Consider the following 57,671-nt stretch of genomic DNA (forward strand, 5'->3'; position numbering starts at 1 on the left):
GGCTATAGATGTAAAGGCAGTAATGTCATAGTCGAGTAGTACTAATAACCCGTAAGCTTATGTACACCTTTTCCTCCCGCTCCCGATAACTATCGGGACGGGAGGAAGAAACTTTCTAATACTTTTTATGTTCTTTATCTCAGTATGTTAAGATATTGTGTAATGTTGATTGGCAAAAGCCAATCACCCATTGCAAAACGACCTTAAGGTGGTTATTGCGGCGGGGCTCACCTCTTCCCATCCCGAACAGAGTAGTTAAGCCCGCCTGCGCAGATGGTACTGCAGTTATGTGGGAGAGTATGTCGTCGCCTTTCTTTTTAAAACCCCGTTTCTTACGAAACGGGGTTTTTTGTTTTTATATGGTTTCATGTTTTTTTTGTAGTTAAAAACTGTTTAAAAATAAATAAAGGACTGGAAGATTCAGGTAAATATATTACTCTTTTTTTTGTTATTTTTAGAGCTTAAAACCTTGTTCTGAAAGTGTTATTGCATGAGGGATGGGAATGGCATCCTTTTCTTTTCCTCCTTTAGGAAAAGAGAAGATATAATGGACAGCCCGACCCTTGGGGTCATGCCCTAATAGTGATACAAAAAATTAAGTATAAAGCTTTATTTTTATTTTTTTCTAAATAGAGTTATAAATTCTACTGATTAACTCTGTAATACTCACAAATCCTATAAATTGAACATTCCTCACATTTTGGCTTTGTTCTGCAAATTTCTCTTCCAAGAAATGAAATCGCCATGCCAATTTCTCCCCAAATGTTTTTTGGTAAGATCTGCATGAGTTGTTTTCGACTTTGTTGCCGTCTTGTGTTTCGGGGATTAATCCAATTCTTGGGGTGACACGAATCACATGTAAATCGGCGATGATGCCTTCGGAGGAAACTCCAGCTTCCCGCATGATGACATTGGCCGATTTTCGACCGATACCTTTTAGCACCGTTAGGCCTTCCAAGGTAAGCGCTATATTTTCGTCTTTTTGAATTGTTTGTGCGATTTCAAGTATCTAGTTGGCTTTAATTCCAAAATTTCGGACTTTGGAATAAGGCTTCTAGATTTGATGTAGCTAGTCGTTCCATATTAGGAAACGTTTGAAATAGGGCGGGAGATATGGAGTTTATATTCGCATCGGAATCTAGTGCAGAAAGCACCACCATGACTACCAATTGAAATAAATTTTGGTAGTATAACGGATGTTTTGTGCCATTATATTTCTCAAGGATTGGGGTTAATTTGGTTGCCCAATCGTTTGTTTCTCCGAATAAATCCATAAATTTTTTGATTTTTGAATGATGATTAACGATTTCTGATTGCAAATTTCTGCATAACATCAACAATCAGAAACACTATTCTAAAATCCTAAATCTCAATATCTTTTATAAAACCGTCATATTCCAAATAAAATAGTTCCAGTGCATTCATTTTCTCAAAGAAGAAATCAAAAATTTCATCCCAATACTTACGATTGCTTACACTTACATCGCCTTTTTCGACCCAAATACGGCTGATGGTTTTTCCGTTCTCGAGAGTGTGGTTTCTTTCAAAAACCAGATCTTTGATAAATTCTTCCTCAAGTATATTTTTTAGTGCTTCGAGTTTTTCAAAATACTGCATACGCAATTCCTTATTTCTCATTTCTATATCGATATGCACCTGTGCTTTTGTATTTTCGACGTAGAATTTAAAGGAGAAATCTTTTATTTTAGTATCATACAATACCCATTTTCTTGGGTATTTTTGAGCAAAATCAACCCAAAATTCGTGCTTTAGTTTTTGATTTTCTTCTTTGCTGTACATATCTTTTGGTTTAGGTAAGAGAAAATTTGTTTGACACTATTTTCTAAACTATATTTATAATTATTTTTTATTTGCAAAAATAACCTTTGATTATGGATTTTCAAGATTTTTTACAAATAGTTCCTCATTTTAGTGCCGTAAATCTTCCGGGAGTGGATGCCCATAATATTATGGTACCTAAAGAACGTCTTGAAATGATGAAGAATTTAAACTTTGAGCAGATAAAACCTAAGATTGCCGCGGTGATGATGTTGTTTTATCCTAAAGATGGTATTACGCATTTGGTTTTAATTATTCGGAATTCTTATGAAGGGGTTCATTCATCCCAAATTGCTTTTCCCGGAGGGAAATATGAAAATGAAGATGCCAATTTTGAAGAAACAGCTTTAAGGGAAACCCATGAAGAGATTGGAATTCATCCTGAAAAAATTGAAGTGGTAAAAGCATTTACAAGACTATACATTCCACCAAGCAATTTTATGGTTTATCCTTTCTTGGGGATTTGTAAAGAAGAAATTACTTTTTATCCAGATCCAACAGAAGTTTCAGGTATTATAGAATTGCCTTTGTGTACCTTTTTAAGTGATACTATTACTGTTAATTCAAAAATAAAGACTTCCTATTCCGATGCTATTGATGTACCCGCTTTCAAAATAGAAGGGCACATTGTTTGGGGGGCAACCGCTATGATGTTGAGTGAATTAAAGGTTTTTTTAAAAGAGTTACTGTCTTCTAAATAATATAAATTAACCAATAAATGGCTCTATTATTCAGGCTCTAATTGAAGCATTGTAGCGTTTGAATTCAAAAAGCACAAAAAAAAAGCGTAATTTTGTAGTCCCAAATCTAAAAACAAATAAACAATCTTATGGGATTATTTAAACGAAATCCTTTCGGTCATATACTATTTATAAAAAAATGGTTAATTAGATTCTTCGGATTTATTAGTCATAGACGTTACCGTGGTTTTAATGAACTGCAAATAGAAGGTTCTGAAATTATTAAAAATCTGCCTGACACAAACGTCCTTTTTATCTCCAACCATCAAACGTATTTTGCCGATGTAACGGCGATGTTTCATGTATTTAATGCTAGTTTAAGCGGTCGCGAAGATTCGATAAAAAATGTTTGGTACATGTGGAATCCCAAATTGAATATGTATTATGTGGCAGCCAAAGAAACAATGAATGCAGGCTTATTGCCTAAAATTATGGCTTATGCAGGGGCGATTACCGTTGAGCGAACTTGGCGTGCTAAAGGAGAAGATGTAAAAGAGAAAAAGGATGTAAACCCAAATGATACAGAGAATATTAAAATTGCGTTGGCAGATGGTTGGGTAATTACTTTCCCGCAAGGAACAACCAAATCGTTTAAACCCGTTCGGAAAGGAACGGCACATATCATAAAACAGCACCGACCTATAGTTGTACCTATAGTAATTGACGGTTTTCGACGTTCATTTTGCAAGAAAGGCTTACATATGAAAAAGAAAGGCATCCTGCAGTCATTCATTATCAAAGAGCCTTTAGCTATCGATTATGATAATGATACTATTGAAGAAATTGTAGAAAAAGTAGAATATGCCATCGAGCAACATGCTTCTTTCCTTAAAGTAATTCCTGCTGAGGAGCTAAAAGAGCAAGAAGAATTGAACAAGAAAAGACAATGGGAATATTAAAAAAAAAGAGGCGATTGCCTCTTTTTTTTTATAAATCTATTTTCTTCAATTCCTCGAAGTTTTTCTGCAAGCGTTTCAGTAAAATTCCATAGATAAGTTTATAGACTAACCAAAAGGAAAAGGTTAATAAGGCCGTAGCTACAATCAAAACCAGCAAGGATATCAAAGCAATGTTCAATGGCATTTCGGGATTTAGGATTCCGTTTTTGGAAGCGTCTTCAAGATACCCTTCATAAAACATATATCCTCCAAAAGCGATAAAAAATAAGGCAAAAAACGACAAATTAAACGCGATGTACTGTTTAACCACTTTTCTCGTTTTTAGTATCGTAGAGATTAGTTTTTTGGTGTTATCGTCGACTGCAATTTTACGATACATCCTATAAAACTTATAGATGAAGAAAAGGATAACAGCATATAGTACTACTGTAGTGGCTATATAATACTCGTAAATTCCTAAATGCTTAATTTGTTCTACATTTTTCTCGTCGTACTTGGTAAATGATAAAACTATTCCCAACACCAACCCCAATCCAAGTTCAATAACACTTATCATAAAAATCCACTTCACTACCGAGGATGATTTTTTATGTATCATTTTGTATATTTCCTTTTCAGAAACCTGCTCAAAAGAATCTGCATTCTTTTTCCAGTCTTTTTTTAATAAATCCAACTCTTTCATACTCCTAATGGATTTAATATTTTTTTTAATTTCCCTTTTATTCTGTTCATTTTTACCCTTGCATTCACTTCACTTATTCCTAAAGTTTCCGATATTTCGGTGTAATCCTTGTCTTCCAGATACATAAACACCAACGCTTTTTCAATATCATTCAGTTGGTAAACCGCTTCGTACATTAATTTTAATTGTTCTTCTTCTTCATAATTATACTCAATATCATGCGTAAAATGCTGTCGGCCTTCATATTCAACAGTTGCAATGGATCGTTTATTTTTTCGATATAAAGTAATTGCCGTATTCAAAGCCACTCGATACGCCCAAGTCGAAAATTTACTGTCTCCCCTAAATTTCGGAAAAGCCTTCCACAACTGAATCGTAATTTCCTGAAACAAATCCTTGTGCGCATCCTCACCAGCAGTATACAATCTACAAATCTTGTGGATTATATTCTGGTTTTCTTGGAGTTGCTTGACAAAAGAAGGTTCTAAATTCTCGCTCATATTTCAATTAGTACGACACTAGTCTATTTTGTTACAAAACGACACTTTTTTATTTTAGATCATGAGAATTAGGAGCAGAAATCAGTCAATCCTAACAACTTCTCTCCCGCTTTCTGTTTCAATCTTATAAGCCGAACACCGGCTTATAAGGATTTTCACGACAATCGGGGCTATTCCAGAAGTTTAGTTTTTCAGAAAACCTTTCCAAAACAGAAAACCGACAGCCGATAACTCACAAAGGTCTCACTTTATAATAATTCACCATCAAATTCACGAACTTACTATAACTATCCATTCCGTCTTTTTGCTGATTGATTTTTAGAAAACGGTCATAGAATGCGTGAAAACCAGTTTCAATAGGAGTTTGGTATTGTTCCCAAAAATCTTGGCTCTCTTTGTAGTTTTTTAAGATTCCAGGATGAACGGTTTTTAGTAATTGCTCGAGTGTTTTTTCGTTTCGCACTTGCCAATTACCCAAACAATAGCGCAAGGCCATACTATAGCCCGAATATTGAAAATACAAATTATCATTTTTTATAGATGATAAAAAGCCAATAAAATTGCATTCACTTTCGCTGGCATACCCCATCTGATGTGCCATTTCATGATTCGTTGTCATTGGGAAGCTGTACATTGGGCCTAAATAATTTACCTGTGCTTCATTGGTAAACGGATTCAAATAACCTCCAAAACCCATATAGGTCAAGGGTAAACTGAATAGGGATTTCTTGACACTCAAATTAGAGTAAGAAAAAAAATCATACTCTCGGGATAGGTTTTTATATCCATTTTGGTTCATTGCAAAAACTTGGTTTTGTGAATAGGGGAAAGCTACTTTCAAACTGTCATTTTTGGTTATTTGACTTTGAATATCATTCGTTTTAATAATCAACTTTTTGGTAAAAGCCAATAAATCTGCATCAGTATAATCTCTTTCAATGGTCATTTTTTCAAACAGTGGTTCACGGTAATAATTCAATGCCCAAAGAATATGAAAGAAGAAATAAAACACCGATAAAACACTTAAAACAGTTAATAAATAGTTTTTCCATTCTTGCTTCCAAGATTTTCTTGTGTTCCAAAACCATTTTAAAGCGAATAAAATCAAAATAAAATACATACAATCCCCTATAGAAAAAGGGATTTTACCTAACGCAATTCTAGAAAATTTAGAAATAAAAACATAAATACCATTGCTGTAAAAACGTTCCACACATTCCGGAAAAAATTGAATGATTTTTAGAATTACGATTTGGATTAACAAGAATATTGGGAGAATGTAACGTCTTTTCACGGGATAGATTTTGGGTATAAATTTAATTATAAATAAAGAAGTGCTATTTCTTTTTTGTAATTTTGTGAAGCCTAATCAATTTTAGGACTTTTGATGCGAATATAATATTTTTAAAGTCATGTCTAGAGAAGAACTTATCAAATCTACAATTGAAAACTTAAACCAGCTTTCTGATACAAGAATTCAGGAAGTATCGGATTATGTTCGTTTTTTGTCCAGCAGGATAGATGATAAAATTATATCTGAAGGAATCAATACATTAACTTCAAATTCCAAAACGTATGCTTTTCTCCATGATGAAGAGGAATTATATCAAGTAAATGACTTAAAAGAAGTGTATAAATGAAGAAAGGAGATGTAATTTTGATCTCTTTTCCATTCACGGATTTAAAAGGAGAAAAAGTAAGACCGGCAATGGTTTTGGTTGTTTCAGATTTAGATGTAATTATCGCTTTTATAACTACACAATTCAAATGGCAAAGTACATTTGATCTTTTTTTAGAACCAGACGATTTAAATGGTTTAAAGAAAACTTCCTTACTTAGATTGTCAAAAATAACTACTATCGATAAAGATTTAGTGTTAGGTAAGTTAGGAGAATTAAATTCAAAACATATTTATAGTGTTAACGAGAATTTGATTAAAATTCTAGATTTAAAATAAAAATAAAAAACAAAAATAAATGAGCCAAGAAATAAGAAATCTAGAACCAAAAGCACTTTGGAACAAATTTGCCGATTTAAATGCAGTCCCTCGCCCTTCTAAAAAAGAAGAGCGTGTAATCGAGTTTATGAAAAACTTCGGTACTAATTTAGGACTGGAAACTTTTGAAGACGAAATTCGCAACGTAATCATTCGCAAGCCAGCCACTCCAGGAATGGAAAACAGAAAAACACTTGTTTTGCAGGGACATTTGGATATGGTACACCAAAAAAATTCGGATACTGTTTTTGATTTCGACACTCAAGGAATCGATATGTATGTTGATGGGGATTGGGTTCGTGCAAGAGGAACTACTCTTGGTGCCGATAACGGTCTTGGAGTTGCCACTATTATGGCAATTTTAGAAAGCAAAGACATTCCACATCCAGCTATTGAAGCTTTGTTTACCATAGACGAAGAAACTGGAATGACCGGAGCGTTAAATTTGCAAGGAGGAATTCTTCGCGGAGATATTTTGTTGAATTTGGATACTGAAGAAGATGATGAAATAGGTATTGGATGTGCCGGTGGAATCGATGTTACTGCCACTGCCGAATATGATGAAGAGGAAACTCCAGAAGGTTCTGTTGCCTATACCATAACTGTAAAAGGATTAAAAGGTGGACATTCAGGTATGGATATTCATAAAGGTTTGGGGAATGCAAACAAAATTATGAACCGTTTGTTATTTGATGGTTTTGATAATTTTGGATTGCAAATTTCTGAAATCATCGGAGGAAGTCTTCGCAATGCAATTCCACGTGAAAGTATGGCCAAAGTAATCATTGCATCGGTTTATGACGAAGCTTTTGTGTTTGACATGCAACAAATTGTAAACGAAATCAAAGCGGAGTTTCAAACTACCGAACCTAACCTTGAAGTGGTTTTCGAAAAATTAGATACAGTACCAGCAACTGTAATGCCATCAATAGCTCAGTTTTATTTTGTTCGAGCGATGTACACAGCGCACAATGGAGTTTACAGAATGAGTGCCGATTTTGATAATTTGGTTGAAACTTCAAACAATATTGCCAAAGTAGTGGTAGGAGAGGGGAGACTTTCTGTTCAATGTTTGACGCGTTCTTCAGTAGAATCGTCTAAATTTGATATGGCGAATGCTTTGCGTTCAGCATTTGAATTAATGGGTTGTGAAGTAGAATTCTCAGGTTCATATCCAGGTTGGTCTCCAAATCCTAAGTCTGAAATATTAGATGTTTTGGTTTCTATTTATGAAAAACAAAATGGAGCAAAACCAAATGTAGCTGCCTGTCACGCTGGATTAGAATGTGGAATACTAGGAACAAACTACCCAGAAATGGATATGATTTCTTTTGGACCAACCATTCACGGAGCACACTCTCCTGATGAAAGAGCAAGTATTTCTTCGGCTCAAAAATACTGGAAATTTGTATTGGAAATTTTAGAAAATATTCCGGTTAAATAGTAGAAAGTGTTCAGTGTTCAGTTTTTTAGTATTCAGTATAGTTTTACTAACCACTAAAAAACTGACCACTGACCACTAATTTTTAGTCTCTTTTCGGACTGTTCTTCTTTTCTCTCTTCTCTTCCTTTTTTTCTTTAGCGGTTTTAAGAGGTTCTTTTTTTGCCGTTTTCTTGGCGTCTTGACTTTTTGACATGATTGTATATTTTAGTTTGTTTTCTTTTTAATTCTATTCTAGTAAAGGTACCCTTTTTTTTGATTTTATACTAAACTATTGCTGCTGTCTATACACTTCTACGCTATCTTTTTCTAATCTTTGCTTTAGCCAAATAATTAATTTTCTTTTTGAATCTAAATTTAATTCGGTTTTGCTTTTGTATAAGATGATAGGGATGGTTTTGTCTTTACTCGTATATTGAGTAATAGAAACTGTATTAATTTCCGGAAATAGAATTTCGGTTTCTTTGCTTACCTTAGAATTGTTGGCTTGATAATCGGAAATCTTTTTTTGCAAATTAAGTATCAAAGCATCTTTATCATCACCGGTTTTTTTGTGATTGTTCAGGGTGTTTAAGATGTCATTTTTTAAATCAAAAGTATCTTGTTTGATGAATAGTTCTGTATTTGGCAATTGATAGTCTTTTAATTTTTGATTTAATTTTTTAATTTCTGAAGAACTAAATTTTTTAGATAAAAATGCCAATTCTATTTTCTTTGGATTGGTATTGAAATTTGTTTTCTGGAAAATTAAGGTATATTCATCTTGGGGAAACTCATTTTCAATGAATTCTTCGGTTCGTTGTTTGTGTTTTTTTTCTTCAAATAATTGAAAAGCAAAGTAAATACTTGGGACGATCATGATAAAAAGGAGTATTGTAATTCCTTGTTTTACTTGTTTTTGATGTTTTAAATCAATTTGTTTAGCGATCGGGTACTTTAAATATTTTACTATGATAAAAGTGGCAATACATATAAAAACACAATTGATGGTGTATAAGTACATTGCACCTCCAAAAAACAAATAATTTCCAGTCGCCAATCCATATCCAGCAGTACACAATGGCGGCATTAGTGCTGTCGCAATGGCTACACCAGGTATTGGATTCCCTTTTTCTACTCTGGTAACCGCAATAACTCCTACCAATCCTCCAAAAAAGGCAATCAATACATCATAAATGTTAGGAGAAGTACGTGCCAAAAGTTCCGATTGTACTTCTTTGAATGGACTAATGTAAAAATAAAGTGACGAAACGATTAAGCTGACAACTGTGGCTATCGCAAGGTTTTTGATTGATTTTTTGACCAATTCAAAATCATACATACCTAAGCCAAAACCAGCTCCAACGATAGGTCCCATTAATGGAGAAATAAGCATCGCACCAATAATTACAGCTGTTGAATTGACATTTAGCCCCACTGAAGCAATTACAATAGCACAAGCCAAAATCCATAAGTTAGAACCTCGAAAAGAAATGTTACTAAGTATGTTTTCTAATACCTTTTTCTGGTCTTCTTCTCCTTTTTGGAGGTCAATGAAATTTAAGAATTTGTATAGTATTTTATTCATTTTTATTTTGCTTGTTTGGTTTCAAAAAAGTTCCATCGATAATTAATAATGTAACTTTATTTGCCGCTACGGAACGATGTGAACTTAAATCATCCGAAACAATGTATGTCATTCCTTTAGTAAGTGTAAAGGTTTCCCCATTTTCTAGTTCGCTGCTAAATTCCCCTTCTAAGCATTGAACAATATGCCCTTTTTGACACCAATGATCGGCTAAATAGTTTTCAGAATAAACAACTTTTCGAATTCTGAGTCCATCCAATAAAACGGTTTGCCAATAAGCCATTCCAGTTATTCCTTTGTACTCTGTTGTTTCAATCTGATTCCAATCTATGGTTTGAAAAGGTATGGTATACATTTAAGTTGTCTTTTATGTTGAACGTAAAATTAAGGAATTTAAACAACATAGTTTGTTTGCTGTTTTTGGTATAAAAAACCCCCAACTATTTTTCATAATTGGGGGTAGAATTAGTGCTGTATAAAAAAGAGTTATTATTTATTTAAAGTCATATTAGTGTACTATGTTTTTATAAGTTGCTTTTCTTGTTAGTGTTTATCTATAGCAACAATTTTGTAATACACATTTTCATCAGTAGATTCTTGGCTCCAAGCTACCAGTAATTGATTTTTATTAATAGCCTCAATAATAGGGAAAGTAGCTGTTTTATCTTTTGAGGAAATGTATTTTGTAGATACAATTTCTCCATTTTTGTTTCGGTGTTGCAAACCAATTTTTACAGACATAGTTTTATTTTCTGTCACCGTTTCATCCCAAACAATTAGTATGTCTTTATTGTCTAATGATGTAATTTGTGGGTGTTTTGCCGAAGGTTTGGCACTGACAACATTTCGATCAGAAAAACTTTTACCAGAATCATTAGAATTACAATAAAATACTCCAGATCCTCCACCCGAAGTATACCAAGAAAAATGTAAACCATTTTTGTTTTCGGTCATTGTAGGGCCTGTGTGTGGGCAACCGTTTATTTTCCAATTATCAGGACTTATTCTTTTAGGTTCGGAAAAAGTTTTCCCATCATCGGTAGAATTGGTCAATACCATATCGCGAATTTCATCATTGATAATATCTCTAAAAGCGGCATTGATAGTGCCATTTTTACTGATAAATAAATCTGTGCGACAGCATTGACAAGTGGTTTCCGCAATTGGTTTTTCATCTTGGAAACCAGTAGTTCCTTTTGTTACTGCAAAATATAAAGTCGAGCCTTGAGCTTCCGTTTTGGTACGACTATCTAGCCAGATTATCGCAACTTCTCCGTTAGGAAGTAAGTCGATATCAAAATAACGTTGGTCAATACTTGCAGGGCTTTCTACTAAAGATTTAGCTTTTGTCCAGGTTTCTCCATTATCAAAGGATTGGGAATATTTTACAAGTCCACCATATTTTTTCTTTTCGGTTGCATTATCAATACCCCAAACAGCAATGATTTCGTTGTTGGGTTTGAAAATAATCTTAGGGGCATTTTCGCCATGTAATTCAACTCCTTTACTGGATTCAATTATGATTGGTTGTTGGAATTTATTTTTGTTTGAATCAAAAACAGAATAACATAATACTGTTTCGCCTTCTTTGTTTTCTTTTCCAAAACTCATCACGGGTATTCCTTTGGTGTCTTTTGTAAAAAAAGGACAGCTCGTTTTAATATTGTTTTCCAGTAAAATTGGAGTTGGATTAAGATCCGTATTTTGCGAACCCCCTTTGATTGTACAGAATAAAAGTATCGGGAGTAGTAAATGACTAAACTTCATGCGCTTATTTTTTAAGTGAAAAATTGTATTGCAAACCAATCATAAATGTTCTTGGTGCCGCGGCCGTATAAGTAGCTTGTGAGCTCGCCGTGTTTCCTTTAGAAACATTATAAGCATATAATTTGTCAGTAATATTGATTATGTTTCCATAAATTTCAATCCCTTTCCATTCGTATCCCGCTCTGAAATTAAAAATATCATAACCGGCATATTTTACGGTGTTGATTTGGTCTTGGTAATAATTCCCCACCGATTGCCACTCCAGTGAAGTTCTGAACTGTGGAATCCAATTTGGGTAATAACTAATTTCAGAATTCCCAGACCATCTAGGAGCTGCAGGCATTTCTTTTCCGTCTAGATTTTGCAAAACATCCATTGGATTATCCGAAACTTTAAAATCAATAAAAGTATGCTCAGCAACCGTACCTCCCAATCGAATATTCAATTGGTTGGAGAGTAGTTTATAATTTCCGCCAAATTCAACTCCTTTATGTCTCGTTTCTCCAACAGAACGATAGTCCGTTGAGTTGTCTGGTAAGCGAACGCTTAACAATTCGTTTTTGCCTTCCATATAATAAACGGCATAATCAAAGTTTAATTTGCCTTCCAAATGGGATAACCAACCACCAATTTCATAATTATTGAAAGTTGCTGGTTCTAGGTTGTAATAGAACTCCGCAGGTTTTCCTGTTGTTCCGCCAGTTCCAGGTTTGGTTCTGAAAATGGATGTGATTCCAGGAGGAGCAAATCCTTGGGAATAGTTTCCGTAAACTCCAGCAAATTGAACAGGATTGTAGTTGACACCTGCTTTGAATGTAGGTTTGTCGTATATTTTGGTACCTGTAGAATTGTCTATGGCATTGTTGTAATCCACTTTCATGTTGTCATAACGAGCGCCTGCAGTCACAATTAGTTTTTCTATGGGATTAAAACTCAATTGCGCATAACCCGCTGTGTTGAAAATGTCTGCCGTATAGTTGGCCAATTTCACATCTAGTCGCTCAGCAAGGATTTCATAATAATCTACGGTTTGTTTTCCTGGGGCTCCTGGATTTAAATTGGCTTTCAGTTCAAGCAAATAGGACCAATAAGTAACGGGAGAATAGTCATAGAGTGCGCCACCAACAATTTTAGTGTTTAAAAAATCGAATTTTTGGGTGTGTTGTCCAATGGCTCCATAGCTTTTGAAATTATTGGAATTAACTTCTCCTTTTGCAGTGGTTGGTTTTATTGTTGGACTCCATCTGATACCATAGGATGGGTTTTGTCCTAATTTGTTGTCTCGATGATAAACGGTGATGTAGCTGCTTGCATCTTCATTCCAGTCGTGTTCCAAAGTCAAACGTGTTCTTAATGCATCTGATTTGCGATACGTAAAATCGGTTGTGCTTTTGTACGTTCTGTTGTAGAAAGCAGCTTCATTTACACTACCATTCATATCCGAATAGTATTTGCCCCACATCGTATTACTGATTAATCGGGTTTTGTCGTTTATGTTGTAGTCAATTCTAATGTTAAGATTGTCTTTTTTATAATTGGAATAGGTCATCCAGCCATTTTCTTGTAAGCTGGAGATTCCTGCGATATGAAAACCTACTTTACCCACGGTTGCTCCACCAGCAGCTTGGATTCTTTTGTAACCCCATTGGTCTGCTTGGATTCCAAACTTGAATTCAGGATTAATCGAAGGTTTCAGCGAGATTAAATTGATAGTTCCTCCAACAGCTTCAGGGCCATATAAGGATGATACAGGCCCTTTTACAACCTCAATACTTTGAAGATTGAATTGGTTGATTTCCAATAAGGCATTATGATTGAAAACGCCCATCGGACGAATAGATAATCCATCTTCAAGGTATAAATAATAAGCATTTGTTGTCATGGGTTGACGAATGGACATTGAGTGTTGTTCATTACCAAGATTCACCATTAATACCCCCGGTGTTTTATTTATAATTTCATAAGCTGCAACAGCTTTGGTTTCATTAATGGTTTTTGCAGTTATTTTACTGATGGCTACAGGAGTTGCTTTCCTTTGGGTAGCGGTACGGTTGGCGGTTATAAAAACAGTTTCAAGTTCTTCTGTTTTTGTGGTGTCTTTTGTCTTTTGATCTTGTGCACAGGCAATTTGTCCAATGACCAAAAGGGAAAGGAATATCTTTTTCATTTTTGATTGTATAAATTATAATGTATAGTCATTTTTTTCATTGGCTTTAAGCCACGAAAAAAAGGTGTTTCAAGTGAGTTGAAACGGAAATGAACTAAAAACAGTAATTATACGAGTGGGGGATGAAAAATAGAAAAAGCAATCGATTTGGGTTTCTCACGATACATTGAAATCCTAATTCTTGTTTTTTCGATGATAGTGTTGGAAGAGAAGTTATACGTTAAAAGGGTTTGCGTATAGACCAATTCTTGTTTCTCTCTTAAATTGGAGGATTCTTGCTTTTCTTTTTCAGCTTCTTTTTTTAGTTGTTTGGACAAATAACAGTTACCGTTACATTTGTTGTTTTTCATTTCTTTTTGAATACACAACGTTTTTGCAATTTCATCCTGATTGGCTTTAAAGTTCAGATAAACGATAACGTTGCTAAAGGAAGGGAGTAGCAAAAGAATTGAAAATGTTATGTAATATAAGAGTTTCAGGAGGCTGTTATTTATTATAATGCAAATATACACCAAGTTTTAAAAACTAATTATGATAATTATCATTTAACAAAAAATCCCCAACTACTTTCATAATTGGGGATTCAAATCAAATCTATTTTCTATTAAGAAACCAAAACCCAAGCTCCGCTAGCTATCATGCTTTCGGCTTTCTTGTACTTCATTTCTTGTGTTTGCCCATTGGCTACATTTTGTATGGTTACCGTATCGTTACGGTTAATTTTTGGTTGGTCGCGAACGATAGTTTCAGTAACTTGCCTTTGTTGGGTTTGTCCCGCTTCATGATTTCGTTCCGCTAATTCATCAGAATTTAAAATCTCGTCCTTGCTCAATTGATAATCTTCTACTTGACGTTCGATTCTTGCTTCTTCAATAACAGGAGCGTTTTGAGCAGGTAAATCACCTTTAAATAAAAATGAAATTACTTCTTTATTAACATTCTCAAGCATAGAACGGAACAAGTTGAATGCTTCTAATTTGTAAATAAGCAATGGATCTTTTTGTTCGTGAACGGCTAATTGAACTGATTGTTTCAATTCGTCCATTTTACGCAAGTGTTTTTTCCAAGCCTCATCAACGATAGATAAAGTGATGTTCTTTTCAAAATCGGCTACCAGTTGAGCACCTTCAGTTTCGTATGCTTTCTTTAGATCAGTTACTACATTAAACGATTTTATTCCATCGGTAAAAGGAACGACAATACGTTCAAAATGATTGTTTCTGTCTTCGTAAACATTCTTGATGATAGGGAAAGCTTCTCTAGCACTTCTTTCTGTTTTTTGAGTATAAAATTCAAGGGTTGCTTTATAAAGTTTACCCGTGATTTCAATTTCAGTTAATTTAGAAAATTCTTCTTGTGATACTGGTGAAGTAAAAGAGAAATAACGAATAATATCAAATTCAAAATCCTTGAAGTTATTTCTGGCTTTATTTTCATCTACAATTAGTTCGCAAGTGTCATAAAGCATATTGGCAATATCCAATTTTAGACGCTCACCAAACAAGGCATGACGACGACGTTTGTATACTACTTCACGCTGTGCATTCATTACATCATCATATTCCAATAAACGTTTACGGACACCAAAGTTGTTTTCCTCTACTTTTTTCTGAGCACGTTCGATAGATTTGGTCATCATAGAATGTTGAATCACTTCTCCTTCTTGCAATCCCATTCTGTCCATCACTTTGGCTACTCTTTCAGAACCAAACAAACGCATTAAGTTATCTTCAAGAGAAACATAAAACTGTGAACTTCCCGGATCTCCTTGACGTCCTGCACGACCACGTAACTGGCGGTCTACACGACGGGAGTCATGACGTTCTGTACCTACAATTGCTAGACCTCCAGCGGCTTTCACTTCAGGAGTTAATTTAATATCGGTACCACGACCAGCCATGTTGGTAGCGATGGTTACTACTCCAGGCTTTCCTGCTTCTTCAACAATTTGAGCTTCTTGTTTATGCATTTTTGCATTCAATACATTGTGTGCAACACCACGCATTTTCAACATTCTACTCAATAATTCTGAAATCTCAACCGAAGTGGTACCAATAAGAACCGGTCTTCCTGCTTTTGATAATTCAGTTACATCCTCGATTACAGCATTAAATTTCTCACGAGTTGTTTTGTATATAAAGTCTTCTTTGTCTATACGAGCCATCGGTCTGTTGGTAGGAATCTCTACCACATCCAGTTTGTAGATTTGCCATAACTCACCTGCTTCTGTTACAGCTGTTCCAGTCATACCACCCAGTTTGTTGTACATTCTGAAATAGTTTTGCAAAGTAACCGTTGCAAAAGTTTGTGTAGCGGCCTCAATTTTTACGTTTTCTTTGGCTTCAATAGCTTGGTGTAAACCGTCAGAATAACGACGACCGTCCATGATACGTCCCGTTTGCTCATCGACAATCATGATTTTGTTGTCCATGATCACATATTCTACATCTTTTTCAAAAAGGCTGTATGCTTTAAGAAGTTGTGTCAAGGTGTGAATACGTTCACTTTTTACACCAAAGTCTTGGAACAATCTTTCTTTTTCTTCCGCCTCCGCATCTTTGTCCAGTTTTTTCTTTTCGATAGCGGCGATTTCTGTTCCAATGTCTGGAAGCACAAAAAAGTCAGCATCAGTATCTCCAGAAAGGAATTTGATTCCATTATCAGTTAAACCAACTTGGTTGTTTTTTTCTTCAATTACAAAATACAACGCTTCATCCACTTTTGGCATTTCGCGATTGTTGTCTTGCATATAAGAGTTTTCAGTTTTTTGAAGCAATTGTTTGATTCCTTCTTCACTCAAAAACTTAATCAACGCTTTGTTTTTAGGTAAACTTCTGTAAGCTCTCAATAATAAGAAACCACCGTCTTTAGTATTCCCTTCTTTGATTAATTTTTTTGCTTCGGCAAGAAAACCATTTGCCAATTGACGTTGTAAACTAACAAGGTTTTCAATTTTTGGTTTCATTTCCATAAATTCATGACGGTCTCCTTGAGGAACCGGTCCAGAAATGATAAGGGGAGTACGTGCATCATCAATTAAAACAGAATCGACCTCATCGACAATAGCGTAATTGTGCTTTCTTTGAACCAAATCTTCTGGCGAATGCGCCATGTTATCTCTTAGGTAATCAAAACCAAATTCGTTGTTAGTACCGTAAGTGATGTCAGAATCGTATGCTTTTTTTCTTCCTTCAGAATTAGGTTGGTGATTGTCAATACAATCAACAGTCATTCCGTGAAATTCAAATAGCGGCGCTTTCCAGCTACTATCACGTTTTGCCAAATAGTCATTCACGGTTACCAAATGCACACCGTTTCCAGTCAAAGCATTCAAGTATAATGGCAAAGTAGCCACCAATGTTTTACCTTCACCTGTTTGCATTTCGGCAACTTTACCTTCATGCAACACCATTCCACCAATCAACTGAACGTCATAGTGAATCATGTCCCAAGTGATTTGTTTTCCGGCTGCATTCCAAGTGTTTGCCCAAATAGCGTTGTCACCATCAAGGGTAATGTAGCTTTTTGTAGCCGAAAGTTCTCTGTCTTTTGCGGTAGCGGTAACTGTTATTTGTGTGTTGTCTTTAAAACGTCTTGCGGTTTCTTTAACAACCGAAAAAGCTTCTGGAAGAATCTCCAATAGTGTTTTTTCAGAAATATCGTAAGCTTCTTTTTCTAAAGCGTCAATAGCGTTATAAATATCTTCACGTTTGTCAATGTCTTCAATGCTTTCTACCTCAAGTTGAAGTGCTGCTATTTTAGCATCTTTTTCGGCACGAGCTTGTTTTATTTTTTCTTTAAAAAAAGTGGTTCGAGCTCTCAATTCATCATGAGACAAGGCTTGCAAAGCGCTTTCAAAAGTTTTTATTTTGTTTAAATACGGTTGTAACGCTTTGACATCTTTCTCAGATTTGTCTCCAACAAAGATTTTAATAATACTGTTTATGAAACTCATGATCTATTTTTATTTCTATTTATATAACTTCGTAAATTTAAACAAAAAAAAAGCCTCTTTTGAGACTTTTTCTTGGTTTACTTTTTAATATTCATCCTCGTTCCAAAGATAATCTTCGTCGGTAGGATAATCTGGCCAAATTTCTTCCATTGATTCATATATCTCACCTTCATCCTCTATAGATTGAAGGTTTTCTACTACTTCTAATGGAGCTCCTGCTCTAATAGCGTAGTCAATAAGTTCGTCTTTGTTAGCAGGCCATGGCGCATCGCTTAAATATGATGCTAATTCTAATGTCCAATACATATCTGTCGATTTAGTTTTGTGCAAAAATAAATTTTTTACTGAAAAAGACAAGTAAAAAACCATTTATTTTTTAAAAAAGTTAAGAACGTTTTAATTATAGCTGATTTCTGATTTTTGATTAACGATTTTTGATTGCTTAATTTTGATTTTTAAATCTTAAATCTACAATCTAAAATCCTATTTTCTAGGTATCCATTGAACTTCTTCAGCGTTTAAATCATGAGACAACTTTCGTGCCAATACAAAAAGGTAGTCAGAAAGTCGGTTTAAGTACTTGATTGCGATTTCGGCAACTGGTTCATTATGGCTTAAATGTACGGCTAAACGTTCAGCACGGCGGCAAACACAACGTGCAATATGACAATATGACACAGTAGGATGGCCGCCTGGTAATACAAAGTGTGTCATTGGCGGTAGCGCCTCTTCCATGGTGTCTATTTCATTTTCCAGTAATTCAATGTCAGTCTCGACAATCCCTAATTTTTTCAAACGAAGTTCTCCGTTTTTCATGACCTCTTTTTCTGGAGGAGTGGCCAAAATAGCTCCTACCGTAAACAACCGATCTTGTATTTCAATCAGGATTTCTTTGTAATGGGGATTCATTTCTTGGTCGCGAATCAATCCAATATAGGAATTCAATTCGTCAACGGTTCCGTAACTTTCTATCCGCGCATGATCTTTGGGGACACGCGTACCTCCAAAAAGGGCAGTAGTGCCAGTGTCTCCTGTTTTAGTATATACTTTCATTTGAGTTTCTTATTTTAGTCCCAAAAGCTTTCGGGATAGAATTTAGATTTCAGTTCGTCTGAAAAACAAAATTACTGTATTAATTCGATTATTGAAGAGACAAACCGTTCCAGTGCACCTTCGCTAATGTCAATTAGTGAATACTATCGCTTGCCATCGGTATAAGACTATCGGTAGGTAGTCTGTTTGGAGTATCGCTCTCTATAATCCCGTCTCTCAATCGAATAACGCGATGAGCATAAGCCGCAATTTCTTCTTCGTGGGTTACTAAAATAACGGTGTTTCCATTAGCATGAATGTCGCCAAAAAGCTTCATGATTTCCAATGATGTTTTGCTATCCAGGTTTCCTGTAGGTTCGTCTGCCAGAATAATCGAAGGTCTGTTGACCAATGCTCTGGCAATGGCTACACGCTGGCGTTGTCCTCCGGAGAGTTGGTTGGGTTGATGATCCATTCTGTCGCCCAAATTTACTTGATTAAGTACTTCGGATGCACGAGCGTTTCTTTCAGCTTTAGAACAACCTGCGTAGATCATTGGTAAAGCTACATTGTCTAAGGCTGTTGTTCTAGGCAGTAGGTTGAAAGTTTGGAAAACAAAACCGATCTCTTTGTTTCTAATTTCGGCCAGTTCGTCGTCTTTCATATGACTCACATCTTTACCGTTCAAAATATATGTTCCGGAAGTTGGTGTGTCTAAACAACCCAATAAATTCATTAAAGTAGATTTTCCGGAACCTGAAGGGCCCATCAGAGCTACGTATTCCCCTTTTTTAATTTCTAAATCAATGCCTTTTAGCACATAAACAATTTCGTTTCCAAGTACAAAATCTCGTTTGATATTGGTAATTTTTATAAGTGGGTTTTTCATTAGAATTTTCTATTGTAGATTACTGTTTTCGATTTTAAAAGTACAAAAGACTTTTGAATTGTTAATAGGTAGGTTTAAATTGATTTTTGTTACAATTTATAGAATTTTAACAAAAATGATTGGCAGCAATGGTTGTCATTTTTTTATTTAAAACTCAAAGTGCTTTTATGTAAGTAAAATTCATTAAAATAATAAAAAAAGTGTATTTAGTCGATTGAATATGAATTTTAACGATTTTTATTTATCTGATCTAAATTATAAATAGTATGTTTGCAAGACAAAAGTTGAGGTATTAAATATTAGGTTATTGAATATGAAACTTTATATTTTGATGGTATGGTTTATGTTCAGTCAATTTTAGGTTGATGGATAAATTGAAATGTGAATTGAGAATGTAAATATTTATTGATTCAAAATGAAGATTGACAGTCATGGGGGTGACTGTCTTTTTTTTTATACCCGAATAGTAAAATGCTGTTTGGGTTGTTCGTATCTAAAGAAGACCATACCCCACTGAAAAGTATCAATACTAACGGTTACTTTCGGATGTTTTATTATCATCTCCCAAGCTTCTTCCATTTCCTTGGACCGGTGAATGTCATCAAATATCCAAACGGTTTCATTGGTAATCGTAGGCAATAACAATTCGAAATATTCTAAAGTAGCTTTTTTGGAATGGTTGCCGTCGAAAAAAATTAGTTTAAAGTTTAAAGTTTTAATTTTTAAGGAGTTCAGATGGATGTTGAACTCTGTTTTAATCAAGTTTATGTTATTGCAATTAAATTTTTGCAATTGAATTTTTGCAATTGAAGCCGTTTCTGGACAGCCTTCCAAAGTTACAACGGAAGCTTTCGGATTTCCTAATGAAAGGGCAGAAGTAGCCAATCCTAATGAAGTGCCAATTTCAAGGATAGTATCGGGTTGAAAATAATTCGTGGTTCTAAACAATAGTTCAGCACGTTTGGGACTAATTCCTGCGGTTTTGGCAATCTTTGATATTTGCCTTGTGTCGGATTTAAAAACATGAGAACCCGCTCCAAAATCGGTTACTTCAATAGTGTTTTTATTTTGTAAAAGTTCGTTTCGGTAGTTTTTCAAAACAATATATTCTGATTTGAATTTCTTTTCATAAAAGCATTTGGTCAATAAATTAAAGACAAATGGAGAATGCACGGCATGTTCATTTTTGGAATGCCAGAGGAATTTGAGGTAGGATTTGATTTGGAATAACATAGAGACTATTTCACAAAGGTTCACAAAGAAAATGCGAAGATACACAGAGATTTCTTAAGTCATCGAAAACTAAAAACTAAACTTTGCGTGTCTCTGTGTTTTCTTAGAGATTCTTTGTGAAATAGCATTTTATTAAAGTGTATGCAAATATTAAACTGTCCCAAAATTTAAACACTATATTTGCGCCCTTGGAATTTACGCCAAGAACAGCAATGAATTTTTATAATGATGAAGGAAGCAATAGAGAGTAAAAGTGCGATAACATTGGAAGAAATAAACCAATGCATTGCAATTTTGACAGAATTGAATACAGATACAGATCAGATTTTTGAAATACCAAAAGAGCAAAGAACAGCCTTAATCAAAGCAGCGGGACAATTTTCCCGTCCAGATCGCGATGAGTTTACCAAAAGGAAAAAGGACGGAAAGGCAGTAGCCAAACGCAAGCAGGAAAAGAAAGACAGAACCGCCCGTAAAGAAACCGGAATTCGTTCTGCTCGAGAAGCCAGTATTTTTGTAGCCCCAAAATTGTTGGCTATGAATGATTTCGCCAACAAAGAGCAGTTGGAGTTGGAGACGCCTAGAAAGTGTTATGTATGTAAAACAGAGTTTACCAAAATGCATCACTTTTACGATTCAATGTGTTCGGATTGTGGGGATTTTAATTACGCCAAACGTTTCCAGACTGCCGATGTAAAAGGACAGATTGCGGTGATTACGGGATCCCGATTAAAAATTGGGTATCATATTACTTTGATGTTATTAAGAGGAGGAGCTACGGTTGTTGCAACGACTCGTTTTCCGGTAGATTCGGCTTTGCGATTTTCTAAAGAAGACGATTTTATGGAGTGGGGGCATCGCTTGAAAATTCACGGATTGGATTTGAGGCATATTCCGAGTGTGGAGATTTTTTGCAATTTCATAGAGCAAAAATACGGGCGATTGGATATTCTTATCAATAATGCAGCGCAAACCGTGAGACGTCCTGCGGGATTCTATACGCACCTAATGGAAAACGAAGAGCGATCAATAGCGACTTTGCCAAAATCGGCACAAGATTTATTATTGGATCATACCAATTGCTTGGATGAATTAAAAGTATTGACCTCGGGAGCTTCTTCCAATCAAAATATGCCAGTAACTTGGCACGGACCGGAACCCGGAATTGGTTTAAGGGCTTCCGCCAAATTATCCCAAATTCCGTATTCTTTTGACAATACATTGGTCACACAAGAAGTTTTTCCGGAAGGAGAACTCGATGCCGACTTGCAACAAGTAGATTTGCGAAAAGTAAACAGCTGGAGATTAAAGTTGGGACAAATAGAAACCACAGAAATGATCGAAGTACAACTCGTGAATTCGGTTGCACCTTTTGTATTGTGTAATCGCCTTTCGGAAGTGATGAAGAAAGACAGCACCGGAAAAAAACACATCATTAATGTTTCGGCTATGGAAGGGAAGTTTTACCGAGATTTCAAGGAAGACCGCCATCCGCATACCAATATGGCCAAAGCAGCCTTGAATATGCTAACGCACACTGCCGCAGGAACTTTGGCAAAAGACGGAATTTTTATGAATGCCGTAGACACAGGTTGGGTTACCGATGAGGATCCAGCGGAACTAGCCAAAAGAAAACAGGAAGAACAGGATTTTCAACCGCCACTGGATATTGTGGATGGTGCCGCTCGAGTAATGGATCCTTTGTTTGACGGGATCAATACAGGGAAGCACTGGTGCGGGAAATTTTTGAAAGATTATAATCCTATTGCTTGGTAGTCCTTATAAGTTTATAAAATAAAAACCACAACAGAATTTGATTTTGTTGTGGTTTTTTGTTTTCTAGGTTTGAGTCTTTAATAGTAGGAAAAAAAAGCATGCTATAAAAACGTCTATATGCCTAAGCAATTGAATCGTTTTAGAAAATTCAAAAATTTAATTCTGTAACTCCCAGTGAATCATTTTATTATTTCTTCCAACTTCATTGAAATTTAATTTAGTTAAAATCTTTGAAGAGCCGATATTTTCTAAAAGACATTTAGCTGTTATTAATGTAACTTCGGAGTTTGAAAAGGCCCATTCTATTAAACCACGAGAGGCTTCGCTTGCATACCCCTTTTTTCTTTCACTATCAATTATGCCATAACCAATATCTACTGCTCCTAAATGATTTGGTTTGCCTTTAAATCCAATATCACCAATAATTGTCATTTCATCTTTTAAAACGATCATCCAAGATTCAAAACCTGTGGGCTCTTGAACTAAATCCAGATTATGAAGTATTTTAGGAATTGTATCTAAAGTTTCCTCATCTGGATATCCTTTTCCTAAATGTAACCCCATTTCAATAAGTTTAGTAAAATCGCCGCTTAAAATGATATTAGTAATTTCTTTTGTAAAAGGCATTAGCAAAAGTCTATCTGTAATTAAATTTTTCAGATTCATGATATTATATTTTTATAGTATTATACAGCTGTAGCTGTTTTTTTATTTGTTGCACTTTTTTATTAATTAGGTCATATATTTTCAAATCGTGTGCGGATTTCAAATATCCAAAAATCTTTTAAATAAAAAACGCCGAGTTACTCTACTTTGCGGGTACGTAAAGCCCGATTCAAATTTTTTTTACTGAAGGTCACGCCCAAATAAAAATGCTGCTGCTTGTAGAATTAAGGACTTGGTAGTTTATAAAGACGGTATTAGAATCCTTCACCGTCATTAAAATAGAATGTTTGAGAATCACGGCCTAGACCAAGATTAACGACGAAATTGGTCAGGGTCGTTTTGTCAAGCAGGACTCTTAATCCGACACCTATAGCAGGTTGTATGGATTGAAATAATCGGAGGCCTTTGTCAATGGAACTTGCCGTTGTGGCATTGGCAAATACCGTTCCGCTGATCATTTGATTTTTAGTAATTGGGAAACGATATTCGCTTTCAAAATACATTAGGTTTGTACCTCTAAAAAGCCCTTGGGTATATCCTTTTCCACTACGGCTGTTTTGGTCCCAACCTATAGCCGGCTGATTCAAATAAGGTAATTTACCATTTATCAAGAATTGACCATAGGCCCAAAAACCAATGACATGCTGCTTGTTTATTTTGCTGATGGGTATAAAATATCTGGATTCAAGCAATAAAGTGGCACTTCTGTGAAGATTTACCAGTGTTTGTGGGTTGTAACGGTAATTTAGATTCAAATACAAACCATTATTCGTGTTTATTAAATTATCTCTGGTGTCGTATATTAAATTTAAACTAACCCCATTGACAGCATAATTTTTATCGCTGAAATCATATTTTTTCGAATAATTATAATGGTAGGTGTACTGTTCATTCGCAACATCCAAAAGTTTGTCATCTATATCGGTATAACTGTCAAAATGTATTCCTAATCCAATAAAAAAAGAGGGAAGGATGTTGTAGGATACCGTTTCATGAAATTTAAAGTAGTTGTAATTCATGGGTTGCTCTATAGCGTTGAAGTCGAATTCTTTAAATTCGGCGCCCCAAGGAATAATATCTGTTCCTAAACCATAATTGGATTGAGAGAAAATATAATATCGAAAATCCCCGCTAAAAAAGTAGCGGTCATTACTGATATACATATTGTTTTTCAAATAAGTCAGGACTTGCTTTTGAGAACTATAGGAAGCTCCTCCCGATAGTAAAGAGATTTTGTTTTCTGGCTTTATTTTAAAACTAAATTGGCTTATGAACCCAAGTGTAAAACCATTTGCGGGTTGGTAGCCTAATGTGGGAAATACTATTAAATTTGTTTTAGAGTCAGGTTTGCTTATTTTTAGAGTATCTTCTTTTGTGAATAAATCAATTATAGAACGCAATGGGTATTTTTTTTCTCCTTCTTTTTTCTCTTCCTGTGAAACGATAGTTTGAGAAAAAGAAAGAAAAAAAATAAAAAGAAATAAGATTTTTGATTTCAAAATAGTTGTAAAATTCATAATGAAGATCTGTACTATATTCAAATTTTTTAAATACAAATATAAAACTAAGCAAAATTTATTTGTAAGTATTTAATTAAGGGGATATTTTTTTATCACGACGTTACTAACGTACTAGCATAGAAAAGATTTAGAATAACAAAAAGCCACAACAGAATTAAATCCGTTGCGGCTTTTTGTTTTTATTGTTGCTTTAATTTTGAATCCGCCTGATTGTGGTTTCGTTTATTGGTAGTAAATCGGTGTTGGTACTAATTTACTTTAACCAATTTAACATCAAAAATAAGTACTGAACCTCCGGGAATACCATTGTAATCATTATTCCCATATCCTAAATGAGCCGGTACCAAAAGAATACCACTACCTCCAGTTTTAAAATAAGGAATGCCTTCTGTCCAGCCTTTTATAACTTGATTCAAACCGAAAGAAATTCCTTCAGGTTTACTTTCATCAAATACAGATCCATTAGTGTAATAGCCTTTGTAGGCTACGGTGACATTAGACGTTGCTGTAGGTTGCGTTCCAGTTCCAGGTTCGGTGATCACATAATACAGACCAGTACCGCTTTTTTGTGCAGATAATTTATTTTTGGCGATGTAGTCAATGATTTCTTGCTCGTTTTTTGCAACATAGTCTACTTCTTTGTCTTTAGAACAAGAAATAAAAAGTGCCAAGGCCAATAGGGTAGTTAAAAGCTGTTTCATAAGTAAAGTTTTTTTTAATGGTAAATATATAAAAATTCAATAAAATTTTGATTAAAATATCAGTCTCCAAAACTGAATTAGCATCTATCTGGAACAGGCCATCGAAGAATATTCTCGAAGAATACTTCGAAAACGAAGGTTATTCATAGAGATTCACGAAGAAGACACAAAGAATCGCTAAGTTTTAATGAGTCTAAGTAAGATAAAGTTTTGTAATTTCTTTAAATTATAGGCATGCTTTATATTGAAAGTTAACAGGAATCAATCCAATTGTTTTAATTGTGATTTTTTCTATTCATTGGGTATTTTTAAACCTTCTGATTTTTCTTAGGTTTTTAATAGCATGGTATTTAATTCTTTCATTGTATATCAACCAACCGCCTATAGCCCCCAAAAGACTTCCTAAAATAATATCTGTAAATCGAATGGAAATTAATAGGTTTGGGTCATGGATTAATGGATTAGCCGCCTCGGTAAGTAACAATGCCATTGGAGTGATAAAAATTACGGCTAAAATGTAGTTTCTAACGATTAGAAATTCGATGATAAACTGTAATACAATGATGGAAATACATATACTCAAAGGGGTTCTATCGATGGAAATGATAATCCAAAACAGTCCTAATCCGATGAGAGTACCTATGATTCGGTGTATTACTCTTTGCCAAATATAGTAAAGGCTAGCTCCCTGCATAATCGCTAAACAGGATATTGGAATCCAATACGGATTTTTTAATATTAAGAAATGTCCCAATTGCAAAGATAGAAACATGAAAAAACCAACAATGGCAGCTTCAATTAAGGCTGTGTATTTGTTTTTGGCAAATGAAGATGTAATAGTTTTAGGTTTATTATTTGATTTTCGGGTGAGTAGACTATAAATCAATGCCAGTATACAGGCCAGTACGGTTCCTATGGTAATTAAACCGATTTTTTCTGGAATTTCCCTTAGATTATGTGGAATGCAACTGGAAATGGAGGTAAGCATGATAAAAAAGAAACTCCCTGGTGGTTTCGTTTTGAAAAACAAGATTGCCCAATGTACAACAAAACTGTATAGCCCAAATAGGATAGCTGAGAGTAAAGGATGAAAACTAAAAAGAAGTCCGATGCTGTACGAAAACATAAACCCAAAGGAGCAAATAAGCAGGGTAATCATTCGGTTTGTGATAGAGGAGGAGGTGGGGATATACAGGATAACCAACCCAGACAAACTAGCGATTAATCCGTATTTTAAATTTTCTAAATACAAACCAGTAAGTAACGGAATGCCAATACACAACGAGGCGAGTACTGGAATATGCCAAAGTCTATCGGTTTGTTTTATTTTATAAAAGGCCTTGATTTCCTGTAAAAACAAATGTTTGAAAGATTTCATTTTTATTCACAATTTTTATGTCACATGCTCATTATTCACTTCTAAAAAGTTTTTCTTCTAATTAAAAACCACAACAAAAATTATATTCCGTTGCGGTTTTTAACTACTATTTTTAAACAATTACTTAGTGTTGTAAAATGAGACTGAATACTAAAACAAACTATCCCTCCATCTTCGCACTCAGTTCAAACCATCTTTCCTCTTTGTCTTCCATTTTCTTGATGATGTTTTCGAGTTCTTTGGCTTTCTTTTCGATATCGGTATCGGCTACTTTTCCATCCGAAAACAATTGCTCGATTTTGGTTTTGTCGATTTCCAAATCCTTGATTTCTCTTTCAATTTTCTGAAATTCTTTTTGCTCGTTGAAAGTCAAATTTCCCGTCGGATTGTTTTGCTTCCATTCTTTTTTTTCGGTTTTGTTGTCTTCTTTCTGGGCTACATCGGCACTGTCTTCATATGCTCTGAAATCAGAGTAGTTTCCAGGGAAGTTTTCAATCTCTCCCTGACCTCTAAAAACGAATAATTGATCCACGATTTTATCCATGAAATAACGGTCGTGGGAAACCACCACTAAACAACCAGGATAATCCATTAAGAAACTTTCCAACACGTTTAAGGTTACGATATCCAAATCATTCGTTGGCTCATCAAGAATCAAGAAGTTTGGATTCTGAATCAAAACTGTACACAAATACAAACGTTTCAATTCACCACCGCTTAGTTTTTCTACATAATCGTATTGCTTTTTGGCGTCAAAAAGAAAACGCTCCAACAATTGCGAAGCTGAAATGATTTTTCCTTTTGTAAGCGGAATGTATTCTCCGTACTCTTTGATAACGTCAATTACACGTTGACCCGGTTTTGGGTTAATCCCACTTTGGGTATAGTAGCCAATTTTGATTGTCTCTCCCACAACCACTTTTCCAGAATCTAACGGTAAGGTTCCTGTCAAAAGGTTCAAGAAAGTAGATTTTCCAGTTCCGTTTTTTCCAATGATTCCAATACGTTCACCACGTTGAAAATCAAAATTGAAATTATCTAAAATAACGTGATCCTTGAATTTCTTGGAAATCTTGTGAAGCTCAATAATTTTGCTTCCCATGCGTTCCATGTTAATTTCCAGTTCGACTACATTTTCTTTTCTACGACTTTGGGCTTTCTCTTTAATATCGTAAAAATCATCCTGACGAGATTTACTTTTACAAGTACGCGCTTTTGGTTGGCGACGCATCCATTCCAATTCTTTTACGAATAAGTTTTGAGCCTTATCAACGCTAGAATTTTCGGAGGCAATACGTTCTTCTTTTTTTTCTAAATAATAGGAATAGTTTCCTTTGTATTGGTATATTTTTCCGTTGTCAAGTTCTATGATTTCGTTGCAAACACGTTCCAAGAAGAAACGGTCGTGCGTTACCATAAACAACGTAATGTTTTCTTTGGCAAAATAACTTTCTAACCATTCAATCATCTCTAAGTCTAAGTGATTCGTTGGCTCATCCAGAATCAATAAATCTGGTCGATTGATCAAGATAATAGCAAGAGACAAACGTTTTTTCTGTCCACCCGAAAGGTTTTTTACTTTCAATTTAAAGTCTTCCAACTTCAATTTGAATAAAATTTGCTTGTATTGTGTTTCAAAATCCCAAGCATTGTGTTGGTCCATTCCGTCAAAAGCCTTTTGGTAAGCTTCTTCATCTTCTGGATTTTCTAATGCTTTTTCATAGGCTTCAATCACTTTTAGACTCTCATTGTCTGAGGCGAAAATGCTTTCCTCAATCGTCAATTCATCTTGCAGTTTATTGTCTTGTGACAAAAAAGCCATTCTGATGCTTTTTCTAAGCACTACTTGTCCAGTATCTGGTTCATCAAAACCATTGATGATGTTCATTATAGTGGTTTTACCGGAACCGTTTTTGGCGATAAAGGCAATTTTTTGATCTTTGTTGATCCCAAACGAAATGTCTTTGAATAGCGTACGCTCCCCAAAAGATTTTGATATATTCTCTACAGATAGATAATTCACAAGTCTAATTTTTTTGCAAAAGTAAGCTATTAAATGACTATTTGCGAATTGTTTATTTTAATTAGACTTACCCTATATGAAATATAAGTCCTTTTAAGTTAAACCTATTAGGAGGCGTAAAGAAAAAAGCTTTTAAATTTTGCGACTTTGCGGCTTTGCGAGAAAAATAAAGTTTACTGGTATTGGACTCGAGCGACAGCGAACAGGCTAATCGGATCTCCACAAGTAGCTCTACAATCCTAATCAAAATTAGTATCACTCTCTTGGCTTAAATGAACTTGTATTGCTTATATGTTTATGCTTTTTCCTTATATTTGAATCTCTAAAAGCTGTTTCTTCTCTAAATACCAATCAAAATCTATGAGTTTCATTAAACAAAATTTACTTCTATTTTTTGTTGTTCTTTCTTCTTTATCTTCTTTCTCACAGAAAATAGATTTTAGAAGTAATGATCTGGATGGAAAGCAAATTCTGAAAAGTATTTTTTCAAAAAATGACACTCTGAATGCAAAAGCACCAAAAAAAATCGCTTTTTCCTTAATGCCCGCTCCCGACCTGAAGAGTGCCGAAGGTGGATTGGTAGTGTCTTTCGTGACCACTTTTTTTCTGGATAAGAATCATGAAACAACCAAAATGTCCGAAGTCTATTTTACTCCTACCACTAGTTTTACGGGGCAATATTCGTTTCCGATACAGTCATACATTTATACCAAAGACAATAAATATAACTTCATAGGAGATTATAGGTTTTTAATCTACCCACAGTTCACCTATGGTTTGGGAGGTAACAGCTCAAAAAAACCACAATCGGAGGTAGATTATCATCAAATTCGGTTGTATCAATTTGTAAGCCGAAAAGTAAAAGGAGATTTTCGTTTAGGAGTGGGTTTTCAATTAGACAATTATCAGGATATTTCTGAAAATTCTGAAATTGCAGAGCCAACCGATTTTACGATATATCAAAAAGGGGATTACTCAGACGAGCTTTCTTCTGGTATTGCTTTTCAAGCCTTGTACGATTCACGAAAAAACATTTTGAATCCAACACAAGGATATTATTTTGAGGCGAACTTTCGTGTCAATTCCAGTATTTTTGGAAGTGATACCAATTGGAAATCACTGTATGTAGATGCACGAAAGTATCATTCGTTCAGTGAAACACGGCATAAAGTTTTAGCTACCAGAGTGTTTTATTGGGCGGTTTTTGATGGTAAACCCCATTATTTAGATTTGCCCAGTATCGGTTGGGATCGCTATGGTAAAACAGGAAGAGGTTTTACCCGTAATCGGTATCGAAGTAATTCATTACTGTATCTAGAAGCAGAATACCGTACGGATATAACCAGAAATGGATTTCTTGGAGCTGTTTTTTATGGCAATTTTTCTTCAGTGTCTGATTTGGACACCTACCGTTTTGACAATTGGACACCTGCCATAGGAGCCGGATTAAGGATAAAATGGAACAAAATGAATGATTGTAATTTAGTATTGGATTGTGGCGTCAGCAAAGACGATTGGACTTTTAGAGTGGGGCTTTCGGAGAATTTTTAATTTTCTGTAAATTTATTTTGTAGCCGACTTTGTGACTATGAAATCGCCATGACAACAGTTGTCGCAAACACCTATGAAGATCTGGCGATACCATATTCCATTAAAAAACAAATATTATCTACATATGAAATATTGTGTCTTTAAGACTTAAAATATACCTTTGGAAAATGCAACTATCTGTTATTATCCTCAATTATAATGTTTGTTATTTTTTAGAGCTTTGTGTGCTAAGTGTCGAAAACGCTTTGAAAAACATAGATTCCGAAATCATTGTCATCGATAACAATTCTTCTGATGATAGTTGCGAAATGATGAAAACCCGTTTCCCAAATGTCAAGCTCATTCAAAACAATCAAAATTTAGGTTTCCCGAAAGGAAATAACATAGGGGTAGAGCAAGCAAGCGGCGAATATATTTGTATCCTCAATCCTGATACCGTTGTAGCCGAAGATACGTTTGAAAAAGTATTGGCTTTCGCCAAGAATCAAATAGACTTAGGAATTATAGGTGTTAAATTAATTGACGGAACGGGTAATTTCCTGCCCGAAAGTAAAAGAGGGATTCCAACGCCTTGGGTTGCTTTTACTAAGATTACCGGCTTGTATAAACTATTCCCAAAATCGAATCGTTGCAATAAGTACTATGCCCAACATTTAGATAAAAATCAAACGGGTAAAGTTGATGTTTTGGTTGGAGCTTTTATGTTCTTGAAGAGAGAACTGTATAATGAAGTGGGTGGTTTTGATGAAGATTGTTTTATGTATTCAGACGATATTGATATATCTTATATGGTGTTGCAAAAAAGTAAAGCCAATTATTATTTTCACGAAACAACCGTGGTGCATTATAAAGGTGAAAGTACAATTAAAGACGGGACTTATATGAAACGATTTCAAGAAGCAATGGAGTTTTTTTATAGAAAGCATTTTCAAGTTCCCTTTCTTTTTTCGGCATTTATGAAAATAGGAATTGTGTTTTTTTCTTTAATAAAGAGAATTCAAGGCAGAACCAAAAGCAAAAGCATCCCTAAAAAATATTTGTTGCTATCTTCATCAGAAACATTAGTGAAAATAATAGCTCTTGCTGTACAAAAAAAGGTTGATTTTCTCGATTGGAAAACAGAAAAAAAGGTAAATTTGTCATCAATTTCGATAAGAAATGGTGTGCAGGTTATTTTGGATAATGAGTTTGTTTCCTTCAAAGAATGCATTAATATTCACGAAATGCATAGAAACAGAGGAATTACCTTTAGAATAATGCCAAAAAACGCAAATTTTATCATTGGAAGTGATTCTTCTAATGATAGAGGGGAAGTTGTAAAAATCAAGTAAAAATTACATTTAGTATAATTTATATTGATAATATTTAGTAATTTCGCAAACGAAAAATCAAAATCACCTTTTAGATTAACAATATGGCAAGATTTGAATTAAAACTTCCTAAAATGGGAGAAAGCGTTGCAGAAGCAACTATCACAAATTGGTTAAAAGAAGTTGGCGACAAAATTGAAGCTGATGAAGCGGTTTTGGAAATTGCTACTGATAAAGTAGATTCTGAAGTTCCATCGGAGGTTTCAGGTGTGCTTGTCGAAAAGTTGTTTGGTAAAGATGATTTGGTTCAAGTAGGGCAAACCATTGCTATTATTGAAACCGAAGGTGGAAATGTTGAAGCGTCAAGTGCAGAAATAGCTCCAACTGTTGTTGCTGAAATTCAGAAAACAATCGAATCAGCCAAAGAATCAGTTTCTGTACCGGTTAATTTTTCTGAAAGCGATAAATTCTTTTCGCCATTAGTTAAAAATATAGCCAAAGAAGAAGGTGTTTCTTTAGCGGAACTAGAAAGCATCAGTGGTTCTGGAAAAGAAGGTCGCGTTACCAAAGAAGATATATTAAGTTACGTAAAAAATAGAGGAAGTCAACCAGTAGCTGCTGTTGTTGAACCTGCCAAAGTTGTTGCGGCTCCAGTTGTTGCTCAAACTCCAGTTAGTAAATCACAACCAGCAACACCGGTTTCTGTAAATGGAGGTGATGAGGTTATCGAAATGGATAGAATGCGTAAGCTGATTTCAGGTTATATGGTGGCTTCGGTTCAAACTTCGGCACACGTACAGTCATTTATTGAAGTGGATGTAACGAATATTGTAAAATGGAGAGATAAAGTCAAAAATGCTTTTGAGAAAAGAGAAGGCGAAAAATTGACGTACACTCCTATATTTATGGAAGCGGTTGCAAAAGCATTGAAAGATTTTCCAGGAATGAATATTTCTGTTGATGGTGATTTTATCATTAAAAAGAAAAACATTAACCTTGGAATGGCAGCAGCTTTGCCTAATGGAAATTTGATTGTTCCAGTTATTAAAAGTGCAGATCAATTGAACTTGGTAGGAATGGCAAAAGCTGTTAACGATTTAGGGAACCGTGCTAAAATGGGTAAACTAAAACCAGATGATACACAAGGAGGAACTTATACCGTTACCAACGTGGGGACTTTTGGAAGTGTTTTTGGAACGCCAATTATCAATCAACCACAAGTAGGAATATTGGCTCTTGGTGCTATTAGAAAAGTGCCTGCAGTTATCGAAACTCCTGAAGGTGATTTTATTGGAATTCGTCAAAAAATGTTCTTATCGCACAGTTATGATCACCGTGTTGTAGATGGTGCATTAGGAGGAAGTTTTGTAAAACGTGTAGCTGAATATCTAGAAGCTTTTGATGTAAATAGAGATTATTAATTCAGTATAAATTGAAAATAAACCCGACAAATTTTTATAGTTTGTCGGGTTTTCTTTTTTTTGGTGTTTTTAGTGTCGACTTTAAATGAAATCAAACCCAAATCTTTATATTTGTACCAATTCAAAAACAAAAAATGGAACTTAAACTCAATAAACCAATTTGCTTTTTCGATCTTGAAACTACCGGAATTGACATTGGAAAAGATAGAATTGTTGAAATATCAGTATTAAAAGTTTTTCCCAACGGAAATAAAGAAAGTAAGACATGGTTGGTAAATCCAACAATTCCAATTCCGCCTCAATCAACCGCCATTCACGGAATTAGCGATGAAAAAGTGGCGAATGAGCCTACATTTAATGAGTTGGCTTCTCAAGTTTATAACATGATCAAGGATAGCGATTTGGCAGGGTTTAATTCGGATCGTTTTGATATTCCGTTGCTTGCGGAAGAATTATTGCGTGCAGGAGTAGATTTTGATATGAAGGGGAGAGTTTCTGTAGATGTGCAAACTGTTTTTCATAAAATGGAAGAACGTACCTTGAGTGCTGCCTTAAAATTTTACTGTGATAAAGGACTGGATAATGCCCATTCTGCGGAAGCGGATACCATGGCTACTTATGAAATTCTGAAAGCGCAATTGGATCGCTATCCAGAATTGGAAAACGATATGAAATTATTGTCTGAGTTTACAACCAGAAAAAAGATTGCCGATTTTGCAGGGATGATCGCTTTTGATAAAGACGATGAAGAAATTTTTACTTTCGGAAAACACAAAGGTGTCAAAGTGGATAAAATTTTAGAAACGGAACCTGGGTATTTTAGCTGGATTCAAAACGCAGATTTTCCGCTGTATACCAAGAAAGTGTTGACGGCAATTAAATTAAGAAAACTGAACACAAAGTAAGAGTGGTCAGTGGTCAGTTTATTAGTGTTCAGTTGAAAAACTGCTCTGAAAAAACAGACCACTGTTTACTTTTTTAAAACTGATTACTAATAAACTGACCACTGAATACTAATTTATGAAGATAATTTGCATCGGCAGGAACTTTGTCAATCACATTGAAGAATTAAATAACGAACGACCTTCGGAACCGGTTGTTTTTATGAAGCCCGATTCGGCAGTTTTGTTGAAACAACATCCTTTTGTGATTCCGGAATTTTCGGAAGATATTCATCACGAAATTGAATTGATTGTCAAGATAAATAAAGTTGGTAAGTATATTGAACCTAAGTTTGCACACAAATATTATGACGAGATCAGTGTAGGAATTGATTTTACGGCAAGAGATTTACAGGCTAAGTTAAAGGAAAAAGGACTTCCGTGGGAAAAAGCCAAGGCATTTGATGGTTCGGCGGTTATCGGAGAATTTTTGCCTAAAAGTCAGTTTATTTCATTAGAAAATATTACATTTGAATTAACGAATAATAATATCACGGTACAAAAGGGTAATTCCAGTCTTATGTTGTGGAATATTGATGAACTGATATCTTATGTGTCTCAATATTTTACTTTAAAAATCGGTGATATTATTTTTACGGGAACACCAGAAGGAGTTGCGGTAGTGAAACCAGATGATGTTTTGGAGGGATTTTTAGAAGGACATAAACTATTTAGAATACAAGTAAAATAATGGCTTTAAAATACAACCTAGCAAAAGTGTATGCACTTTCAGATAATGATCCAGATTTTGTGAATGAAATTTTGAATTTATTCGTTACCGAAGTTCCAAATGATTTAAAGGAAATAGGGGAGGGGATTAAAAGTAAAGATCATAAACATGCGTATGCCTTTGCCCATAAACTGAAGCCAACATTAGATTTGCTTGGTTTGAACGTGGCATTTGAAGAGATTTTGCAAATTGAAGCTTGGACCAAAACAGAAGGTAAAAAGAAAGAAATAATCGAAACCTATAAGAGTGTTAAAACTCAGGTTAAAGACGCTATAAAAGAGATAAGAAAAGATTTTGATCTTTAAATCTTAGTTTTATATTCTTTATAATCACAAGAAATTTATATAATCAAAATCCACAGCTGTATTGGTAAATACAATTGTTGGATTTTTTTTATTTTTTAAGATTTAATAAAAAATAATAATTATTAATAGATGAAAGCAACTATAATTACCATTGGAGACGAGATTTTAATTGGTCAAATAGTGGATACTAATTCTGCTTTTATAGCGAAATCATTAGATAGAATAGGAGTTGAGATTAACGAAATTATTTCAATTAGTGATTCTAAAGAACATATAATGGAGGCGTTTTATAAACTTCAAAACACTGTAGATTTAGTTGTTGTTACAGGTGGATTGGGGCCTACGAAAGATGATGTTACCAAGAAAGCTTTTTGCGATTATTTTGAAGATGAGCTGGTTGTAGATGAAATGGTTTTGGCTCATGTTACCCAATTGATCGAAGGTTATTTCAAGAGGAAAATCACTCAGATCAATAAAGATCAAGCGCTTGTTCCTTCTAAGTGTACGGTACTTCATAACCAGATGGGAACGGCTCCTGGAATGTGGATGAAGAAAGAAAATACGGTTTTTGTGTCGCTTCCTGGAGTGCCTTTTGAAATGGGGTATTTGATGGATAATGAGGTTATTCCGAAAGTGATTAAAGAATATAAACGTCCTTATATTATTCATAAAACGATACTTACTTACGGTCAGGGAGAAAGTTTGGTTGCGGAGCGTATAGAGGAGTGGGAGGATAGTTTGCCGGAGTTTTTGAAACTGGCGTATTTGCCTAGTCCTGGAAAATTGCGTTTACGGCTTTCGGCAAGAGGAACTGATAAGATGAAACTGGAAGAGGCAATTGAAGAATATGTGTGTTCTTTGGATGCTATTATTCATGATATCATTGTAGGTTTTGAGGAAGATGAAACTATAGAAGTTGTTTTGGGGAAGTTGCTTACAAAGCAAAGTAAGACCCTTTCTACGGCAGAGAGTTGTACGGGTGGTAAAATCGCACAAACGCTGACGGCTGTTCCCGGAGCTTCAAAATATTTTAAGGGAAGTGTCGTTTCGTATGATACGGCAGTTAAAATTGAAGTTTTAGGGCTTTCTGAAAATTTGATAGAAGAGCATACGGTGGTAAGTGCTGCAGTTGCATCGGCTATGGCTTTGAGTGTGAAAAGGATAATGAAAACCGATTATGCAATTGCCACTACGGGGAATGCCGGACCCACCAAAGAGGAGGGTAATGCGGAAGTTGGGACTGTGTTTATAGCATTGGCTACGCCGAATGAAGTAATTGTCGAAGAATTTAATTTTGGCCAACCCCGTGATAAAGTGATAGATAGAGCTGTGGTTAAGAGTCTTGAAATATTACAGAAAGAAATTTTGAAAAAAGAGCTTTAAATATTTTGGTTTATAGGTTTATTTTTCTTTTCTTTGCACCCTGATTTTAGATAACGATAAAAGATAAGTATAATGTCAAGAGTTTGTGACCTTACAGGTAAAAGAGCGATGGTAGGAAATAACGTTTCTCACGCTATGAACAAAACTAAGAGAAAATTTTCTGTAAACTTAGTTAAGAAGCGTTTTTATCTTCCAGAAGAAGATAGATGGATTACTCTTAGAGTAGCAGCATCTACGATAAAAACAATTAATAAAAATGGAATCGCTGCAGTTTTGAAAAAAGCGCAGTCAGAAGGATTTATTAAATAATCTATTCCAAAATAAACAAATAGCAAGATGGCAAAGAAAGGGAATAGAATCCAGGTAATTTTAGAATGTACTGAGCACAAAACTTCAGGTGTTGCAGGAACTTCAAGATACATAACAACAAAGAACAAAAAGAATACTCCAGACAGATTAGAGATTAAAAAATTTAATCCAATCTTGAAAAGAGTAACTGTTCACAAAGAAATTAAATAATAATTAGAGATTTTAATATAAATCTAAAGTGGTAACATTTAAAGATTTTATTGAATTTCAAATAACATTTGAATCATGGCAAAGAAAACCGTAGCATCGTTACAAACATCTTCTAAGAGATTATCAAAAGCCATCAAAATGGTGAAATCTCCAGTAACGGGAGCATATACATTCGTTGAATCTATTATGGCTCCTGAAGCAGTTGACGAATTCTTGAAAAAGAAATAATCAACTTACCTATTATATAGAAAAGCTACTTTCATTCGGAAGTAGCTTTTTTATTTTATATATTTACAACTCGAAATAGAAAACGTTGTTTTAGGGATAAAGTTTTAAGTTTTCCCAAGGTTTGTTTTCTGAATTTTTCGAAAATGTGAATTCCAAATTGTAAATCTTCATTTAAATGAGCTTTTTTAAAAAAATATTCTCCTCAGAGAAAAAAGAATCATTAGACAAAGGTCTAGAAAAAACTAAAACTACTTTTTTTTCCAAGTTATCCAAAGCAGTGGCTGGAAAGTCAAAAGTGGATGATGATGTTTTAGATAATTTAGAAGAAATTCTTGTTTCTTCGGATGTGGGAGTGAATACAACTCTAAAAATAATTACCCGAATAGAAAAAAGAGTAGAGGCTGATAAGTACTTAGGTATTGATGAGTTGAACCAAATTCTAAGAGAAGAAATTGCAGGATTATTGTCGGAAACCAATACAGGTGAAGCAACAGAATTCGTTATTCCAGTAAATACCAAACCCTATGTTTTGATGGTAGTTGGAGTAAATGGAGTAGGTAAAACAACTACAATAGGAAAATTGGCTTATCAATTTAAGAAAGCCGGTTTTAATGTGGTTTTGGGAGCAGCAGATACTTTTCGTGCGGCTGCCATTGATCAATTGCAAATTTGGGCTGATAGAGTAGGTGTACCCATCGTTAGACAAGAAATGGGAAGTGATCCTGCTTCGGTAGCTTTTGATACCTTGCAGTCTGCTGTGGCGCAAAATGCCGATATTGTCATTATTGATACAGCGGGTCGTTTGCATAATAAAATTAACCTGATGAACGAACTTTCAAAAGTAAAACGAGTAATGCAAAAAGTGGTTGGCGATGCGCCTCACGATGTAATGCTGGTTTTGGATGGTTCTACAGGACAAAACGCATTCGAACAAGCCAAACAATTTACTGCAGCTACAGAGGTTTCTTGCTTAGCCGTAACAAAGTTGGATGGCACTGCCAAAGGCGGTGTTGTTATCGGTATTTCAGACCAGTTTCAAATTCCGGTTAAGTACATTGGTGTTGGTGAAGGAATTGAAGATTTGCAGGTTTTTAATAAATACGAGTTTGTAGATAGTTTTTTTAAATAATAGTCCATGAATTTTTCTTCCTTTAAAAATACAAACCCGATATACTTTTATTTTGTAAGTATCGCGGCTTTTGTCTCGGCGAATCTTATTAGAACAACCAGTGTCAGTTTTTATTATGTATTATTGATTATTGGTTTGGTTTTTTTCTTTTTGGGCTTGATGAGGAGAATTAAGAAATAGGTTTTATCTATTGGTACAAAGCACTAATTTTTGTCCAAAGCATTTCGTCGAAGTCAGATAAGGCTAGGTTTACGTTATCTGCAACATCTCCCATTCGGATGACCACCATTTTTTTGCTGGGAACCACATAGATTTTCTGGTCATTTTTGCCTAAAGCCATGAACATATCGTTTGGTGCTGTGGGTATAATACTTCCTTGAAAAGTAGTCTGTGATTGCGGTAAATGATAATTGGCTTTGCCATTCAGCCACCACAAATAGCCGTATCCTAAGTTGATGTTTTGTGAGGTATTGGTAGCTTCGTTGAAATAGCTTTCGTTTAAAATCACGTCATTTTCCCATTTTCCTTTGTTCAGTATAAGTAATCCAAAGCGTGCCATGCTTCTGGTAGTACTGCTGTACACACTATTGTTGCCAGATGTAAACCAAGTGCCATTCATCCCTATTTTGTCTCTTAGTTTAGTGTTGAAATAGGTGTTCCAGGTTTGACCACTGGCTTGTACAATAACATCCTGCAGTTTTACATATACATTGTGATACGCCCAGCGGGTACCTGCATCGGCGGTGTAGGTGAGGGCTGAGGGCGAAACATCATCGGTGGTGTCGTCTAGTCCGGAAGTCATGGTCAATAGGTTTTTGCAGGTAATGAGGTTTTCTTTGGCAATTGGCGCACTCGTCCAACCCGTTCCTATATATTGAGATACTTTGTTGTTAATGTTGATGAGGTTCTCCTGTTGCGCAATTCCGGTCATGGTTGCTGTTAATGTTTTTCCGGCACTTGCCCAATACCAATTGGTTGCAGCATCATGTCCTTTGAAATAATTTTCCATTACGATACGGCCGTTGACCAGAATGATAAATCCTTTGGAATGCTTGAGTTCTAAATAATCCAAAAGAGGTTGTACAGCCGATTGTTTCCATCCGAGGCTTTCTATGGATTTGGTTTCCCAAGTAGTGTCTGAAAGCGGTGGGAAATATATTGTTTCTGTTTGAGCAGGTGCTGGTTCCTTAAGATCAGAGGAACAATTGATGCAAAAAAGCGCAAAGATGAGTAACAGTATTGATTTTGACATGGTTGCAAAAGTTAGTTCTATATATGATCAAAAATATTGAAAATAGTTTAATGAGAGTGTGATTTTTTATTTTCTTTGATTTTTTAAAGTTTAACTTTGTGGTGTAAATTAAAGATATTGACAATCGGAAAGACCTAGCCCTGATAGAAGTGGAAATCCTTATGAGTCCCGGCTCGTCTTTTGGGACGAGACGAGACTCATAAGATTGAAACGGAGAGCAGGAAATAGCTCCTTAAAAAAGTAATTATTTTATGAAAAAAGTATTTGGTATTTTACTGGTTGCACTCCTATTTGTGGGCTGTAAGCAAAAAATAAATCCGGCTGATGTTGCGAAAATCAACGGCTATTGGGAAATTGAAAAAGTGATTTTGGAGAATGGAGAAGAGAAGCAATACGGTATGAATGAATCGTTTGATTATTTTAAGATAGACAAAAATAATTCGGGGATTCGCAAAAAAGTAATGCCACAATTGGATGGGACTTTCTTGGTAAACGATACTTTTGAAAACGTAAAAATTCGATTTACGGATGATCAGACCTTTTTGGATTATAGCACTCCTTATATGAAATGGAGTGAGGAAATACTGGTTTTGACCGATAAAGAATTGGTGGTTTTGAATGCAGAGAAAAAAGAATATCATTATAAGAAAACAGGGCCAATAAACCTTGACAACTATGGCAAAAAGACTAAATAATCAGAGTACGGTGGGGGATGTTTTGAAACAAATCATCCAAGTCAATAAACTACAGCCCGGAATGGATCAGATTGACGTGAAGGAAGCTTGGCGCAATTTGATGGGTAATGGGGTGAATAGTTATACCAACAATGTTGTTTTGAAAGGGTCTACACTTTATGTTGAGCTGACTTCGGCTGTATTGCGGGAGGAATTAAGTCATGGTAAATCCAAAATCGTGACGATGATCAATGAGGAATTACGGAGGGATGTAGTGCGTGATGTGGTTCTCAGATAGACATCTTAGATTATTAGATTGTTGGATTATTAGATTGTTGGATTATTAGATTATTGAATTATTAGATTTTTTGACTAGTATAATATTTAGATTTCTTAGATTTTTATTTTTATAAACTCTAAAAACGAACAAACCCCACTTAGTATTAAGTGGGGTTTGTTTTTATTTAAAATCTAGGATGTCTAATAATCTAGAAATCTAAGTAGTCTAAATTAGAACTGCTCTCTTCCTGCGAAATGAAAAGCACCTTCGATAGCTGCATTTTCGTCGCTATCTGAACCGTGAACTGCATTTTCTCCAATAGAAGTTGCGTATGCTTTACGGATAGTTCCTTCAGCAGCTTCAGCTGGGTTTGTAGCACCAATTAAAGTTCTGAAATCTTCAACAGCGTTATCTTTTTCTAAAATTGCAGCAACAATAGGACCACGAGACATGAATTCTACTAATTCTCCGTAGAAAGGTCTTGCAGCGTGTACAGCGTAAAATGCTTGTGCATCAGCAATAGTTAATTGAGTTAATTTCAAAGAAACGATTTTGAAACCAGCGTTTGTAATCATTGCCAATATGTTTCCGATGTGTCCGTTTTGTACAGCATCAGGCTTAATCATTGTAAAAGTTCTATTAGTAGCCATTTTTTTGTGTTTTAAAATTTTGTGCAAAAATATACTTTATTATTGATAAAATACTACTGGATTACAATTTATTGTGCTATTGATTTGGCTAACCTGAACCCGTAAAAGGAGTGTGTTTTGTTTGGGTAGGTAGAGAGTCTGTTTTCTGGACGTAAACCATCGGTTACGCTATCCCACGAGCCACCTCGTACAATTCTTTTTTCGCCCATTTCTGGTCCGGTTGGGTTTTTGGTGTTTTGATTTACCATTTTGTAGTAATCCTTATTATACCAGTCCCAACACCATTCCCAAACATTTCCGCTCATGTCATAAAGGCCTAGTTTATTTGGTGATTTTGTACCAACGGTATGGGGAGTGTTTTTACTATTGGCCTTATACCATGATACTTCATCGGGATTATCACCGCCGGAATATTTTGTTTTTTTAGCTAATTTCCCATCTTTGGCAGCATATTCCCACTCCGCTTCAGTAGGCAATCTATACCCATTCGCCTTGAAATCGCAAATATAATTTGGGCCTTTTTTGGAGTATGCGGGTTGTAGCTTTTCTTTTTTACTTAACCAGTTACAAAAGGAGATAGCCTCTTCCCAAGTAATTTGATTAATAGGGTAATTCTCTTTCCACTCCCAAGTTGGTTTTTGAGGCATCTTTGATTTGGTTTCTTTTACAAATATTTTCCATTGGCAAACAGTGACTTCGTATTTGCTAATTTCAAAGCTGTTAATCGTAACTTCATGTTGTTTAATTTCGTCTTTATAAACTACGAAATTTTTGTCTTTTGTTCCCATTTGAAAGCTTCCGCCTTTTACTTTTATCATGTGTGAATCAAATAAGTTTTGACAAGGAGGATTTGTTTTTTTTTGAGCTTGACTGGGCAATGTTAAAAATAGGCTTGTCAGTAATAATACTGTAGAAAAGTAGGTTTTTCTCATGTTAACTAAAATTTAATGAATTATTGGTATCAAAACTAGTGTTATTTTATGAAATCAACATATATGGGGCTGTTTGCAATGGTGTTGGCTCTCTTCGGAATCCGTAAATTATTAACTTTATTTTGTTGTTGTTACTGTAATTGATTTTAATTTCCAATACTATTTTTATTGAAATGTGAAGAATAAAATGAATACGATAAAATTACAAATAAAATGATTGTTTGTATTTCATAGAATAAATCCTAAAAAACATTACGGTAGAATTGGAAGGGCTTTGGGCAGGGAGTACAATAAATTTTGTAAAACCGAAAAGCTGTACTAGGGTTGGCCTCATAAAAAAAAGGAAGAAAATAGTATTGCTCTTCCTTTTTTCGGATGGGTGGGTATTCTTAATTTGTTTTTAACGGCATTATTTTTCCGTATTTTAAACTTTGAAATACATTTTGTTTTTGTAGAAATACCCTAAAAGAATCGTCCATAAACCAACATAAAGGAGTGCAAATACTAATGAAGCCGTCATAGCATTGCTAAAGAAAGGCTGTACTCCAAAGGAATACAAATAATCCAGAAGATTGATTTGTTCAGTTGGAATTTTTGGATTTGGAAAAGAAATCATCACAAAAGCTTGCGGAATAATCTCGGAAAGAAAGAATACAATCATTGGATTTACTCCCCAAACCAAGAATAATTTGGTTCCTTTTTTATAGTTGGCAATGTCAATGCAATAATATAAAATAGCTAAGGTTAACGTGGCTAATCCGGCAGAGTATACGACATATGAGCTGGTCCAAAGGGCTTTGTTTATTGGGAAAATAATATTCCACAGTAATCCTAAACAGATAAGAGTTACTCCAATAATCGCCATCTTTTTTGCCTTTTCAAATTTCAATAATGGGCTGTTGAGCAATTGTCCAATAAGAAGTCCTATGATTCCGGTGGCAATAGAAGGGATGGTGCTTAAGATTCCTTCGGGATCCCAAGTGTTGGTTACCGCCCACATGTGTCCTTTTAATAGAACACTATCAACCCAAGCAGCTAAGTTGGTTCCTTTTTCTAGATTTGTGATTTCGAATCCAGGTGCTGGAAAGAGTGTCATGATTGCCCAATAGCCTAGCAATATTCCGATTGCAACCAATAATTGCGTTTTTTGAGTGGTTTTTAGATATAAAAGTGAGGCTATGAAATAGATAATCCCGATGCGTTGCAATACACCCGGTAGTCTTACATTTTGATAGGCTTCGATGCCGCTATAGGCTAAGATTAAATAAAGGGCAAAAATAGAAACTGCCAAATACGTTTTTAGTTTGGAATTAAAATTTCCCATAAGGGCATAACCTACAGCAGCGGTTATGAGTAAACGACCGATTACTAAAGGAATACCTTCTAATCCGAAGAGTTGAATATTGCCAAAAAAATTAAAAAAGACCCCCAAACAAAACATGCGCAACGAACGCGTTAATATTTTATTGAACGTGGTGCTGTCATAATTTTTGGTTGGCATAGCAAAAGAAATAGCCACACCCATGATAAAAATAAAGAACGGAAAAACCAAGTCGGTAGGAGTACAGCCATGCCATACAGAGTGTAAAAGAGGAGGGTAAACCGTTGCCCAGCTTCCTGGGTTGTTGACAATGGTCATTAATAAAATGGTTAATCCTCTAAAAACATCTAGCGAAATAAGGCGGTCTTTGGTCATTGGTTTTGGGGAGTATTTAATTGTTGGGTATAATTCGAGATCTATTTTTTTAACCACATAGAGACATAGTTTTTATGACTTTTGTTAAGACGTTTCACTTTATTAGAGATCACATAGCTTTGTTAACCCAAGAATTGGGCTATCTAATTCTTTTTTTCTATGTTTCTATGTGTTTAATTTTTATTTTAGTCTAAAGTAATTATACTAAAATTTTGCTCTAATGGTTTGAGTTGGCTCATCAATTGCGGAATCAAGCGCTCTCCGTTTTCCAGATAAAATTCCGAAAAATTGGCTTGACGTTCCTGTAAACTTTGGTTTGGGAACAATTCGTTTTGTAAGTCAATAATACGTTGCAGTTCATCGTGGAATTTTCTTTTTTGGGCAATAAGCAATCTCTTTTCTAGAGTTGACAACCCTTTGATTTGTTTGGCTTCTTGTGCTTTTACCGCTCCCAAGAAGGATTTGTCCGTATGGTTGGCAAGTTCTAGAAACGTATCGAATTGTTTTCTTAATATTTCTTTTTGTTCGCTGAAATCAATAGGGAAATCGGATAATTTTTGGGTTATTCTATTGACTAAAGCAGCTTGTTTCGAAAACAAATCCGACCAGGTCAGGTTTAATTTGTCTGCTTTTTTGTTTTGTTTTTCGGTTGCCAAAAGCACTGAGTTTCTCAACAGCAATATCGGGAAGGTAATTTTTGCGGAAGCGAAAAAAGACTTTAATTCGAACCAATAGGCAATTTCCCCGCCACCGCCTATGTAACATAAGTTGGGTAAAATAACTTCTTGGTACAAAGGACGCATGATTACATTGGGACTGAATTTTTCAGGATTGCTTTCTAATAATGCGAGAATTTCGGTCTCGGTGAATTCAATTTTAGTGTGGTTGACTTTGTAAATATTATTCTCAAGAATAATTCTTTCGCGTAAATCGCCCTCAATGTAGAATAAATTAATCTCGCGTGGATTTACCTGAACGAAATAATCCTTCATTTTTTCGATGGTTTCGGTTACTGCTTTGAAGGAAGTTTGGTGAAGCAATTCCTCTTTTATGTATGGAATAAAATTGCGTTTCAAATTTTGGTCATCGGCATCCAAAATAACTAAACCTGATGCTCCAAAAAGTTCGTTTGCTAAATATCTCGTGGCATCGGCTAAGTTATCATGCTTGATATAGGAATCTTCAAATAGTTTTTTAATGGTGTTAGCATTGGTACTGGAGCCTATTTCAAGAGCATATATTTCTAGGAAATCGGCTAATCCTTCGGTAGACAATCTCCCGACAGGACCTTTACTGTCTCTGTTCCAATGGAATTTTTTTCCTTTAAAACTGAAATAATTTATTTCTTCAAAATCATGGTCTTCGGTCGCCATCCAATATACGGGAACAAAATTATAGTCTGGATATTTAGCTTTTAATTCGGTTGTCAAATTAATGGTCGAAATGATTTTATACAAAAAATACAAAGGACCACTAAATAAATTCAATTGGTGTCCGGTGGTAATTGTAAAGGTGTTTGAATTGTTTAAAAGTTCAATGTTGTTTAAAGTACCAGCAGAAACGTTTAATTGGGCGTATTGAGTTTTTAAAACATTAACGAGGGTTTCTCTTTTGCCATTGTCATTGCCATTGAAATTGATTTTTTTTTCCTCGATTTGTTCTTCAAAGTTTTCGAGAGTGGGAAAGCGATGGTATAAAGAGTGTAATTCGGTTTTTTGGTTTAAATAATCATTCATCAAGGGCGAAAAATAACCTGAATTTTGATAGCTGATACAGTCGGTTGGCATATTACTTTTTATTTGATGCTAAAATACCAAAAAATAATGGAAGAACTATTTGGTGGATAAAAAATGTATTTAGATATTTGTCTAAATATATAAATACTTTAAATTATGAACGACATATTTAAAGCATTGAATGATGCCACACGAAGAGAAATATTGGAGCTTTTGAAAACAAAGAGCATGTCTGCTGGAGAAATAGCCGATCAGTTCCATATGTCGAAGCCGAGTATTTCCCATCATTTGGATATTTTGAAACGTGCCGATTTGATCACTGCTGAAAAATCGGGGCAATTTATTTTCTATTCTATTAACACGACTATTATGGAAGATGTATTGCAATGGATTTTAACCTTTAAAAAATAATATTTATGAATGCAGCTTTCAGGAAAGAACTTCCTATTATTGGAATTGTGTTAATGCCCTTTGTTTATTTGGCTTTTATTTGGAATACATTACCCAATAAAGTTCCGACACATTGGAATTACAAAGGGGAGGTTGATCATTGGGGAGATAAATTTTCTCTTATAGGATTACTGTTTATGTTACCGGTGTTTACATACGCATTAATGCTTGTTATCCCCAAAATAGATCCTAAAAAGAGAATTGCTTTAATGGGAGGGAAGTTTTATCAATTGAAGTTTTTTCTTGTTTTATTCATGTCAATCTTGGCTTTGTTTATCATTTTTATAACCAAGAATCAATCTTTTTCGAGTCCTAATTTAGTCTATGTAATTGCGGGAGTTCTATTAATAGTTTTTGGCAATTATTTTAAAGTAATTCAACCCAATTATTTTATAGGAATACGTACTCCTTGGACATTAGAAAATAATGAAGTTTGGAAAGTTACCCATGTTTTTGCAGGTAAACTTTGGGTTGTCGGAGGGTTGGTAATCGTATTGGGAGGATTGATTTTTGAAAACCATTCTTTCTCTATTGCTTTTATTTCCCTTGTAGTTGTTTTAGCAGTCGTTCCGATGGTATATTCCTATATTAAATTTAAGGAATTGGAGAAAAAAGGTTAGGGGTTTTAAGGATTTAGCATCAATTTTAATTTACATATTTAACGAAACAAATGAAAAAAATAGTACTTTTTTTGACAGCAATTTTAGTTTCTTTTGCCATGTTCGGACAAGGAATTACGGGACAGTGGAATGGTGTTTTAAAAGTTCCTGGAGGACAATTAAGGGTTGTATTTAATGTCACGAAAACCGAAAATGGTTACAGCTCAACAATGGATAGTCCCGATCAGGGTGCAAAAGGAATTCCAATAACGACTACCAGTTTTGAAAACTCTATTTTAAAATTAGAAATACCAAATGCTAAAATTGTTTATGAAGGAATGTTAAATAAGGACAATGTAATTGTTGGTAGTTTTACACAAAGAGGCCAATCCTTTACTATGGATATGTCAAGAGGAATTATAGAGAAAAAAGTGGTCGTAAGACCTCAAGAACCACAAATACCTTATCCCTATTATACAGAAGAAGTTGTGTTTGAAAACAAAATCGATAAAAATGTTTTGGCTGGAACTTTAAGTTTGCCTCAAAAAGAAGGCCGTTTTCCTGTTGTAATTTTGATAACTGGTAGTGGTCCTGAGAACAGAGATGAAGAATTATTTGGACACAAACCCTTTCTAGTTTTGGCCGATTATTTAACCAAAAAAGGAATTGCAGTTTTAAGATTCGATGATCGCGGGGTTGCAAAATCGACCGGTGATTTTAAAGCGGCAACTACTATGGATTTTGCCAAAGATGTTCAAGCAGCAGTTGTCTATTTGCAAACGCGGAAAGAAATCGACAAAAACAAGATTGGATTAATAGGACATAGCGAAGGAGGAGTAATTGCACCCATTGTTGCGGAGAATTCAAAAGATATTGATTTCATTGTATTGTTGGCAGGAACAGGAATTCGTGGGGATAAATTAATGCTTTTGCAAAAAGAAAAGATAGAACGCCAAATGGGAACTCCTGAAAATGAAATTCAAAAGGGACAGGAAATTTTTAAAGGTGCTTATGATATTGTTTTAGCTTCATCCGCTGGTGACAATAATTTAAAAACTAAAATCAATAGTTATTTCAAATTGCAATTTGGTGACAAAATGAATGAGGAACAAATAAGTGCATTAACGGATCAAATCACAAGCCCTTGGATGGTTAATTTTCTAAAATTTGATCCTGTATCAGCTTTAGAAAAAGTGAAATGTCCTGTTTTAGCCATAAACGGAGATAAAGATTTACAAGTTCCTGCTGATGTAAATCTGGATGCAATTAATAAAGCAGTCGTTAAAGGAGGGAATAAAAAAGTAACGACCAAAATAGTGCCCAATTTAAATCATCTGTTTCAAGAATGTAAAACGGGTTTACCCAATGAATATGGAACTATCGAACAAACATTCTCTCCAATTGCATTAGAGGAAATATCCAAATGGGTTTTGTTGCAAGTGAAGTAATAAGGACGCTGAAAATGTAAAAAGCCCAACAAAATGGGCTTTTTTTATGATTTTTTTTACCTTTTTAAACTAAAATGGCCTTTGTATTCTTTCCCGTTTTTTCGAGTAACCACAAGCCAATAATCAGTGGCAGGGAGAGGTTGGCCTGTATACGTTCCCCTCTTTTTTCGTACTTCTTCATTATTTTTTGGTAATCATTGAATAGCTTCTTTAAATTTTTTGTCAAAAATTATTTTAAAAATTTAGGTGTCACTTTTTCTAAAATACTCATTTGATGAATTGCAATTTGATTCAGTTTTGTTAATCTTTCGTTTTGTTGTTGTTTTTCGTTGATGAAATGGGCATTTAAATTTTCGAGGTTTGAAAGACAAATTAGTTCATTTATAGAAGCATAATCCCTGCAATTTCCTTTTAAATCAGGATTTTTATCTCTCCATAGTTTTGCTGTAACTCCAAATAATGCCATATTGAGCACATCGGCTTCGTTGGCATAAATAATAGCTGTTTGTTGTGATGTTAACTCCCGTGGAATTAAGTTTTGTTTTACGGCATCGGTATGTATATGGTAATTTATTTTAGAAAGTTCCCGTTTGGCAGTCCATCCAATATTTTGATGCTCATCTTCTTTAAGACGTTGAAATTCTTTAATCAGGTGTATTTGGAATTCAGGACTTAGCCACATTGCAAAATGAAACGCAATATCCTTGTGTGCAAACGTTCCGCCATATCTTCCCGCTTTTACTAATAAACCTTTCGCTTGAGTGCGCTCAATCCATTGTCCCACAGACATAACAAATCGATTTATACCCGCACTATTTTCAATTACACCGAATTCGGGGTAATTAAAATCAGGATTATATATTCTTTCCCAAATTCCTAAATATTCTAATGTGTTTTTATTAGTAATCCATTTGCCAATTAAGGCGCTTCCTTCCTTAAAACTTCCAGACATATCGGTTAAGGAAATAAAATCAATATCGTTTTGAACAAAAATCGTTATTTCAGTATTCTTTACGTTTATTTTTGCCATAATTTAGTTTACATATTTATGTTCCAATTTCATCAATTTCTTTCATAATTCTGTCCGTTTCTCTCAAAACCACAATGATTTTTTGATAATGCAAAATGTCATTTTAGTCTATTCTTTAAAAATATTATTGAAGTGATATTGTTTTTTTTAAGTTTTAAAAGTAATAATAATATTTCAAAATAAAGAAATTGCAGGTATCTATGAGGCATTTCTTTTTCAAATTCTAAAATAGATTACTTTTGCACCAAAACAATCTCACTCTTGAAACCAATACTGTTCCTCATCACGCCCCCGTTTACCCAACTAAATACGCCTTATCCAGCAACGGCTTATATCAAAGGGTTTTTGAACACCAAAAACATTGAATCGGTTCAGGCGGATTTGGGGATAGAAGTGATATTGAAATTGTTTTCGAAACAAGGGCTGGAAGAGATTTTTGGTCAAGCAAGAACAAACAATAAACCAAAAACTCCAAACACTCAGCGAATTCTCGCTTTACAAGACGAATACATCAAAACTATCGATTCAGTTATTGCATTTTTGCAGGGGAAGAATCCAACCTTGGCGCTCCAAATTTGTCAGGAAGATTTTCTGCCGGAAGCTTCAAGGTTTGCACAATTGGAAGAATTGGATTGGGCTTTCGGAACGATGGGAACGCAGGACAAAGCCAAACATTTGGCGACTTTGTACCTTGAAGATATCTCCGATTTTATCGTAGAATGTGTAGATGAGAATTTTGGTTTCAGTCGTTATGCGGAAAGATTGGGGCGTTCAGCCAATTCTTTTGACGAATTGTATAATGCTTTGCAACAAGAACCAACCTATATAGATAACATTCTTCTTTCGATTTTAAAAGAGAGAATAGAAACCGTTCAGCCAACACTATTCCTGATTTCAGTTCCGTTTCCTGGGAATTTATATTCAGCTTTTCGATCCGCACAATGGGTTAAAAAGCACTATCCGAATATAAAAATCTCGATGGGAGGCGGTTTTCCAAATACCGAATTGCGTTCACTATCTGATGCTCGGGTTTTTGAGTTTTTCGATTACATCACTTTGGATGATGGCGAAACGCCAATAGAAGAGTTAATTTCCAATATTCAAATTCCAAATTCCAACTTGGAAGGTGAAAATTCCAATGATAAAATTCCAAATTCCAAATCATACAAAAGGACATTCCTTTTAGAAGACGGAAAAGTAGTGTACAAAAACAACTCCACCAAACCAGATTACAAACAGTCCCAAGTGGGAACGCCCGATTATTCGGATTTGTTTTTGGACAAATACATTTCGGTTATCGAAATCGTTAATCCAATGCACCGATTGTGGAGCGACGGACGCTGGAATAAACTAACAATGGCGCACGGTTGTTATTGGGGAAAATGCACGTTTTGTGATATTTCATTAGATTATATAAAAGTATACGAACCAGTTGCAGCAAACTTATTGTGCGACCGAATGGAAGAAATGATTGCCCAAACGGGAGAAACTGGTTTTCATTATGTAGACGAAGCCGCACCACCCGCTTTGATGCGCGCCTTGGCTCTCGAAATCCTTCGCAGGAAACTGGCCGTTACGTGGTGGACGAACATTCGATTCGAAAAAAGTTTTACCCAAGATTTGTGTTTGTTGCTCAAAGCTTCGGGTTGTATTGCGGTTTCAGGAGGGTTAGAAGTGGCTTCTGACAGATTGTTGAAATTGATTGACAAAGGAGTAACGGTAGAGCAAGTGGCGAAAGTCACTCGGAATTTTACCGAAGCAGGCGTAATGGTACATGCTTATTTGATGTATGGTTATCCAACGCAAACGGTTCAAGAAACGGTGGACAGTCTCGAAATGGTGCGTCAATTGTTTGAAGCAGGCGTTTTGCAATCGGGATTTTGGCACCAATTTGCGATGACAGCGCACAGTCCGGTGGGAATGTTTCCAGAGCAATTTGGAGCTGTAAAAGAAACTGATGCTATTGGAACTTTTGCTAACAATGATATTAATTATACCGATTCAACAGGAATCGATCACGATAAATTCAGTTTCGGACTCAAGAAATCGCTGTTTAATTTTATGCACGGGATTTGTTTTGATTACGAGCTACAAGATTGGTTTGATTTCAAAATTCCGAAAACGAAAATAGGAGCTGATTTTATTTTTGATGCTCTTCAAGAAGAAACTAATTTTAATACCAAACCTACTGCCAAAATCGTTTGGTTGGGAGGAAAACCATCAATTGAAACATTTACCAAATCCAAAAAAGGGAATTCTTGGGAAATGATGACGCTGACTTTTCACGATAAAAAAGAAAGTTTCAGTATTCAGACCAATAAAAAGGAAGGGGAATGGCTGGTTGAAATGCTTCAAAAAATATCGGTTTCGAACACTAAAACCTTTTCTTTTCAGGAAGTAAAAACTGATTTTGAATCCCAATTGGAAGACTTCGAATTGTTTTGGTACTCTAAACCTGTAAATACTTTGAGGGAATTTGGGTTGTTGGTGTTGTAGTTCAAAATTGCACCATAAATAAAACAAGTTTGTGTTGTATTGGTCCACGGATTAAACTGATTGGCACGGATTTCATTTTTTTGAGTCAAATCTATATTTTTATCTGTGTAAAATCTGCGGGCTAATTTATGTTTTATAAATTTATAAATGATTTATAAATGATTTATAAATGTTTTGAACTCTTGGTATGAGTCACAGACAGCATAATTAATTGCCAAAATCTATTTTTTCCATTGACCTCTTAAATGATAGGCTTTAGGTTTTGTAAATGCTCGAATCCCAGCATGCGAAAGTGTCGAACCAAAACCAGAATTTTTTCTGCCAGACCAAGGTAAAGCAGGAGAGACACGGTCGCAGCAGTTCCAATAACTAGTTCCAGAGTTTATTTTTGATAATATAGTTTCTCCTCTTTTTTGCGATTTTGAATATACTGCGGCAGTCAGTCCATAGGCTGTGTCATTCATAAGTTGGATAGCTTCCTCATCAGTTGCAACTTTCATAATTCCGATAATTGGACCAAAAGATTCTTCTTGCATGACAAGCATATCGTTTGTTACATCTGTTAGAACCGTTGCTTCAAAATAATTACCAGGTTTGTCGATACGTTTTCCTCCACAGGTAAGTTTTGCACCTTTCGCCAAAGCGTCATTTATTTGATTTTCCAGAACTTCTATTTGTGCAGCTCGAGTAAGTGCCGCTAGATAAACTCCGTCTTCAGTAGGCAATCCAGATTTCCAAGATTGTACTTCTTCAACAAAATGTTTGATGAACTCATCGTAGTTTTTTTCTTGAATATAAATACGCTCTACTGAGCAACAACTTTGACCATTATTATAAAAAGCTCCATCGGCAGTTCCAATGGCGATGTTTTTTATATCTTCTACATCATCAGCTACATAAAGTGGGTCTTTTCCACCCAATTCAATTTGACAAGGCACCATTTTTGGAGCTACTTTTTGGTATATAAATTGCCCCGTTTTATGAGAACCCGTAAAAAAATAACCGTCAAAATCCATTTCTAATAATGCAGCTCCTATGTCTCCTTTTCCTATAGCGATTTCAAAAACATTTGAAGGTACTCCAGCTTCTAAAAGCAATTTCTGAATTTCTAATCCTGTTAAACTAGAATACTCCGAAGGTTTATAAAGTACCGAGTTCCCAGCTAATAATGCAGGAACAATTACATTAATACCAACCAAATAAGGATAATTCCACGCCGAAATATTACAGACAACACCCAGTGGTTCATAAACAATTTTCTCACCCATACCGTCTTGTTCACTCATGTATTCGTCAGCCAAATAGTTGTAGGCATTATTACAAAGCCAAGTAATTCGGGCAATTCCTCCGTTGATTTCGTTTTTGGATTGTTGCAAAGGTTTGCCAACTTCTGAAGTTAGTATTTGAGCAAGATTTTCAATGTTTTTTTCTAATAAAACTTTGAAGTTTATTAAAGCAGTAATCCTTTGGTCCAATGATTTTTGGCTCCAATCCAATTGACCTATCTTTAGAGTATTGAATTTTTGAGATAAGCTAGTTTCGTTGTCTTGATGGATAGATGTAATCGTTTTTCCAGTAGCTGGATTTATTATTTCTAGTTGCATATTGTATCGATTAAAGCTGTTCTTATGTTTTTACTAAAAGGATTCTCCAAATCATTCATTCTTTCGGGATGCCATTGTACGCCCAATATAAATTGCTTTTCAGGATCGCTAGATTCAATTACTTCGATAACTCCATCTTCAGAAAAAGCTGTGGCTTTCAAATCTGCTCCTAATTTGTCAATCGATTGATGATGGGCACTATTGACTTCCCCTTTTATTTGATGTACAATTTTATAAAAAAGAGAATCTTCTGCGACTTGAATTGGGTGTATTTTATCGAATTCTTCTTTTTTATGAATCTCATTTTGAATTTTGCCATTGTCTAAATGTAGAGTGCCTCCTTTGTAGGTATTTATTAGTTGCAATCCTCTACAAATACCGAGAATTGGTTTCTTTTGTTCTAGAGATAATTTTAAAACTTCAATTTCAAATTGATCACGAGCAACATTAAATGCTGACGGAGCATTTTCATATTTTATTTTTTCAGTGGGTTCCATATCTATACCACCTGTAAATACAATTGCATCACAATTCGATACCTCTTCCAAATTGTTTTCTTGGTAGGTAAGTACAATAATCTCTATGTTTTTATCACCTCCTTTTACCCATTTGGGATAGTTTTGGAAATTAGTTTCAGAAAATGTGACTCCTATTTTCATTTTAAAGTGCTTCTAAATATAATTTTTTAAAATCTTCTCTGCTTACTGGTTTGGGATTATTTGGATGGGCAAAATCTGCCAATGCCAAATCTGCAAGAGTTTCAATATGTTCTATTTTTACTCCTATTTCGCTCAATTTATGTGGAATGTTTATTTTGGTATTCAAATCAAAAAGGTATTGTACTACGGCTTCTCCAGTATGTTCTTTTAGTTCTAGTGTTTGCGCTATTCTTTTGAACTTTTCTTCGTTTCCTTCAATATTAAAACGCATTCCGTATGGAATATTTACTGCATTTGCCAAGCCATGATGCGTATCCAATAAAGTCGAAAGTGGGTGAGCCAAAGAGTGTACCACTCCAAGTCCTTTCTGGAATGCAATCGCTCCCATCATAGAGCCCAATAACATTTTACTGCGTGATTCAATATCTGGATTATTAGTTGCTTTTTCTAGGGATTCACTAATCAGTTTTATTCCTTCTAATGCAATTCCATCACAAATTGGGTGGTAGTTTTTCGCCAAAAAAGCTTCCATGTTGTGGGTTAACGCATCCATACCCGTAGCTGCAGTAATAAATGCAGGTAACTCCATGGTTAGCATAGGGTCAGCAAATACAATAGCTGCTAAAAGTTTTGGAGAAAATAATATCTTTTTTTGATGGGTTTCATCGTCAGAAATAATGGCACTTCGACCAACTTCACTTCCTGTTCCAGCGGTTGTGGGGATAGTAATTAAAACGGGAACATCATTTGTAATATAAACATCTCCACCTATTAAATCGTCATATTTAAAAAGGTCTTCTCGATGATTGATTCGCAAAGCAATGGCTCTTGCCACGTCTAAACCAGCTCCACCACCTATACCAATAATACAATCACAATTGGCATTATCGTAAGCATCTCCACCTTTGTAAACATCCGATTTTACAGGGTTTTTATGAATGTCATAAAATATTTCAGGTTCAAAACCAGCCTGCTGTAAATCGGCAATGATTGCTTTAAAAAAAGGTAATTCGAAGACATTTGGATCCGTTGCTATTAAAGGTTTTTTGAATCCGTTTTTTATTAAATAAGCAGGTAATTCTTTTATGACTCCAGCTCCAAAACGAATTATAGTAGGGAAATTAAATTGTGATATCATATTTTTTGTTGTGTGTTAAAACAGTGTAATTTTAAATTATTTCAAAATAACGTTTCATTTCCCAATCGGTTACCGCTTTGCTAAATTGTCTCCATTCCCATTCTCTGGATTGCGTAAAATGTTGAACAAATGTTTCGCCAAAAAGCTCGTTTGCGATTTTTGAATTTTTCATTAGCATTGTACTGTCAATTAAATTTTTCGAAAGTCGACCATTGCTTTCATCGGTATAACCATTTCCAATTGTTCGGGCTTGTTTGAGTTCTAAATTGTTTTTTATCCCATACAATCCAGCCGCCAAACAAGCGGATAAGGCTAAATAGGGGTTGGTATCTGCTCCGATAATTCTAGTTTCTAGGCGACAGGATTTGGAACCCAATGGCAAAGACCGCAACGCTACAGTGCGATTGTCAATTCCCCAAGTAAGGGTTGTTGGTGCCCAAGCTCCTTCGACCAAACGTTTGTATGAGTTTACTGTTGGTGCGATCATTGGTAAAATTTGGGGTAAACAAAGCAATTGACCAGCAATATAACTGCGCATCATATCACTCATTTTGTTGGGATCATTTTCATCGAAAAATAAATTTTGACTGGCTTCTGAATTCCAAATACTTTGATGAATGTGACCGCCACAACCGGGTAAGTTCTCAGAAATTTTGGCCATAAAAGTGGCCATGATTCCGTGTTTGTATGCGATTTCTTTAACAGAAGTTTTGAATAATGTAGCTCTGTCACCGGACAAAATAGATGTCCCATATTTTATTGCAATTTCATATGTTCCGGGGCCTGTTTCGGTATGCAATCCTTCTACGGGAATATCAAATTGGGTCAATAGGTCGAATAAATCTGTAAAATAGTCATTCTTTAATGAGGTTCTCAAAATAGAATAGCCAAACATTCCGGGAGTAAGTGGATTGAGATTTTGGAAATTCTTGGCTGCTGCCGATTCCGGTGTTTCGGCAAAATTAAACCATTCGAACTCTTGAGAAACCAATGGTGTAAAACCAGCAGTATTGGCTTGATTTTCTATCTTTTTCAATAATTGTCTAGGGCAAATTTCGAGTGGATTTCCATCAACTTTTATAAATTCACCAAGAAAAAAAGGAATGTTATTTTCCCAAGGTATTTTTCGAAAAGTATTGAAATCCAGTTTTACTTTGGCGTCTGGGTATCCCGTGTGCCATCCAGTAAAGCTACCTTTGTCATAAGCAACATCGGCCATGTCCCAACCAAAAACCACATCGCAATATCCAAAATCACTGTCGCAAATGGATAGGAATTTTTCTGTGGAGATATATTTTCCTCTCAAAACGCCATCAATATCGCAAATAGCGAGCTTTACTTTTCCAGAAGGATGATGCTTTATATAATCTATAATTTCAATTTTATTCATTTTTAATATTTCTTTTAGAATTAATAAAATGGTTTAAAAAAGGATATGTTTTAGTGTCTGTTATTTTTAGTATTAATCAGTTTTACAGTATTTTACAACTCAAACTTGATTTACATATAGACTTTTCAATCATTATAAAACTATGAAATTTATTAGAATTCAGTGTGTTATTTATGAAAGATTTTGAATAATATATAACTGATAATGATGAATCCGAAATAGTACAATGCTAAAGTTTGATTGTAATAACTCATAGCAACAAGCGATACTAGTCCAATAACTAAAGCCACAATGGGAAGAATTGGATACATTGGTACAACAAAAGGGCGTTCCAGTTCTGGCTCTGTTTGACGTAATTTTAATAATGACAACATAGAAAGCACATATAAAGAAAGTGCCCCAAAAACGGCAATTGTAATAATATCTCCAGTTTTGTTTGTGAATAAAGCTATAATTCCCAAAAGCATATTTACGATTAGTGCATTTGAAGGAGTTTGAAATTTCTCATTTACTTTTCCTAGAAATCTTGGTGCGTAACTTATTTTTCCAAATTCCATTGTGGCTCTACCACCTGCAAGTATAAGTCCATGAAAAGAAGCAATTAACCCAAAAAGACCAATACCAATAAGTAATTGATACATTAGACTATTTGTAGAAACAATCATTCCCATAGCCATTGGCAAAGGAGAATCAGATAGACTGCCGTCTGTTTTATAAACTACTTTTTCCCAACCACCAACACCTATTGCAGCAACATAAACAAGTACGCACAAAACCAATAATGTAAAAAGAGCACTTCCAAATCCTTTTGTAATGTCTTTTTGAGGATTCTTAGATTCTTCCGCCACATTTGCAATGCCTTCTATTCCAAGAAAAAACCAAATGGCAAAAGGAATAGCAGCAAATATGCCACCCAAACCATTTATACTTGGATTATGAGTAAAATTTTCGACAGAAAAATGTGGAATTGTAACACCAAAAAATAAAATTAATTCACCAACGGCAAGAATTGTTATCAATAATTCGAATGTTGCTGCCAGTTTAACACCAATTATATTAAGAACAGTAAATATGAAGTAAGCAATAATCGCAAAATACACGACATTTATCTGAGGGAAGTTTAAATTTAAATAAGCGCCAATGGCAAATGCAATGGCTGGCGGAGCAAATACAAATTCAACAATTTGTGCCAAACCAGTTATGAAACCAAGGTCTTTTCCAAAGGCTCTATTGACATAATCAAAACCGCCACCTGCTTTTGGAATGGCACAGGCTAATTCAGAATAAGAAAAACTAAAACAGGCGTACATTATCGCAATTATTATAGTGGCAATTCCCATTCCATAAGT

General features: G+C 34.9%; 55 protein-coding genes, 1 rRNA gene and 1 pseudogene (1 of these 57 running past the window's edge). 24 read left to right on the plus strand and 33 right to left on the minus strand.

The window, feature by feature from the left end:
- Positions 1-204: 204 nt before the first annotated feature.
- A 5S ribosomal RNA gene (gene rrf / locus DB891_RS02745) occupies positions 205-314 on the plus strand.
- A 311-nt stretch (positions 315-625) separates the two neighbouring features.
- Here rrf and DB891_RS17705 read toward each other — a convergent pair.
- The 3 genes from DB891_RS17705 to DB891_RS02755 form a co-directional block, all read right to left on the minus strand.
- Complete coding sequence (locus DB891_RS17705; RefSeq protein ID WP_223256037.1) at positions 626-958, minus strand: HhH-GDP family DNA glycosylase; 333 nt, start codon at positions 956-958, stop codon at positions 626-628.
- A 61-nt stretch (positions 959-1,019) separates the two neighbouring features.
- Positions 1,020-1,274 carry a hypothetical protein gene (locus DB891_RS17710; RefSeq protein WP_223256038.1) on the minus strand — a complete coding sequence of 85 codons (255 nt, stop codon included), beginning with the start codon at positions 1,272-1,274 and terminating at the stop codon, positions 1,020-1,022.
- Between the two features lie 88 nt (positions 1,275-1,362).
- Complete coding sequence (locus tag DB891_RS02755; protein WP_116760370.1) at positions 1,363-1,800, minus strand: DUF4268 domain-containing protein; 438 nt, start codon at positions 1,798-1,800, stop codon at positions 1,363-1,365.
- A gap of 92 nt (positions 1,801-1,892) precedes the next feature.
- On the opposite strand from DB891_RS02755, the gene DB891_RS02760 reads away from it, so the two are divergent.
- Positions 1,893-2,540: an NUDIX hydrolase gene (locus tag DB891_RS02760; protein ID WP_116760371.1), complete on the plus strand. Its 648-nt coding sequence runs from the start codon at positions 1,893-1,895 to the stop codon at positions 2,538-2,540.
- 128 nt (positions 2,541-2,668) lie between these two features.
- On the plus strand, positions 2,669-3,478 hold the full coding sequence (locus DB891_RS02765; protein WP_116760373.1) for a lysophospholipid acyltransferase family protein: 810 nt from the start codon (positions 2,669-2,671) through the stop codon (positions 3,476-3,478).
- A 28-nt stretch (positions 3,479-3,506) separates the two neighbouring features.
- On the opposite strand, the gene DB891_RS02770 is transcribed toward DB891_RS02765, so the two are convergent.
- From DB891_RS02770 to DB891_RS02780, 3 genes are all read right to left on the minus strand, one after another.
- Positions 3,507-4,160: a hypothetical protein gene (locus tag DB891_RS02770; protein WP_116760375.1), complete on the minus strand. Its 654-nt coding sequence runs from the start codon at positions 4,158-4,160 to the stop codon at positions 3,507-3,509.
- Complete coding sequence (locus tag DB891_RS02775) at positions 4,157-4,660, minus strand: RNA polymerase sigma factor (RefSeq protein ID WP_116760377.1); 504 nt, start codon at positions 4,658-4,660, stop codon at positions 4,157-4,159. The genes DB891_RS02770 and DB891_RS02775 overlap by 4 nt, the downstream gene beginning before the upstream one ends.
- A 232-nt stretch (positions 4,661-4,892) precedes the next feature.
- Positions 4,893-5,954, minus strand: a complete 1,062-nt coding sequence (locus DB891_RS02780; RefSeq protein ID WP_116760379.1) for a DUF3810 domain-containing protein — start codon at positions 5,952-5,954, stop codon at positions 4,893-4,895.
- 118 nt (positions 5,955-6,072) lie between these two features.
- Here DB891_RS02780 and DB891_RS02785 point away from each other — a divergent pair, with 118 nt between their 5' ends.
- The 3 genes from DB891_RS02785 to DB891_RS02795 are packed head-to-tail and all read left to right on the plus strand — an operon-like array spanning position 6,073 to position 8,100.
- Positions 6,073-6,300: a hypothetical protein gene (locus DB891_RS02785; RefSeq protein WP_116760381.1), complete on the plus strand. Its 228-nt coding sequence runs from the start codon at positions 6,073-6,075 to the stop codon at positions 6,298-6,300.
- Positions 6,297-6,617: a type II toxin-antitoxin system PemK/MazF family toxin gene (locus DB891_RS02790; RefSeq protein WP_116760383.1), complete on the plus strand. Its 321-nt coding sequence runs from the start codon at positions 6,297-6,299 to the stop codon at positions 6,615-6,617. The genes DB891_RS02785 and DB891_RS02790 overlap by 4 nt, the downstream gene beginning before the upstream one ends.
- A gap of 19 nt (positions 6,618-6,636) precedes the next feature.
- Entirely contained in the window at positions 6,637-8,100 is a 1,464-nt protein-coding gene (locus tag DB891_RS02795; RefSeq protein WP_116760384.1) for an aminoacyl-histidine dipeptidase, read from the plus strand.
- A 268-nt stretch (positions 8,101-8,368) separates the two neighbouring features.
- On the opposite strand, the gene DB891_RS02805 is transcribed toward DB891_RS02795, so the two are convergent.
- The 10 genes from DB891_RS02805 to DB891_RS02850 all read right to left on the minus strand — a co-directional run bounded on the left by DB891_RS02805 (position 8,369) and on the right by DB891_RS02850 (position 20,707).
- A complete protein-coding gene (locus tag DB891_RS02805) occupies positions 8,369-9,664 on the minus strand; it encodes a DUF389 domain-containing protein (protein WP_116760386.1) in 1,296 nt (431 codons plus the stop codon).
- The gene (locus tag DB891_RS02810) at positions 9,657-10,019 is read right to left on the minus strand and encodes a DHCW motif cupin fold protein (RefSeq protein WP_116760388.1); all 363 of its coding nucleotides are present in this window, start codon (positions 10,017-10,019) and stop codon (positions 9,657-9,659) included. The genes DB891_RS02805 and DB891_RS02810 overlap by 8 nt, the downstream gene beginning before the upstream one ends.
- 188 nt (positions 10,020-10,207) lie before the next feature.
- Entirely contained in the window at positions 10,208-11,431 is a 1,224-nt protein-coding gene (locus DB891_RS02815) for a sialidase family protein (RefSeq protein WP_116760390.1), read from the minus strand.
- 4 nt (positions 11,432-11,435) lie between these two features.
- Positions 11,436-13,598, minus strand: coding sequence for a TonB-dependent receptor (locus tag DB891_RS02820; RefSeq protein WP_116760392.1), 2,163 nt, complete (start codon positions 13,596-13,598; stop codon positions 11,436-11,438).
- A gap of 107 nt (positions 13,599-13,705) precedes the next feature.
- Entirely contained in the window at positions 13,706-13,948 is a 243-nt protein-coding gene (locus tag DB891_RS02825) for a hypothetical protein (protein ID WP_116760394.1), read from the minus strand.
- A 254-nt stretch (positions 13,949-14,202) separates the two neighbouring features.
- Positions 14,203-17,553: a preprotein translocase subunit SecA gene (secA, locus tag DB891_RS02830; RefSeq protein WP_116760396.1), complete on the minus strand. Its 3,351-nt coding sequence runs from the start codon at positions 17,551-17,553 to the stop codon at positions 14,203-14,205.
- An 84-nt stretch (positions 17,554-17,637) separates the two neighbouring features.
- On the minus strand, positions 17,638-17,859 hold the full coding sequence (locus DB891_RS02835; RefSeq protein ID WP_007138072.1) for a DUF2795 domain-containing protein: 222 nt from the start codon (positions 17,857-17,859) through the stop codon (positions 17,638-17,640).
- 177 nt (positions 17,860-18,036) lie between these two features.
- The gene (locus tag DB891_RS02840) at positions 18,037-18,606 is read right to left on the minus strand and encodes a cob(I)yrinic acid a,c-diamide adenosyltransferase (protein WP_116760398.1); all 570 of its coding nucleotides are present in this window, start codon (positions 18,604-18,606) and stop codon (positions 18,037-18,039) included.
- A gap of 133 nt (positions 18,607-18,739) precedes the next feature.
- Positions 18,740-19,474 carry an ABC transporter ATP-binding protein gene (locus DB891_RS02845; protein WP_116760400.1) on the minus strand — a complete coding sequence of 245 codons (735 nt, stop codon included), beginning with the start codon at positions 19,472-19,474 and terminating at the stop codon, positions 18,740-18,742.
- A 453-nt stretch (positions 19,475-19,927) separates the two neighbouring features.
- Positions 19,928-20,707, minus strand: a complete 780-nt coding sequence (locus DB891_RS02850; protein ID WP_116760402.1) for an O-methyltransferase — start codon at positions 20,705-20,707, stop codon at positions 19,928-19,930.
- Positions 20,708-20,932: 225 nt separating this feature from the next.
- On the opposite strand from DB891_RS02850, the gene DB891_RS02855 reads away from it, so the two are divergent.
- A complete protein-coding gene (locus tag DB891_RS02855; protein ID WP_116760404.1) occupies positions 20,933-22,483 on the plus strand; it encodes an SDR family NAD(P)-dependent oxidoreductase in 1,551 nt (516 codons plus the stop codon).
- A gap of 156 nt (positions 22,484-22,639) precedes the next feature.
- On the opposite strand, the gene DB891_RS02860 is transcribed toward DB891_RS02855, so the two are convergent.
- The 5 genes from DB891_RS02860 to DB891_RS02880 all read right to left on the minus strand — a co-directional run bounded on the left by DB891_RS02860 (position 22,640) and on the right by DB891_RS02880 (position 28,771).
- Positions 22,640-23,149, minus strand: coding sequence for a GNAT family N-acetyltransferase (locus DB891_RS02860; RefSeq protein ID WP_116760406.1), 510 nt, complete (start codon positions 23,147-23,149; stop codon positions 22,640-22,642).
- Between the two features lie 254 nt (positions 23,150-23,403).
- The gene (locus DB891_RS02865) at positions 23,404-24,666 is read right to left on the minus strand and encodes a BamA/TamA family outer membrane protein (protein WP_116760408.1); all 1,263 of its coding nucleotides are present in this window, start codon (positions 24,664-24,666) and stop codon (positions 23,404-23,406) included.
- 251 nt (positions 24,667-24,917) lie between these two features.
- Entirely contained in the window at positions 24,918-25,370 is a 453-nt protein-coding gene (locus DB891_RS02870; RefSeq protein ID WP_116760410.1) for an FKBP-type peptidyl-prolyl cis-trans isomerase, read from the minus strand.
- Positions 25,371-25,665: 295 nt separating this feature from the next.
- Positions 25,666-26,748 carry an FUSC family protein gene (locus DB891_RS02875; RefSeq protein ID WP_116760412.1) on the minus strand — a complete coding sequence of 361 codons (1,083 nt, stop codon included), beginning with the start codon at positions 26,746-26,748 and terminating at the stop codon, positions 25,666-25,668.
- Positions 26,749-26,908: 160 nt separating this feature from the next.
- Positions 26,909-28,771 carry an ABC-F family ATP-binding cassette domain-containing protein gene (locus DB891_RS02880; protein ID WP_116760414.1) on the minus strand — a complete coding sequence of 621 codons (1,863 nt, stop codon included), beginning with the start codon at positions 28,769-28,771 and terminating at the stop codon, positions 26,909-26,911.
- A gap of 360 nt (positions 28,772-29,131) precedes the next feature.
- Here DB891_RS02880 and DB891_RS02885 point away from each other — a divergent pair, with 360 nt between their 5' ends.
- The 11 genes from DB891_RS02885 (at position 29,132) to ftsY (ending at position 38,288) form a co-directional block, all read left to right on the plus strand.
- Positions 29,132-30,322 carry a BamA/TamA family outer membrane protein gene (locus tag DB891_RS02885; RefSeq protein ID WP_116760416.1) on the plus strand — a complete coding sequence of 397 codons (1,191 nt, stop codon included), beginning with the start codon at positions 29,132-29,134 and terminating at the stop codon, positions 30,320-30,322.
- 167 nt (positions 30,323-30,489) lie between these two features.
- Positions 30,490-31,653: a glycosyltransferase family 2 protein gene (locus DB891_RS02890; RefSeq protein WP_116760418.1), complete on the plus strand. Its 1,164-nt coding sequence runs from the start codon at positions 30,490-30,492 to the stop codon at positions 31,651-31,653.
- Between the two features lie 83 nt (positions 31,654-31,736).
- Positions 31,737-33,053, plus strand: a complete 1,317-nt coding sequence (locus tag DB891_RS02895) for a dihydrolipoamide acetyltransferase family protein (RefSeq protein ID WP_116760420.1) — start codon at positions 31,737-31,739, stop codon at positions 33,051-33,053.
- 134 nt (positions 33,054-33,187) lie between these two features.
- Positions 33,188-33,958, plus strand: coding sequence for a 3'-5' exonuclease (locus tag DB891_RS02900; RefSeq protein ID WP_116760422.1), 771 nt, complete (start codon positions 33,188-33,190; stop codon positions 33,956-33,958).
- A gap of 115 nt (positions 33,959-34,073) precedes the next feature.
- Positions 34,074-34,685 carry a fumarylacetoacetate hydrolase family protein gene (locus DB891_RS02905; protein WP_116760424.1) on the plus strand — a complete coding sequence of 204 codons (612 nt, stop codon included), beginning with the start codon at positions 34,074-34,076 and terminating at the stop codon, positions 34,683-34,685.
- Complete coding sequence (locus DB891_RS02910; protein ID WP_116760426.1) at positions 34,685-35,029, plus strand: Hpt domain-containing protein; 345 nt, start codon at positions 34,685-34,687, stop codon at positions 35,027-35,029. Before DB891_RS02905 ends, DB891_RS02910 begins: the two co-directional genes overlap by 1 nt.
- 129 nt (positions 35,030-35,158) lie before the next feature.
- The gene (locus tag DB891_RS02915) at positions 35,159-36,412 is read left to right on the plus strand and encodes a CinA family nicotinamide mononucleotide deamidase-related protein (RefSeq protein ID WP_116760428.1); all 1,254 of its coding nucleotides are present in this window, start codon (positions 35,159-35,161) and stop codon (positions 36,410-36,412) included.
- Between the two features lie 72 nt (positions 36,413-36,484).
- Positions 36,485-36,721 (plus strand): 50S ribosomal protein L28, encoded by a 237-nt coding sequence (rpmB, locus tag DB891_RS02920; RefSeq protein ID WP_024980263.1) that lies wholly within the window; start codon positions 36,485-36,487, stop codon positions 36,719-36,721.
- Between the two features lie 27 nt (positions 36,722-36,748).
- Positions 36,749-36,931, plus strand: a complete 183-nt coding sequence (gene rpmG / locus DB891_RS02925; protein ID WP_017495179.1) for a 50S ribosomal protein L33 — start codon at positions 36,749-36,751, stop codon at positions 36,929-36,931.
- 75 nt (positions 36,932-37,006) lie between these two features.
- Positions 37,007-37,159 (plus strand): DUF4295 domain-containing protein, encoded by a 153-nt coding sequence (locus DB891_RS02930; protein ID WP_116760430.1) that lies wholly within the window; start codon positions 37,007-37,009, stop codon positions 37,157-37,159.
- Between the two features lie 175 nt (positions 37,160-37,334).
- Positions 37,335-38,288 (plus strand): signal recognition particle-docking protein FtsY, encoded by a 954-nt coding sequence (ftsY, locus tag DB891_RS02935; protein WP_116760432.1) that lies wholly within the window; start codon positions 37,335-37,337, stop codon positions 38,286-38,288.
- Positions 38,289-38,475: 187 nt separating this feature from the next.
- Here ftsY and DB891_RS02940 read toward each other — a convergent pair whose 3' ends face one another.
- A complete protein-coding gene (locus tag DB891_RS02940) occupies positions 38,476-39,540 on the minus strand; it encodes a serine hydrolase domain-containing protein (RefSeq protein ID WP_116760434.1) in 1,065 nt (354 codons plus the stop codon).
- A 251-nt stretch (positions 39,541-39,791) separates the two neighbouring features.
- Here DB891_RS02940 and DB891_RS02945 point away from each other — a divergent pair, with 251 nt between their 5' ends.
- Both DB891_RS02945 and DB891_RS02950 read left to right on the plus strand, forming a co-directional pair.
- Positions 39,792-40,235 carry a hypothetical protein gene (locus tag DB891_RS02945; protein WP_116760435.1) on the plus strand — a complete coding sequence of 148 codons (444 nt, stop codon included), beginning with the start codon at positions 39,792-39,794 and terminating at the stop codon, positions 40,233-40,235.
- The gene (locus DB891_RS02950) at positions 40,216-40,512 is read left to right on the plus strand and encodes a DUF721 domain-containing protein (RefSeq protein WP_116760437.1); all 297 of its coding nucleotides are present in this window, start codon (positions 40,216-40,218) and stop codon (positions 40,510-40,512) included. Before DB891_RS02945 ends, DB891_RS02950 begins: the two co-directional genes overlap by 20 nt.
- A 212-nt stretch (positions 40,513-40,724) precedes the next feature.
- On the opposite strand, the gene DB891_RS02955 is transcribed toward DB891_RS02950, so the two are convergent.
- From DB891_RS02955 to bshC, 4 genes are all read right to left on the minus strand, one after another.
- Positions 40,725-41,144 carry a nucleoside-diphosphate kinase gene (locus DB891_RS02955; protein WP_116760439.1) on the minus strand — a complete coding sequence of 140 codons (420 nt, stop codon included), beginning with the start codon at positions 41,142-41,144 and terminating at the stop codon, positions 40,725-40,727.
- A gap of 68 nt (positions 41,145-41,212) precedes the next feature.
- The gene (locus tag DB891_RS02960) at positions 41,213-42,076 is read right to left on the minus strand and encodes a formylglycine-generating enzyme family protein (RefSeq protein ID WP_116760441.1); all 864 of its coding nucleotides are present in this window, start codon (positions 42,074-42,076) and stop codon (positions 41,213-41,215) included.
- Positions 42,077-42,500: 424 nt separating this feature from the next.
- Positions 42,501-43,829: an acyltransferase family protein gene (locus tag DB891_RS02965; RefSeq protein WP_394335985.1), complete on the minus strand. Its 1,329-nt coding sequence runs from the start codon at positions 43,827-43,829 to the stop codon at positions 42,501-42,503.
- Between the two features lie 128 nt (positions 43,830-43,957).
- Positions 43,958-45,559, minus strand: coding sequence for a bacillithiol biosynthesis cysteine-adding enzyme BshC (gene bshC / locus DB891_RS02970; protein ID WP_116760445.1), 1,602 nt, complete (start codon positions 45,557-45,559; stop codon positions 43,958-43,960).
- Between the two features lie 105 nt (positions 45,560-45,664).
- Here bshC and DB891_RS02975 point away from each other — a divergent pair, with 105 nt between their 5' ends.
- The 3 genes from DB891_RS02975 to DB891_RS02985 are packed head-to-tail and all read left to right on the plus strand — an operon-like array spanning position 45,665 to position 48,005.
- Complete coding sequence (locus DB891_RS02975; protein ID WP_116760447.1) at positions 45,665-45,919, plus strand: autorepressor SdpR family transcription factor; 255 nt, start codon at positions 45,665-45,667, stop codon at positions 45,917-45,919.
- A 5-nt stretch (positions 45,920-45,924) separates the two neighbouring features.
- Entirely contained in the window at positions 45,925-46,578 is a 654-nt protein-coding gene (locus tag DB891_RS02980) for an SdpI family protein (protein WP_116760449.1), read from the plus strand.
- Positions 46,579-46,628: 50 nt separating this feature from the next.
- Entirely contained in the window at positions 46,629-48,005 is a 1,377-nt protein-coding gene (locus DB891_RS02985; protein WP_116760451.1) for an alpha/beta hydrolase family protein, read from the plus strand.
- Positions 48,006-48,061: 56 nt separating this feature from the next.
- On the opposite strand, the pseudogene DB891_RS17940 reads toward DB891_RS02985, so the two are convergent.
- Positions 48,062-48,163: pseudogene (locus tag DB891_RS17940) on the minus strand (T9SS type B sorting domain-containing protein); the annotation flags it as partial.
- 71 nt (positions 48,164-48,234) lie between these two features.
- Complete coding sequence (locus DB891_RS02995) at positions 48,235-49,035, minus strand: KilA-N domain-containing protein (protein ID WP_116760453.1); 801 nt, start codon at positions 49,033-49,035, stop codon at positions 48,235-48,237.
- Positions 49,036-49,296: 261 nt separating this feature from the next.
- On the opposite strand from DB891_RS02995, the gene DB891_RS03000 reads away from it, so the two are divergent.
- Entirely contained in the window at positions 49,297-51,531 is a 2,235-nt protein-coding gene (locus DB891_RS03000; protein WP_116760455.1) for a B12-binding domain-containing radical SAM protein, read from the plus strand.
- Between the two features lie 221 nt (positions 51,532-51,752).
- Here the strand turns inward: DB891_RS03000 and DB891_RS03005 are convergent, their stop codons facing one another.
- The 5 genes from DB891_RS03005 to eat form a co-directional block, all read right to left on the minus strand.
- Entirely contained in the window at positions 51,753-53,135 is a 1,383-nt protein-coding gene (locus DB891_RS03005; protein ID WP_116760457.1) for an aldehyde dehydrogenase family protein, read from the minus strand.
- A complete protein-coding gene (locus DB891_RS03010; protein WP_116760459.1) occupies positions 53,126-53,794 on the minus strand; it encodes a gamma-glutamyl-gamma-aminobutyrate hydrolase family protein in 669 nt (222 codons plus the stop codon). Before DB891_RS03010 ends, DB891_RS03005 begins: the two co-directional genes overlap by 10 nt.
- A gap of 1 nt (position 53,795) precedes the next feature.
- Positions 53,796-54,932 carry an iron-containing alcohol dehydrogenase gene (locus tag DB891_RS03015; protein ID WP_116760461.1) on the minus strand — a complete coding sequence of 379 codons (1,137 nt, stop codon included), beginning with the start codon at positions 54,930-54,932 and terminating at the stop codon, positions 53,796-53,798.
- Positions 54,933-54,963: 31 nt separating this feature from the next.
- Positions 54,964-56,322 (minus strand): glutamine synthetase family protein, encoded by a 1,359-nt coding sequence (locus DB891_RS03020; RefSeq protein ID WP_116760463.1) that lies wholly within the window; start codon positions 56,320-56,322, stop codon positions 54,964-54,966.
- Between the two features lie 167 nt (positions 56,323-56,489).
- Positions 56,490-57,671 carry the 3' portion of an ethanolamine permease gene (eat, locus tag DB891_RS03025; RefSeq protein ID WP_116760465.1) on the minus strand. Its footprint extends 114 nt past the window's final position, so the window shows 1,182 of its 1,296 coding nt (coding positions 115-1,296); its start codon lies beyond the right edge, outside the window — the gene reads right to left on this strand; its stop codon occupies positions 56,490-56,492.

The organism is Flavobacterium laiguense (assembly GCF_003097655.1).
GTDB classification, from domain to species: Bacteria; Bacteroidota; Bacteroidia; order Flavobacteriales; family Flavobacteriaceae; genus Flavobacterium; species Flavobacterium laiguense.

Coding starts and splice junctions, on each gene's coding strand:
- DB891_RS17710 (WP_223256038.1), bottom strand. CDS start 1,274: ATGGATTTATTCGGAGAAACAAACGATTGGGCAACCAAATTAACCCCA.
- DB891_RS02755 (WP_116760370.1), bottom strand. CDS start 1,800: ATGTACAGCAAAGAAGAAAATCAAAAACTAAAGCACGAATTTTGGGTT.
- DB891_RS02760 (WP_116760371.1), top strand. CDS start 1,893: ATGGATTTTCAAGATTTTTTACAAATAGTTCCTCATTTTAGTGCCGTA.
- DB891_RS02765 (WP_116760373.1), top strand. CDS start 2,669: ATGGGATTATTTAAACGAAATCCTTTCGGTCATATACTATTTATAAAA.
- DB891_RS02770 (WP_116760375.1), bottom strand. CDS start 4,160: ATGAAAGAGTTGGATTTATTAAAAAAAGACTGGAAAAAGAATGCAGAT.
- DB891_RS02775 (WP_116760377.1), bottom strand. CDS start 4,660: ATGAGCGAGAATTTAGAACCTTCTTTTGTCAAGCAACTCCAAGAAAAC.
- DB891_RS02785 (WP_116760381.1), top strand. CDS start 6,073: ATGTCTAGAGAAGAACTTATCAAATCTACAATTGAAAACTTAAACCAG.
- DB891_RS02790 (WP_116760383.1), top strand. CDS start 6,297: ATGAAGAAAGGAGATGTAATTTTGATCTCTTTTCCATTCACGGATTTA.
- DB891_RS02795 (WP_116760384.1), top strand. CDS start 6,637: ATGAGCCAAGAAATAAGAAATCTAGAACCAAAAGCACTTTGGAACAAA.
- DB891_RS02805 (WP_116760386.1), bottom strand. CDS start 9,664: ATGAATAAAATACTATACAAATTCTTAAATTTCATTGACCTCCAAAAA.
- DB891_RS02810 (WP_116760388.1), bottom strand. CDS start 10,019: ATGTATACCATACCTTTTCAAACCATAGATTGGAATCAGATTGAAACA.
- DB891_RS02815 (WP_116760390.1), bottom strand. CDS start 11,431: ATGAAGTTTAGTCATTTACTACTCCCGATACTTTTATTCTGTACAATC.
- DB891_RS02820 (WP_116760392.1), bottom strand. CDS start 13,598: ATGAAAAAGATATTCCTTTCCCTTTTGGTCATTGGACAAATTGCCTGT.
- DB891_RS02825 (WP_116760394.1), bottom strand. CDS start 13,948: ATGAAAAACAACAAATGTAACGGTAACTGTTATTTGTCCAAACAACTA.
- secA (WP_116760396.1), bottom strand. CDS start 17,553: ATGAGTTTCATAAACAGTATTATTAAAATCTTTGTTGGAGACAAATCT.
- DB891_RS02835 (WP_007138072.1), bottom strand. CDS start 17,859: ATGTATTGGACATTAGAATTAGCATCATATTTAAGCGATGCGCCATGG.
- DB891_RS02840 (WP_116760398.1), bottom strand. CDS start 18,606: ATGAAAGTATATACTAAAACAGGAGACACTGGCACTACTGCCCTTTTT.
- DB891_RS02845 (WP_116760400.1), bottom strand. CDS start 19,474: ATGAAAAACCCACTTATAAAAATTACCAATATCAAACGAGATTTTGTA.
- DB891_RS02850 (WP_116760402.1), bottom strand. CDS start 20,707: ATGTTATTCCAAATCAAATCCTACCTCAAATTCCTCTGGCATTCCAAA.
- DB891_RS02855 (WP_116760404.1), top strand. CDS start 20,933: ATGATGAAGGAAGCAATAGAGAGTAAAAGTGCGATAACATTGGAAGAA.
- DB891_RS02860 (WP_116760406.1), bottom strand. CDS start 23,149: ATGAATCTGAAAAATTTAATTACAGATAGACTTTTGCTAATGCCTTTT.
- DB891_RS02865 (WP_116760408.1), bottom strand. CDS start 24,666: ATGAATTTTACAACTATTTTGAAATCAAAAATCTTATTTCTTTTTATT.
- DB891_RS02870 (WP_116760410.1), bottom strand. CDS start 25,370: ATGAAACAGCTTTTAACTACCCTATTGGCCTTGGCACTTTTTATTTCT.
- DB891_RS02875 (WP_116760412.1), bottom strand. CDS start 26,748: ATGAAATCTTTCAAACATTTGTTTTTACAGGAAATCAAGGCCTTTTAT.
- DB891_RS02885 (WP_116760416.1), top strand. CDS start 29,132: ATGAGTTTCATTAAACAAAATTTACTTCTATTTTTTGTTGTTCTTTCT.
- DB891_RS02890 (WP_116760418.1), top strand. CDS start 30,490: ATGCAACTATCTGTTATTATCCTCAATTATAATGTTTGTTATTTTTTA.
- DB891_RS02895 (WP_116760420.1), top strand. CDS start 31,737: ATGGCAAGATTTGAATTAAAACTTCCTAAAATGGGAGAAAGCGTTGCA.
- DB891_RS02900 (WP_116760422.1), top strand. CDS start 33,188: ATGGAACTTAAACTCAATAAACCAATTTGCTTTTTCGATCTTGAAACT.
- DB891_RS02905 (WP_116760424.1), top strand. CDS start 34,074: ATGAAGATAATTTGCATCGGCAGGAACTTTGTCAATCACATTGAAGAA.
- DB891_RS02910 (WP_116760426.1), top strand. CDS start 34,685: ATGGCTTTAAAATACAACCTAGCAAAAGTGTATGCACTTTCAGATAAT.
- DB891_RS02915 (WP_116760428.1), top strand. CDS start 35,159: ATGAAAGCAACTATAATTACCATTGGAGACGAGATTTTAATTGGTCAA.
- rpmB (WP_024980263.1), top strand. CDS start 36,485: ATGTCAAGAGTTTGTGACCTTACAGGTAAAAGAGCGATGGTAGGAAAT.
- rpmG (WP_017495179.1), top strand. CDS start 36,749: ATGGCAAAGAAAGGGAATAGAATCCAGGTAATTTTAGAATGTACTGAG.
- DB891_RS02930 (WP_116760430.1), top strand. CDS start 37,007: ATGGCAAAGAAAACCGTAGCATCGTTACAAACATCTTCTAAGAGATTA.
- ftsY (WP_116760432.1), top strand. CDS start 37,335: ATGAGCTTTTTTAAAAAAATATTCTCCTCAGAGAAAAAAGAATCATTA.
- DB891_RS02940 (WP_116760434.1), bottom strand. CDS start 39,540: ATGTCAAAATCAATACTGTTACTCATCTTTGCGCTTTTTTGCATCAAT.
- DB891_RS02945 (WP_116760435.1), top strand. CDS start 39,792: ATGAAAAAAGTATTTGGTATTTTACTGGTTGCACTCCTATTTGTGGGC.
- DB891_RS02950 (WP_116760437.1), top strand. CDS start 40,216: ATGGCAAAAAGACTAAATAATCAGAGTACGGTGGGGGATGTTTTGAAA.
- DB891_RS02955 (WP_116760439.1), bottom strand. CDS start 41,144: ATGGCTACTAATAGAACTTTTACAATGATTAAGCCTGATGCTGTACAA.
- DB891_RS02960 (WP_116760441.1), bottom strand. CDS start 42,076: ATGAGAAAAACCTACTTTTCTACAGTATTATTACTGACAAGCCTATTT.
- bshC (WP_116760445.1), bottom strand. CDS start 45,559: ATGCCAACCGACTGTATCAGCTATCAAAATTCAGGTTATTTTTCGCCC.
- DB891_RS02975 (WP_116760447.1), top strand. CDS start 45,665: ATGAACGACATATTTAAAGCATTGAATGATGCCACACGAAGAGAAATA.
- DB891_RS02980 (WP_116760449.1), top strand. CDS start 45,925: ATGAATGCAGCTTTCAGGAAAGAACTTCCTATTATTGGAATTGTGTTA.
- DB891_RS02985 (WP_116760451.1), top strand. CDS start 46,629: ATGAAAAAAATAGTACTTTTTTTGACAGCAATTTTAGTTTCTTTTGCC.
- DB891_RS02995 (WP_116760453.1), bottom strand. CDS start 49,035: ATGGCAAAAATAAACGTAAAGAATACTGAAATAACGATTTTTGTTCAA.
- DB891_RS03005 (WP_116760457.1), bottom strand. CDS start 53,135: ATGCAACTAGAAATAATAAATCCAGCTACTGGAAAAACGATTACATCT.
- DB891_RS03010 (WP_116760459.1), bottom strand. CDS start 53,794: ATGAAAATAGGAGTCACATTTTCTGAAACTAATTTCCAAAACTATCCC.
- DB891_RS03015 (WP_116760461.1), bottom strand. CDS start 54,932: ATGATATCACAATTTAATTTCCCTACTATAATTCGTTTTGGAGCTGGA.
- DB891_RS03020 (WP_116760463.1), bottom strand. CDS start 56,322: ATGAATAAAATTGAAATTATAGATTATATAAAGCATCATCCTTCTGGA.